This window comes from Mesotoga sp. UBA5847 (assembly GCF_002432735.1).
GTDB lineage: Bacteria > Thermotogota > Thermotogae > Petrotogales > Kosmotogaceae > Mesotoga.
On sequence record NZ_DJGL01000066.1, the window covers coordinates 1 to 57,671 of the forward strand.

The 57,671-nt window shown below is 46.1% G+C and carries 49 protein-coding genes, 2 tRNA genes, 1 pseudogene and 1 riboswitch; of the genes and pseudogenes, 33 read left to right on the top strand and 19 right to left on the bottom strand.

Features of this window, described 5'->3' with window-relative positions:
- Nucleotides 1–692: 692 nt before the first annotated feature.
- The 9 genes from B3K91_RS06565 (at nucleotide 693) to B3K91_RS06605 (ending at nucleotide 13,455) form a co-directional block, all read left to right on the top strand.
- Nucleotides 693–1,922, top strand: a complete 1,230-nt coding sequence (locus B3K91_RS06565; protein WP_099830426.1) for an extracellular solute-binding protein — start codon at nucleotides 693–695, stop codon at nucleotides 1,920–1,922.
- Between the two features lie 45 nt (nucleotides 1,923–1,967).
- Complete coding sequence (locus tag B3K91_RS06570) at nucleotides 1,968–2,879, top strand: carbohydrate ABC transporter permease (protein WP_214061145.1); 912 nt, start codon at nucleotides 1,968–1,970, stop codon at nucleotides 2,877–2,879.
- A gap of 4 nt (nucleotides 2,880–2,883) precedes the next feature.
- Nucleotides 2,884–3,762, top strand: coding sequence for a carbohydrate ABC transporter permease (locus tag B3K91_RS06575; protein ID WP_214079519.1), 879 nt, complete (start codon nucleotides 2,884–2,886; stop codon nucleotides 3,760–3,762).
- Nucleotides 3,763–3,890: 128 nt separating this feature from the next.
- A complete protein-coding gene (locus B3K91_RS06580) occupies nucleotides 3,891–5,183 on the top strand; it encodes an endo-1,4-beta-xylanase (RefSeq protein WP_292590691.1) in 1,293 nt (430 codons plus the stop codon).
- Between the two features lie 50 nt (nucleotides 5,184–5,233).
- The gene (locus tag B3K91_RS06585) at nucleotides 5,234–7,144 is read left to right on the top strand and encodes an alpha-L-arabinofuranosidase C-terminal domain-containing protein (protein ID WP_414674181.1); all 1,911 of its coding nucleotides are present in this window, start codon (nucleotides 5,234–5,236) and stop codon (nucleotides 7,142–7,144) included.
- A gap of 33 nt (nucleotides 7,145–7,177) precedes the next feature.
- Nucleotides 7,178–8,662 carry an alpha-N-arabinofuranosidase gene (locus B3K91_RS06590; protein ID WP_292590689.1) on the top strand — a complete coding sequence of 495 codons (1,485 nt, stop codon included), beginning with the start codon at nucleotides 7,178–7,180 and terminating at the stop codon, nucleotides 8,660–8,662.
- A 333-nt stretch (nucleotides 8,663–8,995) separates the two neighbouring features.
- Nucleotides 8,996–10,519, top strand: coding sequence for an FGGY-family carbohydrate kinase (locus B3K91_RS06595; RefSeq protein ID WP_214079523.1), 1,524 nt, complete (start codon nucleotides 8,996–8,998; stop codon nucleotides 10,517–10,519).
- Between the two features lie 646 nt (nucleotides 10,520–11,165).
- On the top strand, nucleotides 11,166–12,698 hold the full coding sequence (araA, locus tag B3K91_RS06600) for an L-arabinose isomerase (protein ID WP_292593284.1): 1,533 nt from the start codon (nucleotides 11,166–11,168) through the stop codon (nucleotides 12,696–12,698).
- A gap of 55 nt (nucleotides 12,699–12,753) precedes the next feature.
- A complete protein-coding gene (locus B3K91_RS06605; RefSeq protein WP_214079525.1) occupies nucleotides 12,754–13,455 on the top strand; it encodes an L-ribulose-5-phosphate 4-epimerase in 702 nt (233 codons plus the stop codon).
- 100 nt (nucleotides 13,456–13,555) lie between these two features.
- Here the strand turns inward: B3K91_RS06605 and B3K91_RS06610 are convergent, their stop codons facing one another.
- From B3K91_RS06610 to pfkA, 10 genes are all read right to left on the bottom strand, one after another.
- A complete protein-coding gene (locus B3K91_RS06610) occupies nucleotides 13,556–14,164 on the bottom strand; it encodes a metal-dependent hydrolase (RefSeq protein WP_292590686.1) in 609 nt (202 codons plus the stop codon).
- Nucleotides 14,151–14,663, bottom strand: a complete 513-nt coding sequence (locus tag B3K91_RS06615) for a hypothetical protein (protein ID WP_214060164.1) — start codon at nucleotides 14,661–14,663, stop codon at nucleotides 14,151–14,153. Before B3K91_RS06615 ends, B3K91_RS06610 begins: the two co-directional genes overlap by 14 nt.
- 11 nt (nucleotides 14,664–14,674) lie before the next feature.
- Nucleotides 14,675–15,544, bottom strand: a complete 870-nt coding sequence (locus tag B3K91_RS06620) for a DUF4895 domain-containing protein (protein ID WP_292594432.1) — start codon at nucleotides 15,542–15,544, stop codon at nucleotides 14,675–14,677.
- Nucleotides 15,541–16,734, bottom strand: a complete 1,194-nt coding sequence (locus tag B3K91_RS06625) for a VWA-like domain-containing protein (protein WP_214079528.1) — start codon at nucleotides 16,732–16,734, stop codon at nucleotides 15,541–15,543. The genes B3K91_RS06620 and B3K91_RS06625 overlap by 4 nt, the downstream gene beginning before the upstream one ends.
- Nucleotides 16,724–17,821: an AAA family ATPase gene (locus B3K91_RS06630; protein WP_214079529.1), complete on the bottom strand. Its 1,098-nt coding sequence runs from the start codon at nucleotides 17,819–17,821 to the stop codon at nucleotides 16,724–16,726. Before B3K91_RS06630 ends, B3K91_RS06625 begins: the two co-directional genes overlap by 11 nt.
- 23 nt (nucleotides 17,822–17,844) lie before the next feature.
- Nucleotides 17,845–19,476 (bottom strand): hypothetical protein, encoded by a 1,632-nt coding sequence (locus B3K91_RS06635; RefSeq protein ID WP_214079530.1) that lies wholly within the window; start codon nucleotides 19,474–19,476, stop codon nucleotides 17,845–17,847.
- Between the two features lie 356 nt (nucleotides 19,477–19,832).
- Nucleotides 19,833–21,455, bottom strand: a complete 1,623-nt coding sequence (gene groL / locus B3K91_RS06640) for a chaperonin GroEL (RefSeq protein WP_214079531.1) — start codon at nucleotides 21,453–21,455, stop codon at nucleotides 19,833–19,835.
- 13 nt (nucleotides 21,456–21,468) lie between these two features.
- The gene (gene groES / locus B3K91_RS06645; protein ID WP_214079532.1) at nucleotides 21,469–21,738 is read right to left on the bottom strand and encodes a co-chaperone GroES; all 270 of its coding nucleotides are present in this window, start codon (nucleotides 21,736–21,738) and stop codon (nucleotides 21,469–21,471) included.
- 206 nt (nucleotides 21,739–21,944) lie between these two features.
- Complete coding sequence (pyk, locus tag B3K91_RS06650; RefSeq protein WP_214079533.1) at nucleotides 21,945–23,363, bottom strand: pyruvate kinase; 1,419 nt, start codon at nucleotides 23,361–23,363, stop codon at nucleotides 21,945–21,947.
- 14 nt (nucleotides 23,364–23,377) lie between these two features.
- Nucleotides 23,378–24,337, bottom strand: coding sequence for a 6-phosphofructokinase (gene pfkA / locus B3K91_RS06655; RefSeq protein WP_349680399.1), 960 nt, complete (start codon nucleotides 24,335–24,337; stop codon nucleotides 23,378–23,380).
- A gap of 151 nt (nucleotides 24,338–24,488) precedes the next feature.
- On the opposite strand from pfkA, the gene B3K91_RS06660 reads away from it, so the two are divergent.
- The 8 genes and pseudogenes from B3K91_RS06660 to B3K91_RS06695 all read left to right on the top strand — a co-directional run.
- Nucleotides 24,489–24,722, top strand: coding sequence for a DUF2007 domain-containing protein (locus B3K91_RS06660; RefSeq protein ID WP_214079534.1), 234 nt, complete (start codon nucleotides 24,489–24,491; stop codon nucleotides 24,720–24,722).
- Nucleotides 24,715–25,821: a glycine cleavage system aminomethyltransferase GcvT gene (gene gcvT / locus B3K91_RS06665; RefSeq protein WP_214079535.1), complete on the top strand. Its 1,107-nt coding sequence runs from the start codon at nucleotides 24,715–24,717 to the stop codon at nucleotides 25,819–25,821. The genes B3K91_RS06660 and gcvT overlap by 8 nt, the downstream gene beginning before the upstream one ends.
- Nucleotides 25,822–25,835: 14 nt before the next feature.
- Nucleotides 25,836–26,207, top strand: a complete 372-nt coding sequence (gene gcvH / locus B3K91_RS06670) for a glycine cleavage system protein GcvH (protein WP_214060411.1) — start codon at nucleotides 25,836–25,838, stop codon at nucleotides 26,205–26,207.
- A gap of 1 nt (nucleotide 26,208) precedes the next feature.
- Complete coding sequence (gene gcvPA, locus B3K91_RS06675; protein WP_214079536.1) at nucleotides 26,209–27,555, top strand: aminomethyl-transferring glycine dehydrogenase subunit GcvPA; 1,347 nt, start codon at nucleotides 26,209–26,211, stop codon at nucleotides 27,553–27,555.
- The gene (gcvPB, locus tag B3K91_RS06680) at nucleotides 27,552–29,000 is read left to right on the top strand and encodes an aminomethyl-transferring glycine dehydrogenase subunit GcvPB (protein WP_214060413.1); all 1,449 of its coding nucleotides are present in this window, start codon (nucleotides 27,552–27,554) and stop codon (nucleotides 28,998–29,000) included. Before gcvPA ends, gcvPB begins: the two co-directional genes overlap by 4 nt.
- A 43-nt stretch (nucleotides 29,001–29,043) precedes the next feature.
- A tRNA-Thr gene (locus tag B3K91_RS06685) sits at nucleotides 29,044–29,120 on the top strand.
- A gap of 294 nt (nucleotides 29,121–29,414) precedes the next feature.
- A complete protein-coding gene (locus B3K91_RS06690; protein ID WP_214060150.1) occupies nucleotides 29,415–30,815 on the top strand; it encodes a PAS domain-containing protein in 1,401 nt (466 codons plus the stop codon).
- A 138-nt stretch (nucleotides 30,816–30,953) separates the two neighbouring features.
- Nucleotides 30,954–31,067 (top strand): annotated as a pseudogene (locus B3K91_RS06695) (ATP-binding protein); the annotation flags it as partial.
- A gap of 64 nt (nucleotides 31,068–31,131) precedes the next feature.
- Here the strand turns inward: B3K91_RS06695 and B3K91_RS06700 are convergent.
- The 6 genes from B3K91_RS06700 to yajC form a co-directional block, all read right to left on the bottom strand.
- Entirely contained in the window at nucleotides 31,132–32,841 is a 1,710-nt protein-coding gene (locus tag B3K91_RS06700) for an NAD+ synthase (protein WP_214079538.1), read from the bottom strand.
- A complete protein-coding gene (locus tag B3K91_RS06705; protein WP_214079539.1) occupies nucleotides 32,838–33,740 on the bottom strand; it encodes a phospholipase D-like domain-containing protein in 903 nt (300 codons plus the stop codon). The genes B3K91_RS06700 and B3K91_RS06705 overlap by 4 nt, the downstream gene beginning before the upstream one ends.
- A gap of 44 nt (nucleotides 33,741–33,784) precedes the next feature.
- A tRNA-Ala gene (locus B3K91_RS06710) sits at nucleotides 33,785–33,860 on the bottom strand.
- A gap of 54 nt (nucleotides 33,861–33,914) precedes the next feature.
- The gene (gene secF, locus B3K91_RS06715) at nucleotides 33,915–34,835 is read right to left on the bottom strand and encodes a protein translocase subunit SecF (RefSeq protein ID WP_214079540.1); all 921 of its coding nucleotides are present in this window, start codon (nucleotides 34,833–34,835) and stop codon (nucleotides 33,915–33,917) included.
- A complete protein-coding gene (secD, locus tag B3K91_RS06720) occupies nucleotides 34,832–36,379 on the bottom strand; it encodes a protein translocase subunit SecD (protein WP_214079541.1) in 1,548 nt (515 codons plus the stop codon). The genes secF and secD overlap by 4 nt, the downstream gene beginning before the upstream one ends.
- Before the next feature lie 24 nt (nucleotides 36,380–36,403).
- Complete coding sequence (gene yajC, locus B3K91_RS06725; protein ID WP_214079542.1) at nucleotides 36,404–36,793, bottom strand: preprotein translocase subunit YajC; 390 nt, start codon at nucleotides 36,791–36,793, stop codon at nucleotides 36,404–36,406.
- 154 nt (nucleotides 36,794–36,947) lie between these two features.
- On the opposite strand from yajC, the gene frr reads away from it, so the two are divergent.
- The 10 genes from frr to B3K91_RS06775 all read left to right on the top strand — a co-directional run bounded on the left by frr (nucleotide 36,948) and on the right by B3K91_RS06775 (nucleotide 47,478).
- Nucleotides 36,948–37,505 (top strand): ribosome recycling factor, encoded by a 558-nt coding sequence (frr, locus tag B3K91_RS06730; protein WP_180977903.1) that lies wholly within the window; start codon nucleotides 36,948–36,950, stop codon nucleotides 37,503–37,505.
- A complete protein-coding gene (gene uppS / locus B3K91_RS06735; protein WP_214079543.1) occupies nucleotides 37,505–38,188 on the top strand; it encodes a polyprenyl diphosphate synthase in 684 nt (227 codons plus the stop codon). Before frr ends, uppS begins: the two co-directional genes overlap by 1 nt.
- Entirely contained in the window at nucleotides 38,188–39,042 is an 855-nt protein-coding gene (locus B3K91_RS06740) for a phosphatidate cytidylyltransferase (RefSeq protein ID WP_214079544.1), read from the top strand. Before uppS ends, B3K91_RS06740 begins: the two co-directional genes overlap by 1 nt.
- Nucleotides 39,043–39,054: 12 nt before the next feature.
- On the top strand, nucleotides 39,055–41,664 hold the full coding sequence (gene alaS / locus B3K91_RS06745) for an alanine--tRNA ligase (RefSeq protein ID WP_292594436.1): 2,610 nt from the start codon (nucleotides 39,055–39,057) through the stop codon (nucleotides 41,662–41,664).
- Nucleotides 41,651–42,067, top strand: a complete 417-nt coding sequence (locus B3K91_RS06750; RefSeq protein ID WP_214060986.1) for a Mini-ribonuclease 3 — start codon at nucleotides 41,651–41,653, stop codon at nucleotides 42,065–42,067. Before alaS ends, B3K91_RS06750 begins: the two co-directional genes overlap by 14 nt.
- Nucleotides 42,067–42,810 (top strand): 23S rRNA (guanosine(2251)-2'-O)-methyltransferase RlmB, encoded by a 744-nt coding sequence (gene rlmB, locus B3K91_RS06755; protein ID WP_214079546.1) that lies wholly within the window; start codon nucleotides 42,067–42,069, stop codon nucleotides 42,808–42,810. Before B3K91_RS06750 ends, rlmB begins: the two co-directional genes overlap by 1 nt.
- A 9-nt stretch (nucleotides 42,811–42,819) precedes the next feature.
- On the top strand, nucleotides 42,820–44,616 hold the full coding sequence (gene mutL, locus B3K91_RS06760) for a DNA mismatch repair endonuclease MutL (RefSeq protein ID WP_214079547.1): 1,797 nt from the start codon (nucleotides 42,820–42,822) through the stop codon (nucleotides 44,614–44,616).
- Nucleotides 44,617–44,618: 2 nt separating this feature from the next.
- Nucleotides 44,619–44,779: riboswitch (cobalamin riboswitch) on the top strand.
- Between the two features lie 44 nt (nucleotides 44,780–44,823).
- Nucleotides 44,824–45,717, top strand: coding sequence for an ABC transporter substrate-binding protein (locus B3K91_RS06765; protein WP_292592503.1), 894 nt, complete (start codon nucleotides 44,824–44,826; stop codon nucleotides 45,715–45,717).
- On the top strand, nucleotides 45,714–46,706 hold the full coding sequence (locus tag B3K91_RS06770; RefSeq protein ID WP_292594438.1) for a FecCD family ABC transporter permease: 993 nt from the start codon (nucleotides 45,714–45,716) through the stop codon (nucleotides 46,704–46,706). The genes B3K91_RS06765 and B3K91_RS06770 overlap by 4 nt, the downstream gene beginning before the upstream one ends.
- The gene (locus B3K91_RS06775; RefSeq protein ID WP_292594441.1) at nucleotides 46,696–47,478 is read left to right on the top strand and encodes an ABC transporter ATP-binding protein; all 783 of its coding nucleotides are present in this window, start codon (nucleotides 46,696–46,698) and stop codon (nucleotides 47,476–47,478) included. Before B3K91_RS06770 ends, B3K91_RS06775 begins: the two co-directional genes overlap by 11 nt.
- On the opposite strand, the gene B3K91_RS06780 is transcribed toward B3K91_RS06775, so the two are convergent.
- Complete coding sequence (locus B3K91_RS06780) at nucleotides 47,469–47,939, bottom strand: YbaK/EbsC family protein (protein WP_292594443.1); 471 nt, start codon at nucleotides 47,937–47,939, stop codon at nucleotides 47,469–47,471. The two genes, B3K91_RS06775 and B3K91_RS06780, sit on opposite strands and share 10 nt — an antisense overlap.
- Before the next feature lie 524 nt (nucleotides 47,940–48,463).
- On the opposite strand from B3K91_RS06780, the gene B3K91_RS06785 reads away from it, so the two are divergent.
- Nucleotides 48,464–49,432: a hypothetical protein gene (locus tag B3K91_RS06785; protein WP_292594445.1), complete on the top strand. Its 969-nt coding sequence runs from the start codon at nucleotides 48,464–48,466 to the stop codon at nucleotides 49,430–49,432.
- Nucleotides 49,433–49,546: 114 nt separating this feature from the next.
- Here B3K91_RS06785 and B3K91_RS06790 read toward each other — a convergent pair whose 3' ends face one another.
- Nucleotides 49,547–50,635 carry a serine hydrolase domain-containing protein gene (locus B3K91_RS06790; protein ID WP_214061041.1) on the bottom strand — a complete coding sequence of 363 codons (1,089 nt, stop codon included), beginning with the start codon at nucleotides 50,633–50,635 and terminating at the stop codon, nucleotides 49,547–49,549.
- Nucleotides 50,636–51,116: 481 nt separating this feature from the next.
- Between B3K91_RS06790 and B3K91_RS06795 the strand changes: the two genes are divergently transcribed.
- From B3K91_RS06795 to B3K91_RS06815, 5 genes are read left to right on the top strand one after another with little or no spacing between them, the layout of a single operon-like run.
- Nucleotides 51,117–52,586, top strand: a complete 1,470-nt coding sequence (locus B3K91_RS06795) for an ABC transporter substrate-binding protein (RefSeq protein WP_214079554.1) — start codon at nucleotides 51,117–51,119, stop codon at nucleotides 52,584–52,586.
- Between the two features lie 15 nt (nucleotides 52,587–52,601).
- Nucleotides 52,602–53,546, top strand: coding sequence for an ABC transporter permease (locus B3K91_RS06800; RefSeq protein WP_214061062.1), 945 nt, complete (start codon nucleotides 52,602–52,604; stop codon nucleotides 53,544–53,546).
- A gap of 7 nt (nucleotides 53,547–53,553) precedes the next feature.
- Nucleotides 53,554–54,360: an ABC transporter permease gene (locus tag B3K91_RS06805; RefSeq protein WP_099830383.1), complete on the top strand. Its 807-nt coding sequence runs from the start codon at nucleotides 53,554–53,556 to the stop codon at nucleotides 54,358–54,360.
- A 10-nt stretch (nucleotides 54,361–54,370) separates the two neighbouring features.
- Nucleotides 54,371–55,348: an ABC transporter ATP-binding protein gene (locus B3K91_RS06810; RefSeq protein ID WP_214060634.1), complete on the top strand. Its 978-nt coding sequence runs from the start codon at nucleotides 54,371–54,373 to the stop codon at nucleotides 55,346–55,348.
- Nucleotides 55,348–56,331 (top strand): ABC transporter ATP-binding protein, encoded by a 984-nt coding sequence (locus tag B3K91_RS06815; protein WP_292590657.1) that lies wholly within the window; start codon nucleotides 55,348–55,350, stop codon nucleotides 56,329–56,331. The genes B3K91_RS06810 and B3K91_RS06815 overlap by 1 nt, the downstream gene beginning before the upstream one ends.
- A 51-nt stretch (nucleotides 56,332–56,382) precedes the next feature.
- Here B3K91_RS06815 and B3K91_RS06820 read toward each other — a convergent pair whose 3' ends face one another.
- Complete coding sequence (locus tag B3K91_RS06820; protein WP_214060842.1) at nucleotides 56,383–57,570, bottom strand: MFS transporter; 1,188 nt, start codon at nucleotides 57,568–57,570, stop codon at nucleotides 56,383–56,385.
- Nucleotides 57,571–57,671 lie beyond the last annotated feature (101 nt).

Consider the following 57,671-nt stretch of genomic DNA (forward strand, 5'->3'; position numbering starts at 1 on the left):
TGGCACACTGCAACTTGGAACTAGAAACCTGCAACTGCTCTTCGAAGGACGGCTCTTCACAGCGTTCAGCGTTGAGCGAATCAAAATGATGCTGAACGACCGGCTTACTGAACCCACGACTCCAAAGAAATATTCAGCTCGACACAGGCAATCTCTCTTTCCTTTTCGAATTCTCTGCTCTATATATGTACGGACATTACTTCATGAAAACACGAAAGAAATCGAAGAGAACCGATCTTTTCGGTGTTCGAGCAACGAATGAGAAAGATATCGGGCGAAGTCAGGCTCTGATCATCGCAGAATGTCTATAATTCAATTTGGTGAGCCATTCGATGTTTTGCTAGAATATGATCATAAATTGATTCTTCTCTTAACATCATCGATTATTTTGGCTTTGGAGCATTCGGAACAGACTTTTTTGCGGAACTGATTTGTGAGGAACTTTCTGTTTTGCAACTAGGTACGTACATATAAATGTTTTCCGATCAGCATTCGTCTAAGCCTTGACTTTCGAATCCAACTCATACCAAACACTCATTCACGGAAGATATATCTTAATTGTTTAGAGGTCTGACAGATTGAAACAATCCACTCTTTTGGGGGGTGATATGACAAGCTAAAGAGTGAACACCTGATTGCGATCTGTTCTTTTTCGACTATCAAACGTTTACCTTTATTAGGAGGTGAAACAAATGAGAAAGTTGATGTTTCTGGCACTTGCGCTGGTTGTCGCTGTTAGCTTCTCTTTCGGTGTAACGATTACGATGATGACGCCGCTTACCGGAGCTGACGGCGCTTACATGGACGAGATTGTTGCAAGGTTCAATGCCGAACATCCGGATATTGAAGTCGTCCATGTTGTGGTAGAGTCTTCTCTTGATATGAAGAACAAGCTCTCGATGGGTATTGCATCCAAGACAGCCCCCGAGATCATGTTCATCAGGAAATTCGACATGCCTCTCTATCTGGAACACTTCAAGGGCTTCACAGCGGAAGAATGGCTTAACAAGTATGGAATTGACACTGACGACATCTTCCCGGGTGTCCTCGACGGACTTGTAGTAGATGGTAAAATCGTCGGTATTCCAATGGACATATGGCTGTTCTACATGGCCTACAACAGAGGAAACTTCGCAAAGGTCGGTCTCGATCCTGACAACCCGCCGAAGACAAGAGAAGAGTTTATTTCCGCAATGGAAGCTTTAATTCCCATTACACCTCCAGGACTTACTCCATACTACGAAAACCCTGCCTGGACATGGATCTGGTTCCACCTTCTCTGGCAGCACGGCGGAGAAGTGTTGACAGACGACTTTAAGGAGCCGGCATTCGAGAAAGCCGGAATCGAAGTCTGCAAGCTGATGCTCGAGATGCAGGACAAGGGTATTCTTCCCATGCAGGTAGCCGACCCTGGCGTGTCCTTCCAGTCCGGGGAGAGCACAGTATTGATAACCGGTATCTGGACCATTAAGCCCTGGATGGAACAGCTGGGTGAGGATTTCGGTTATGCGGTAGCTCCTCAGTTAGGCAACACCAAGGCCGTATTTGGAGGTTCTCACGTACTGGCAATGCCAAGAGTCATGGTCGAAGATCCTAAGACACTTGAAGCCGCGACAACATTCATCAAGTATCTATGGGACCACGCGATTGATTGGTACGAAGCGGGACAGACTCCTGCAAGAAAATCACTCGCCGAGAGTCAGGAGTTGAAAGAGAGACTGCCTCACATTTACGCAGTATCTCAGGATTCCGAATACGTAAGACAGTTCCAGATGTTCCCGCTGATATCGGAAATAGAGGCCGAAATAGCAGTCTACCTTGAGGAAATATTGGTGCTGCACTCGATATCTCCGGAAGCTGGTATGAAGGAAGCTTCGTTCGCCGTTCAGGAAATTCTTGACGACTACTGGTCAAGAAACTAATCGCAGATAAGTAATCGCTTTACTTGGTGAAGGGAGGAGGAGTAATTGACACGATCACATTCAAAATCACCTAAACGATTCCGCAGGGAGATAGGATCGTGGTTGTTCCTTCTCCCTCACCTATTCTTCTTCGCTCTATTTGTTGTGGTTCCACTGGTTTTCGGTCTCGTAATTAGTTTCTTCAACTGGAGTCTTCTCAAGGATAACGTGTTTGTCGGTTTTGACAACTACATTCGAACGTGGAATGATTCAAGATTTTGGCCCACGGTTCAGCACACAGTGGTTTTTGCGATAATCAGTGTTCCACTCACGATAATCGTTGCCATTATCTTTGCACACATTCTCAAGAAGAAGAGGTTTGGCCAACTATGGCTTCTAATTGCATTTGTTTCACCGGCATTCTTTGGTTCTGTAGGTATTCTTAGTTCATGGAAGTGGATCTTCGCTTCTTTTCCTTCTGGATTAGCAAATTACTATCTCAACAAGGTTGGCGCGATAAACAACGCGGTTTCATGGTTTGGCAGCACATCAGTTGCTTGGGGAGTGATTATCCTGGTAACTGTATGGTGGATTGTGGGGTTCAGCATTTTGCTTTACTTGGGAGCCCTGCAGAGAATTCCCCCCGAACAATACGAATCGGCAAAACTAGATGGCGCAGGCCCGTGGAAAAGATTCTTATATATCACTTTACCCTGGATCAAGAGCGTGCTATTTTTCGACGTTGTTCGACAAGCCATACTGGCCTTTGGACTCTTTGATCAGGCTTACATTCTCTCCGCAGGGGGGCCGGCCGGAACTACTCGTACTCTGGTTTATTACCTATACCTTGTTGGATTTGAGAGACAGGATTTCGGAAGAGCTGCAGCGATTTCCTGGTATATATTTGCGATCGTACTGATTTTTGCTGTGATTCAACTTGTACTGGTCACCAAATCGATACGATCGACGGAGGGGTGAGATAATGGCTTCTACAGTTGCGAAAAACAAGAAAAAGCTCAGCAAACGAATGACTGCAGCGATTATTACTGTTTTTCTCTGGGCCTTTGCAGCTTTCTGGTTTGCGCCAATTTTCTGGATGTTGTCAACTTCAATGAAGTCAACCACACTTGCTGTGATTGAAACTCCCCCGCAATGGATACCCAATAACCCAACACTCGAGAACTACAAAATAATCTTTGCACCCTCGGGAGGCCTTTCGCTAATAAAGGCGACATTAAATAGCGTGATTGTCGCTGTGAGCTCAACACTGGCTACTCTAATGCTTTCAGTCCCTGCGGCGTACGCGTTGTCTCGACTGAGGTTCAGGGGAAGAATGTTCATCTTCTGGATGTATGTTGCGGTCCTGGCCTTTCCAGCAGTGCTGTTTTTGATACCCCACTTCTTCATAATTAACGGAATGGGATTAACAAACTCCTATCTCGCTCTGATCTTACCAGGCCTTGGAGGAACGTTTGGCGTCTTCCTCTTGAGGCAATATATGCTAGATATTCCCAAAGAGCTGGAGGACGCGGCCTGGATAGACGGCTGCTCCAAGTTCAGGTTCCTAATAAGCATAGTGATTCCTTACATTAAGCCGGCAATGCTAGTGCTTTCATTAATGACCTTTTTGGGTTCGTGGAATAGTTTCCTTTGGCCACTGCTCATTCTAAGCAAAGCAGATAAGTTCACACTACCTATTGCACTAATAAGGTTTAGCGCGGGATGGGGAGACCCGTATAGAGGTATTGGGCCTATGATGGCAGGAGCTTTCTTCTCTGTCGCCCCATCTCTGATAATTTTCATCGCATTCCACAGATACTTGATGAAAGGAATCTCCCTGGGATCTCTTGGAAAGGAGTAGATGCCATGTCTAAAATACTGAAGTCTTTTCGGAAAATAGGAGAAGAAGAGTCAGCAATGACCCCAAGGACTTGTCTTCTGTTGATCTTGGGCTTGCTTGTTTGCAGTCTATCTTTTGGAGGTAGTGTTTTGCCTATCGATATTGATGTAAGCACTTTCGAAGAAAGGATAGAGACCGACAGAAAAGTACAGGTTGAGATAGAAATCGTAGATAGAGATGGAGAAGAATTAGATAGCATTTCGGTGTCCGCCAAGCAACTTTCACATGAGTTCTACTTCGGAAATGCTCCCGAATACCTGCTTTACGCTTACGCTCAAACCAGTTACAACCGTGGAAGGAGATTCGGGATCAGACCACTGCCCGAGGAAGATCTCCAGGAATATAAGCGTTTGTATCTTGAGCTCTTCAACTTCGCCACTCTTCCCTCCTTCTATTGGGCAGACTATGAGTCCACAGAAGGAAGAATTCGGTTGGCCGAGGCCTCTAAGAAGATCGCCCAATGGCTGGGTGAAAACGAAGTCCCGGTTAAGGGTCACACACTTGTTTGGGGGAATCCGCCGAGCGTAGGTGTGCCCGCCTGGGTAGAAGTGAAAGGAAAGCTCGGTCAATGGGCAGAAGTACGGGAATATCTCTTTTCGAGAGTTGTTAGGGAAGTCGAAGAGTTCAAGGATCTCATTCAATACTGGGATGTCGTTAATGAGCCTATTGTTCAACCCTGGTTCGACTCGATAGGTTCGGACTATATTGCCGAGTCGTTTAGAATAGTTAAGGAAACCGACCCCGACGCCATTACAGTTCTAAACGAATACGGGGTGTTGGTGAATGAGCGGACCAGGCGAGCCTTCATTTCAAGAGCCCGGCAACTCATAAATGAAGGAACTCCCATAGATGTGATTGGGGCCGAAGCGCATATTTTCACTGCTCAGGATCTGCTTGGTCAGCTGCGATCCTTGGAAAGCATATATCTTGCAATTGACGAGTTGGCTCAGCTGGGAAAACCTATTCATATATCGGAGTTTCAGATTCCTCTTCCGGCCGTGATAGATGCTTTCGACGTCTCCATAAGCGAGGCAGAAGAGATACAGGCCGAGATCGCCAGGATATTCTACAAAGTCTTCTTCAGCCATCCGGCGGTCGAGGCAATAACGTACTGGAATTTCTACAGGGCATGGCAGTCAGGCAGCGGATTTCTGCGCGACGATCTCTCGATAAAACCGATCTTTGATGAGTTGAAGAAGCTTATACACGAAGAATGGAAAACCTCTGTCCGTCTCGAGACGGATATTTCGGGCAAAGTGGCTTTCAACGGTTTTGCTGGTAAGTACGAGGTCTCGGTGGAAAGCGGAGCTATGTCAGAGACATTCATTATTGACGTTAAGAAGGGTGAGAAGAATGAATTCACCCTTGTTCTCGGGCAATGAATGGAGTGCTCTAAATGAAAACAGTCGCCATTTTATATACCTTTGTTCTCATGATGGTTCTTATTCCGGAAACTCTTGTTGCGAATACAGGTCATGTGCTGACAATAGATCCCAGCAATCCCGGTCCCGAGATAAGTCCCTTACTCTACGGCGTATTTTTCGAAGACATAAACCATGCGGTAGATGGCGGTCTATACGCTGAGTTGGTAAGAAATCGATCTTTCGAACACAGAGATCCTCTCGAAGGCTGGGTTGCAGTCTTTGAAACCGGTTGCCAGGCCACCTTCTCGGTTGACTCGGACCTGCCGCTTAATGAGAACAATCCCCATTACTTGACTTTTGATATTGAATCCGAAAACAGATCAGTATCGCTTTCCAACAACGGTTACGACGGCATTCCTTTGAAGGAAGGAAAACGCTACGAGTTTTCCGTGTTCATTCGAGGCAATTCGGAATACAGCGGTGAAATAACAGTTCTACTAACGGATGAGAAGAGCAACACAATCGTTGAAGCAAGCCTCGGATCGGTTTTCGGCGCTGAGTGGGAGAAGTATTCGGTCGAATTCGTAATTCCCGAAGACTGCGGCAATGGCAGGCTTTTACTTACATTGAAAGGTGCCGGCGAGGTTTGCCTGGACATGATTTCGCTTTTCCCTGAAGAGAACTGGAACGGCATGAGGGTAGATCTTCTAAAGATGCTTGAAGAGCTTAAGCCTGGTTTCGTAAGGTTTCCGGGCGGCTGCCTCGTTGAAGGCGACAGCCTGGAGAACGCCTATCGATGGAAGGATACAATCGGACCGGTAGAAGAGAGGAAGGCAAACTACAACCTCTGGGGCTATCACCAGTCATACGGCATCGGATTCTTCGAATATCTCCTCCTGTCGGAACACCTGGAAGCAGAGCCCATACCAATCTTCAACTCGGGCATGTCGTGTCAGGTTCGGGGAGCCGAGTACTGCCCAATTGATGAGATGGACGAATGGATTGAAAATGTTCTTGACTTCATAGAGTTTGCAAATGGGCCAAAGAATTCACTCTGGGGTTCAAAGCGTGTCGAGCTTGGTCATCCCGAGCCCTTCAACGTCAAGTATATTGGTATAGGAAACGAGAATTGGGGCACGGAATATCATGATCGCTTCCCGATGTTCAGAGATGCTGTCAAAGCGAAGTATCCTGAAATCATCATTGTTTTCAGCGGCCCGCCTTCTTATGAAGGAGCTTCATTCAACAGGGCGTGGAGATGGGCAAGAGAAAACGAAGTCGAAATTCTTGATGAGCACATGTATGCCGTTCCGGAATGGATGTTGAGAAACACGGATAGATACGACAAGTACGACAGATCCGGTCCAAAGGTCATGCTTGGAGAATACGCAGCCCACGCGGCCGGGACAAGGAACACCCTTCAAGCAGCAATGGCGGAAGCAGCTTTGATGACTGGCCTTGAACGCAATTCAGACATAGTTTTTATGGCGGCTTACGCGCCCCTATTCAACAGGCCGGGCTGGTCGCAGTGGACGCCGGACCTCATCTGGTTCGACAACGCAAGAGTGTATGGAACACCAAGTTATCATGTTCAGAAACTCTTCAATGAGAATCTCGGAGATGTAGTAATACCTTCTGAGCTTACCGACGAGAATCTCGAGGTTATCGGTTACTGGTTCAAGTCGCTGTACCACGTCTGCGAGTATGATCGTGAAACGGAGAACTTAATCATAAAGATTGTGAATCCATGGCCCGAAGAGAAAGAGGTCAGAGTCGAAATTGGCGAAAAACTTGAGATCAGGGGGCAGGGAGAAGTCATTCTGATGACGTCCGACAGCATCTTCGATGAAAACACTTTCCAGAACCCGGACAAGGTACTGCCCAAGAAATATGATCTATCGGGTCTATCAAACGAGTTTACTTTTACCTTTGCAGAAAATTCCATAACGATACTGAGATTGAAAGCAGTTGGCTTATAGAGTGATTATCTAATTTACTGGGGAGGGAATGAAGTGCAGACAGCCGTAAAAATCTGGCCTAGGAAGATCGGAAAGATTGACAATATGATCTACGGTCACTTCACAGAGCATCTAGGAAGATGCATTTACGACGGCATCTATAACGAGAAATCACCAAAATCAGATTCTAGGGGTTTCAGAAGAGACGTCATGGACGCCGTGAAGAACATAAAATGTCCCATCTTAAGATGGCCTGGCGGAAACTTTGTGTCTGCCTACCACTGGCAAGACGGCATGGGCCCTCTCGAAAAACGCCCTCAACTTCTGAATTACATCTGGGGAGGTGTGGAGTCAAACAGATTTGGGACTGATGAATTCATAGAGTATTGTCGCGAAATCGATGCCGAGCCATATCTGGCCGTTAGTCTAGGAACGGCGACTCTAGACGAAGCAATGGCCTGGCTAGAATACTGCAATCTAGACACCCCGACGAAATTCGCTCGAATGAGAAGAGAAAATGGCCATCCAGAGCCCTACCATGTTAAGTACTGGGGAATAGGGAACGAAGTGTACGGCCCCTGGCAGGTCGGCCATTGCAGTGCTGCCGAGTACGCAGAAAGACTCCGCCAGTACACTCAGTTCATGAAGGGTGTGGATCCGTCGATTAAGGTAATCGCAGTCGGAGCCGATAACCCCGACTGGGACATGACCGTGTTGAAACACGTGGGTCATCTGATAGATTACATCTCTATCCATCAGTATCACGGCTGTGACGACTACTTTGGGACCGTTGCCTCCGTCTACTACTGTGAACAGAGGCTTAAGCTCCTGGAGGGGCTGATAAAACACCTGCGTCTGGATCACGTAAAGATCTCCTTTGATGAATGGAACATCTGGTACAAAATCAGCGCGGAAAGGAAAGGCGCCGAGAAGAGAATCGTGCTTCTGGAGGAACCCTACGCCTTGAAAGACGGTCTCTTTGCGGCAGGGATTTTCGCTGTGATGCATCGTATGGCTAATACAGTTCAGATGGCCAATCTTGCGCAAATGGTAAACGCACTCGGTATGATAAAGACCAAGGGCGACGAAATGGTACTGACTCCCATCTATCATGCATTTGATCTATTTGTGAATCATACCGGAAGAACTGTCCTGGACATGGCGATTGGTTCTGAAACTTACGAAATAAGCTCCAAGACATTTGTCGAGGGTCGAAACAGCTTCAAGCTCAGCGAAGTTCCCTATGTTGATGGATCGGCCACCTTTAACGAAGATAAGAATATTTTGAGCGTCGCCCTTATTAACTACTATCAGAAGGATGTAGAAGTCTCTCTCGATCTTTCGGGAATCGAAGTCCAGAAGAGGGCCGTCCAGCATGTTCTGACGGGATCTGCTCCCGATGAAATGAATGACTTTGAAAATCCAGAGCGAATAAAACTTGGGAGCAAAGAGCTGACCTCCTGCTCTCCGGAAATGACTGTGAAGCTCGATTCGATGTCGGCAAATGTAATCGAGTTTTCTCTGGACGGAAAGCTATAACCCTTTGAAAAAGGATTACCTCCAGCACAAGTTCAGGCAATGAGAGTTTTTTGACCTGAGGAGAAGGCATTCTGGAGGCTCTGAAAGGAAGAGTCTTCAACTGAGAATAGTTTGGAACAGAGCAAAACAATCAACTTGACCTTGTGTCTAGAAGGAATTTGTTTGTTGCCCGCGAATCTATCGTGTTGCCGGTATTCAAGTGAGTATAATGCCTGCCGTCTTGTGAGCATTTAAATGCAACAGTGCCTGGAGTTCGACTCCGGCGAGTCCGGTCTGGATGAGGTAAAATCGTGGTTAAGGCATAAAATCGACGAAATCTAGAAGGTGATGTGTATGTACTTAATCGGATGTGATATTGGCACCCAGGGAACAAAGAGTGTAATGGTGAATGAAAGAGGAGAGGTTCTAGTTGAAGCTCAAAGAGAATATGACGTCATTAAGCCCGGTTCAAACTGGGCCGAGCAGTGGCCCGATGTTTGGGTCAAGGCGGCTTTCGAGACCATAAAAGAGGTGTCTGAGAAGTCGGGAGTCGAGAAAAAGGAAATAGCTGCCCTGGCCATTAGCGGGCTTTATGGAGGGTCAGGAGTCCCTGTTGACAGTGGAATGAAGCCTCTGCACCCTTGTCTCATCTGGATGGACAGACGAGCGACATCGCAGACCTCCTGGGTGAAGGAAAACATATCAAGAGACAAGATCTTTTCGATTACGGGAAACTATGTGGATTCCTATTATGGATTCACGAAGATAATGTGGCTTAGAGACAACAGGCCGGATATCTGGAAAAAGATATATCAATTCGTGACACCGAAGGATTACATGATTTATCGGCTTACAGGTGAAAACGCGATTGATTACTCCTCGGCAGGTAATATTGGCGGAGTATTCGACATAAGAAAACTTACCTGGTCGAAAGAGATGTGTGAGGCCCTTGGTATACCCATTGAATACCTTCCTGAAAGAATCGTCAAGTCGAGTGATATCGTCGGCAGAGTAACTGCCGAAAGCTCAAAGCTGTGCGGCCTGCTCGAAGGAACTCCTGTGGTCTCAGGGGGGATAGATGCCCCGGTGGCTCAGCTTTCGGCCGGAGCGCTTGAAGAAGGCGAACACGTTGCAATGGTCGGAACCTCTACCTGCTGGGGTACCGTACATGACGGCAAGGATCTGCCGTTTGGTTTGGTGAGCTTCCCATATGTGGTAAACGACACTGAAAGAATCTACTCTTTTGGAGGCTCGGCAACTACCGGAGCCCTTGCCAAGTGGTTCAAGGAAGAGTTTGCCGACAGCGAAGAGTCTGTTGGACGCAGGACAGGCAGGTCTCCATATCAGCTCCTCGACATGGAAGTTGAAAAGATTCCTGCAGGAAGTGACGGAATCGTGGTACTTCCTTATTTCATGGGTGAAAGGTCGCCAATTTGGGATCCCTTTGCGAAGGGTGTATTCTTTGGAGTCACGCTCGTTCACACAAGAGCCCATATGTACAAGGCACTCATGGAAGGTGCTGCATACGCTCTCAGACATAATATAGAAAACGGGATTAAGGCAGGACTCAAGCTCGACGACGAATGTTTGATAGTTGGCGGAGTTGCAAAATCAACAGCCTGGAACAGGATTTTTGCAGATATAACCGGTTACAAAATGAGACAGGTATCCAGTCTAGTTGAAGCACCGTTTGGCGATGCCTTCCTTGCAGGGCTAGGTGTCGGATTGATAGACAAGCCGGAAAGAATAAAGGAGTGGGTGAAGTTCCGAGATCCTATAAGCCCAAATTCCGAAAACCAGAGGGTTTACGAGAAACAGTACTTGATTTTCCGAGAGCTCTACGAAAAAACGAAGGAGATAATGTGGAAGATGCACTAGGAACGGGTAAGGAGTTAGAGCCAGAAAGACAGGTCGCTAAGCCGAGAATCCTCATACGATGTGTTTTCGGTTGATGCATCTACGGCAGGCCCCTGGTCTTATCGTAACTTCAGCCCACACCTATGCCCCAGTCTCGATTGGATTGCTGATCGTCTGCTTCAGCTGACTGGTCAAGGTTCTTTTGTCTTCCAGACTATTTCAAGAGAGTATGTCAGTGGTTCAGTCGTGACTGGTATGTAATCCTGTCGATTTCACACAGCCCTCGATTTGTCTTCACCCACAAAGAGAGGGCACAAGATCAAGAGCTCCAGGAAATGATTCACGCTACATGGCCTGAGACACAGAATTAAGAACTGACTGTGATGGTGAAGGGTCAGCGAAGTGACGGGAGAGATTTGGACTGCGAGGAATCACTTCCGGCAGGGAGCAGCCGGTAAAACGGCACTCCATGCTCTCCGGGGTCAGACAATCTGTTTTTGACTGGAAGCGGTGAGAGATACTCATGGTCAAAGATTAGATACACACTGAGATCCTGATCATTCAACAGCTCTCCTATGACCGATAGGATCGGCAAACAGAAAGGGCATAAGGTATAAATCATTCCAAGTCGGTGGAACCTTAACTGAGATCAAAACTCTCTGGATGAATGTTTGTATTTCGAAAAGGAGGACTGATTACTATTATTAGAGACCTTGAGGTGTGGTTTATAACGGGAAGTCAGGAGCTTTATGGAAAGGAAGTACTGAAAAAGGTCGAAGAGAATTCGAAGAAACTAGTAGATGCACTCAACGATGCAATTTCAACTCCTGTAAAGATTGCCTGGAAACCAGTGTTGAAGGATGCAGATCAGATAAAGAAAGTAATTGATGAAGCTAACTCCAGCAAAGTCTGCATAGGTTTGATAGCCTGGATGCACACGTTTTCACCCGCGAAGATGTGGATTGCCGGACTGAAATCACTTGAAAAGCCTTTCCTTCACTTCCATACTCAGTTCGAGCAGAAGATACCCTGGAATACCATCGATATGGACTACATGAACACAAACCAGTCCGCACACGGAGGAAGAGAATTCGGCTTCATCTCTGCAAGGCTTGAACTCAAGCGCAAAGTCATCGCAGGACACTGGAGTGACTCTAAGGTCATATCGAAGCTGGAAGACTGGATTAGGGCGGCGCTCGGCTGGAATGAAGCTCATACACTCAAGGTCGCAAGACTTGGCGACAACATGAGAGATGTTGCAGTTACTGAGGGAAACAAGGTCGACGCTCAGATTGACTTTGGTTATGAAGTTCATGGTTTCGCTGTTGGCGACTACATAGAGGGCTACTTCAAACAAGTCAAGAGAAGCGAAGCTGAGGAACTGGTGAACAGGTATCTGGAGGAATATCCCATCAGGAAATCAACAGTCTCTGAAGAAGTCTTTCAGGCATCTATAAGGGAAGCCGCTAGAATCGAAATCGCACTTCGAAGGTTTCTGGAAAAGGGCGGATTCAAAGCATTCACAACCACTTTTCAGGACCTCCACGGGATGAGACAGCTTCCGGGAATTGCTGTACAGAGACTTATGAGAGATGGTTACGGATTCGGGGGTGAAGGTGACTGGAAGTCCGCGGCCCTTGTAAGAATTATGAAAGTGATGGCCGAAGGCATAGATATTGGAACCTCGTTCATCGAAGACTACATTTATCATTTTGAACCGGGGAACATAATGGAACTGGGATCTCACATGCTAGAAGTTTGTGAATCCATAGCGGACGGTACACCTTCCCTTGAAGTGCATCCCCTTTCAATTGGAGGGAAAGAACCCCCAGCGAGACTGGTATTCAATGCAAAGGAAGGCCCTGCAGTCCAGGCCTGCATAGTCGAGTTCGGAGACAGGTTCAGGATGATAGTCAATGAACTAGAAGTAGTGAAGCAGCACGAGGATATGCCGAAGCTCCCTGTTGCAAGGGCGCTATGGGTTCCAAAGCCAGATCTGGCAACAGCAGCGACCGCGTGGATACTTGCCGGCGGGGCGCATCATTCAAGTATGAGCTACACCGTTACTGCCGAACAGCTTGAAGACCTTAGTGACATGTTTGGAATTGAGATAGTAGTAATTGACGATAAGACTGATATCACGGAGTTCAAGAAGGAGCTTAGATACAACGAGGTATACTACAAATTGAAGAAGCTGTAATTTGCAGGTTTGAATCGCTGAAAGTGTAAGCAAATTCCTTGGTAGGGGGAAGCCTATGCTACGTGAACTAAAAGAGGAAGTCTACAGAGCGAATGTTACGCTCATTGAATCCGGACTGGTAAAACTCACGTGGGGAAACGCAAGCGGAATCTCCAGAAAGGAGCGTCTCGTAGTCATTAAGCCGAGCGGGGTAGACTATTCCGATCTTTCCCCCGACAATATGGTTGTTGTAGATCTTGAAGGAAGAGTGGTCGAAGGAGAGCTGAGGCCTTCTTCCGACACTCCAACTCACGTTCTTCTTTACAGATGCTTCGGGGAAATCGGCGGCGTGGTCCATACCCACTCAACCTGGGCAACTTCGTGGGCACAGGCGGGAAAAAACATTCCCTGCTTTGGGACAACTCACGCCGATCACTTCTACAATGAAGTACCTTGTACTAGATTTCTGAACGCCGAAGAGACAGAGACTGATTACGAGTTGAACACAGGCAGGGTAATCGAAGAAGCTTTTTCCGACAGAGATTACCTCGGAACCCCGGGGGTCCTCGTCGCCGGTCATGGGCCCTTCACATGGGGAAAGGATGTGCTGGACGCAGTCAAGAACGGCATAATTCTTGAAGAGATAGCCAAGACGGCATGTCTTTCACTTCTGATAAACGCGGAAACAAGCATCCTTCCAAGATACATAATGGACAAACACTATTTCCGAAAGCATGGGAAAGACGCGTACTATGGACAAGATCCGAAAAACAAGTGAATAGTACAACCGTTAGGAACTTTGGCAGTGATATCTCTTGTGAGTCTGTTTCACTGACTGACTTTTTGGAAGAAGTTCCTTTTCGGACGCAGCATTAAGTTCATATACTGTCCTTTTCATTTTGAGCGGCAGGCACTCTCCGGCCTCTAGCAAAACCGTGGACTCTATCGAGAACCAGATGAAGATAATAGCCGACAGAACCTGAAACACCGAGAAACAGCACTTCTGTGTAGTTCATCTCGCCCCCAAGAAGTTCCGATCTTAGAAGCACCGTTGTCACGATGATCAGGCCATAGAGAAATCCTCCCCATAACGAATGAAAGAAGCCCCTGTGACTGAGAAGATTTATCGCTTTTGAGACGATCACGCCCAATGCAATAGCAAGGGAAAAGGAAATTGCAACCGCAAGAGACATAGAATTTAGCCAGGATAGAACGATAGGCTGAATCTCTGGCGAAATCACCGAAGAGTAAAAGACGCAGGCAAAGAGACCAGCGATAAGCACTTCGAAGATTCTCTTTATTAAAGCGTTTTTTGAATCAATATCGGGTACATCGCTTCCCAACAAAAACAAGAGATATCCATAGCCTATCAGCCTGCTGTCTTGAAGAGGAGAGACATGCAAGAGCTCGATTGTAGTCAGTGAGAGAAAGATGAAGACAGGATAAGTCGCTATTCCCCAGTAAACATGCGTTCTAAAGTCCGGCATCGGCATCACTGCCAAATTTCGTTCCCTGACTCGAGACATCGACATACAGAAGCACGTCTTTCAGAGATATGCTCATACCACACTCTACTTCCTCCGGAACGGATTCACTCACATCCAGCGGATAAAGAGCCGTGCGGTCGCACAGAGAAAGGTTTACTCTCGAAAACCGCCTGTAGATTGCCGTTATTTCTTCTTCTTCGACATTCAGCCCAATGGTTGCCGTTATTCCAGACATGAAGAGGTATTCAAGCTCGTCGGGTTCGATCTTCATTGACTCAGAGTAGAGTGTCCCCTCAACAGGTAAACAGAAGAGAATCAACTCTCTTGAAAGATTTAGAAAGGGTGTTCCTTCAAGCCTTTCATACATTCTATACTTATCGATTGTTTTTTCGTCTGCAAGTAAGACCTGTCCGGAGTATTCGATAAGATCCCCGGCCTTCAATCTCCGGATGTTCTTTATAGATATCGGATAAAACATCTTCAAAGTCTGTCTTGCCAAGATACACCACCCTATTCGTCAAGCGGAAAATCTCTGTGAATAAATTCCAGCATCTTGTCTACCGTCTCAGATATAAATTTCGAGTAGAACTTGTAGAATTCCTCGAGCCTATCGTATACCGGCTTGGATTCAACCAGATCGATTTCGAAGACGGTTGAAACCGGTCTCGCTATTTTCATGTTAGGAGTGACGCTGGCGTTCCTCAGAACACCGCACTTCTTTGTGACTTCGATCCTGAATAATCTTGAAAGTTCCAGTATTATTGAACGGTCGATACTCTCGTTTATTTTGGGAGGACCAAAAGCAATCTTCAAGATATTCTGAAAGGGGAATATCAGGACCTCCCCGTCATCGAACTCTATCCATCTTCTATAGTTGTCTCTGCATATAGAAAAGAGGGCATCGTCAATCATTTCAGGCAGCCTGAAGTAGTCCTTTCCACGGAGAGAATCCTTCAGAATTTCTTTGCGAAGAAGTCTTTCATTGCCATAATAAGCGAGGAAGTACAGCTTCAACGGACTCTGAAAGATCGCCCTATGGAATACCAGCTCAGCTCCCTCTTCGAAGACACTGGAGAAATCATCAACGATAGGTTCTTCCTCTTCGTTTGAGAATCTGTATAAGGCGCTGGCCGTCTCGAAAGGAGACGAATTGGAGAGTCCCACAAAGCCTCTGCCCTCACTGTCTACGAAAACTGAAAGAACCGGTGTATTCCCCTTCGAAGTTTGAACTACAAGCGTCATAAAATGGCCGAAAGCATTGTCAAGTCTATCAGACCGCTCAACAACCAGTTTCGCGTAAGATGGAAAATTGCTTTCGACGCTCTCGTAAACCGCCTTGAGCTTGTTTCTATAGCTTTCTGGACCGGCATAGTATGTCACTTAAGGAACACCACCGATGATCGTCCATAGATAGATTTTGCCTCCTGGGCAAACTCTGGATTGTGGCTCTTTGGAAGAACAAACAACGCCCTTCTCGAAATCGTAGGAAGATCGGTAAATCCATCAGTGAAAAGCAGAAGTCCTTCAGGTCTGAGTTTTTCCTGAGCGTAGTCAACGGCAGGCTGAAGATCGGTCTCCCCTCTACCCATCAACTTAAGATCTCTCCACATACCCTTTCCATACTTCATGACACTCTGCACAGTCTCGTCCACCTGCACCAGCCAGACCCGTGAGTCTGTGACTCTAGTAACCTCATCTATCTCACTGAAGAAGGCGTTGAACTCCTCTTCTATTATGCTCCCGCTAGTATCGACTACGACAACGAGTTTTGCTGCGTAATCGTTTCTCCAGCCGGGCTGATCATCATATCTTCTGTTAGGTCTCATAGGAGTTCGGTATCTGCCAACCTGCATCGATGAACCGAAGAACCGCCTAATCATGTTTCTCCAGTCAAGGATCGGGTTGTCAAGAACCAGTTTCATTACCGCCTCAAGACCCTCCGGCATCCCGTCCTTAGCCTTTTCCATAGTCTCTGAGATCACCTGTTTAAGAAGATCCTCAACGAACTCTTTCGGGAGTTCAAACCTTCCAAAATCCTCATGTGAATCGGGCCTGGATATGCTTGAGTCCAGAAGCTCAAGATCAATGGTCTTGTTTTTCTTCATGAAGTCAAGGCCCCAGTCGTGGTAGAACTCTGCCGTCATTCCCGGATGCTGCATCGGAGGTCCAACGAAGAATCTCTCATTATCGGTTCCACAACCTTCCTGGAGAAGAGAGTCCATAGGAAGACTGAAAGCGTCAAGCTCGCGTATGAACTGATTTACTGCGGCATCCATGGATATATCCCAGAGCATCTTCTCTCTGGATTTGTTGACGGGTATCAGAATGTGTCCATTCACTATATGAAGACACTCGTGCTTCAAAAGCGCCTTCGAAAATGTAAGTGGTTTGTTTCGAAGTGTATCCGGATTGTATAGAAGTTGAAATCTCCCCCTGGAGCTCACCCTCAACTTCATCGTCCTGACCGAAGGAGAGGGAATTCTGTCGATGAAGAGAAGCAGGAAATTGTAGAAGGGGCTGTCCTTGCCTAATTCGAAAACAGCCCTTTCCATCAACTCCTCATTTCTCATCCTTTTCGCTCCTCTGAAGGAATTTCAGAACATCATGGTCCATGGCAAGTTCTTCGAGAAGATTCTCGTAGAAGGCCCGTTTTAATCCCTTTTCCCCCTCGACCTGGTGCACAATATGTCTTATTACCGAAAAGAACGAGTCTTTCGGGATGACTCTGCCTATCCTGAGAAGGTTTTCCGAGATTACAGGTACATTCTGGAAGTATTCCTGAACCTGTAAATCATCTATCTCAGAAAGATGCTTTGTGATACGGAGAATCGAGGCGCTAGTCGCCGAGATATCACCTCCAGAGAGTCTCGAAAGGATATTCTCATCCAGTTCGAGAAGCAGAGTTCGGGGAGAAGGAAGGAGCTCGCTGCCCTGAATCTTACTCATGAAAGTTCTGGCCGCTTCCGGTCCTACTATGCCAGCGGCGATTACATAGCCGAACTTTTCGATCTCCATGCTTGAAAGACCCGCGTATACTCTCCCCAATTTGTACCAGCTACGGGGGCTCGGTCTCAATTCCAGCCGCATCGAGACAACCGTGTCTCTTGAAAGAAACTCTGGATACTCACCTATGAAGTTGGTAACAGTCTCCGGCATCTTCTGGAGCTCTGCCCACTTAAGCCATTCTTCTGGATCGGGAGTCAGTTCTATGTGGAAGAATCGCGACATAAAGGCAGGATCCGTAATAAGTTCAACCTGATCATATTCCTCATCCGGCGGATTTGCCGCGGCCATTATCCAACAACCTTCGGGTAGAAAATGGTTGTGTATTCTTCTATCTATTAGAAGTTGCATAATTGCATTCCTGATTGATCTATGAGCCCTATTTATCTCATCTATCATGAGTATCACATTGCCTTCAGTCGGCCACCAATCGGGCCTCAAAAACAAGGTTCGTTCGCCGTCTCTCGACGGCATCCCGATAAGGTCACCTGGCTCCATCTGTGATATGACTAGGATTATCAACTCTCTGCCCGTCTCAGCTGCAATCTCCCTAGCAAGATCGGTCTTTCCTACCCCAAAGTGACCCCAAAGAAGCGGGATCTCCCCGGATTCCATGATCTTCCTGCTCAAGTGTTTTACGTCCTGAACCTTCAAGCCTATCCCTCCAAAATCCTCATTCAGACAAAATTATAGCACAGCGACTTTAACGATGCCCATGTAATGACTGCCCATAGAGCGAGTGGGAATACCAGCCCAAACAACCATGTGAATGGAGAGGCAACCGGAACATTGAGGAAACCAAGAAAGAGTCCGATATCTCTTGCAAGATAGAGGGTAAGTGGAAGGGTAGAAAAAACCGGCAACAGTGTGGAAAGTAAGAACGAGAGTATTGCACCCGGTAGGCTGAGCGCCTTGAAGACATTTCTTGTATCTTTGGTCCCGAAGCTCTTCTCAAGAAAGCCCCCGAACAATGAGAGCGTGAAAATTGTTGGAATCATTAGAATCAGGAAATTCATCATGAAAGCCCTATACTGAGATGCATTTGAAGACACATACAAACCGACAACCAGTATTATCAAAGAATATAGCGAGCTGACGACAATAGACTTTGAAAGCCCAGATTTTATCCTTCTTATTGGAAACAACCATACGCCATCCCCAATCTGACGTTCAAAGGCAAATAGAGCCGTTGAAGAGACAGTTGTGTAGTTACTGAAAAGAAAGACTATAAGACCAAGGAGCTGCAGAACCCCGAAGCTGTTCAGAAGCGCAGGGTTAACAAACACTACTACAGGCACAAACAGCGAGGGATAGAGAAAGGCAAACGTCAGTTTAGGCTCCCTGACCAGCAGAAGGAGATCCTTAATAATCAAACCCAATAGTACGTTGTGTCTCCTAAACCTCTCTTTTGAATGAAGAGCTGCATTTCCTATTGGTCTTGTCATAAGCTTCTGAAGAACGGTTGGATAAACAAAGACTTCTAGGAAGCCAAGCAAAACAAACAAAACTGCCGAAGTAGTAATGAAAACAAGAAGATCCGTGGTCTCTCCGGTTATTGCCCTTACAAAGGGTGTCCAAGGTAGATATGGAGAGGTGATGACTCTCTGGAGACCTCCGAACTGATTGGCAACCTGATCCGGCCTTGCAAGATCTATAGTAGAGAAGTCCATGAAGCGCAACGTGAAAATGAAGACGAAGATAGTCACCATAGTCATCATGGCAGAGAGAGTCTTGAGAAACCGCCCCTTGGAAAGGAATACTATTCCAAAAGAGATAATTGCGGTTATCACCAGAGTGTCAAGCACAAATACAAACAACAAGACCAGGGCCATCCAGAATCTCCCTCCCGAATAGCCAAGCCCTCTCAGTGCAGCCATGAAGATCGGCGCAAATAGGAGTATGGGAAATCCTCCCGCAGCGAGAACCTCAAGCAGTTGTACATTCGCAACCGTAGACTTCTTAACCGGCAAACTGAGCAGCATCTCAGCCCTATCGGAGAAGAAAAGATTCGAAACTACGATTGGAAGATCGCTACCCAGAAGTATAGAGAATATTATCGCGGAAAAAAAGGAGATGACTATTAGCTTCAGGTCAATTCCGGTAAGCTCTTTGAGCTGGTCGGATAAACCTGCAACTCTAGAGAAATTCGGAACAAGAAAGCCTCTCAGATAGAAAGTAATCGGAACACCTATAGCTATCACAATGACTACTGCAAGGAAAGTTGCAATAATCGCTCTCTTACCCTGCCTTGTCAGCATTCTGTAACCTTCTATAGTTCTCCACTTGATGATTACAAAGAAATCCCTCATATGAATATTCTGCCATAAAGAAGCTTGGATTCTTCATAACACATCCCTGAAGAACTTCTGGTTTTGATTTCAGGAAACAGTCGAGCTTGCAGGCTGCTCCATGGGTAGTGGGAAGAATCGCTTGACGCTGGACGCTGATGGAATGAGTTTCAGGTTCCGAGTTGTAAGCTGCCAGATAGTAATAGGTTCAATGCTGTAATAAGAAGGTACGACAGATTACTCCATTCTCAGAAATACTCCCACCCCGATTATTGGAGTAGAAGACCGGTTTCGATCAAATTATTGATTACTTTAATCATCTGAAAGTATATATAAAAAAAGGGAGAGCAAGCTCTCCCTTCAAAGTGATTCTCTTATCAGTACTCTGGCATCTGTGGCATCGGAGCCTGAGGTTTTTCTTCTGGTTTCTCTGTTAGAGTTGCCTCTGTCGTCAGGAGTATTGCTGCGATAGAAGCTGCATTCTGAAGAGCACTTCTTGTTACCTTTGCGGGATCAATGATACCGACCTTGAACATGTCTGTATAGACATCATTCAGAGCATCGTAGCCGTATGCATTGTCATCGCTATGAAGTATCTTGTCGACAACTACTGCTCCGTCTAAACCGGCGTTCTCAACAATCTGTCTGATCGGAGCCTCTAGAGCCTTGAGAACTACCTTAACACCGATCTTGATATCAGGATTCTCTGTGCTGTCAAAGAGTTCCTGAACGGGCTTCTTTGCTCTTGCAAGGACAACTCCGCCTCCAGCAACTATTCCTTCCTCAACTGCCGCTCTTGTAGCGGAGAGAGCATCTTCGATTCTATGTTTCTTCTCCTTCAGCTCTGTCTCTGTCGCAGCACCAACCTTAATTACCGCTACGCCTCCTGAGAGCTTGGCGAGCCTTTCCTGTAGAGTTTCTTTTTCGTATTCGGAAGTTGTCTGATCGATCTGAACTTTGATCTGACCGATTCTCTGCTTGATCTTTTCAGGATCTCCCTTTCCGTCAACGATTATGGTATCGTCCTTCTTAACCTTCACAACACCTGCGCTACCGAGATCGTTTATCGTTGCGTTTTCCAGAGTAAGCCCAACTTCTTCACTTATTACAGTGCCTCCAGTGAGAATGGCGATGTCCTGGAGCATTGCCTTTCTTCTATCCCCGAATCCAGGGGCCTTAACCGCTACTGAATCGAGAGTACCTCTCAGTTTGTTGAGTACGAGGGTGGAAAGTGCTTCGCCTTCAATGTCCTCAGCAATTATGACAAGTGGCTTTCCTGCCTGCGCGACCTTCTCCAGGATCGGGACAAGCGGCTTAACTGCCGAGACCTTCTTATCGGTTATGAGAATTAACGGTTCTTTAATTATCGCTTCCATCTTTTCCGGATCGGAAACGAAGTAAGGAGAGATGTACCCTCTGTCAAACTGCATACCCTCAACGAATTCAACGTGTGTTTCGAGAGTCTTTGAATCTTCTACCGTTATTACTCCATCCTGACCGACCTTGTCCATTGCTTCGGCTATAAGCTCGCCAATTTCAGTGTCATTGGCCGAGATAGCCGCAACGGAAGCGATATCTTCTCTTGAAGAAATCTTCTTGGAGAGAGATCTTATGTGTGAAACGGCAGTCTCGGTTGCTTTCTGGATTCCCTTCTTCATGAGAATAGGGTTGGCTCCGGCTGTAACGTTCTTCAAACCTTCCTTGATCATTGCATGGGCAAGAACTGTGGCTGTTGTGGTTCCGTCACCGGCAATATCATTTGTCTTGGAGGCTACTTCTTTTACGAGCTGCGCTCCAAGGTTTTCGAATTTATCTTCCAGTTCGATCTCCTTTGCAATCGATACACCATCATTGGTTATCGTTGGAGAACCCCAGCTCTTCTCGAGAACTACGTTTCTACCTTTCGGACCAAGCGTTATCTTAACTGCATTTGCTACAGCATCTACGCCTTTTTCAAGTGATCTTCGTGCTTCTTCGCTGTATTTCAGAATCTTAGCCATACTGATTCCTCCTTCAATCTTCGATCTTTGCCAGGACATCATCCTGATCGATGATTATGTAGTCATCTTCATCGATCTTGATCTCCGTACCGGAATACTTGGAATAGAGGACCTTGTCGTTTTCCTTAAGGTCAATATCCTCGACTTTCTCGCCAACTGCAATTACCTTCGCAGTCATCTGCTTTTCCTTCGCAGCGTCTGGAAGAACGATACCACCTGATGTCTTCTTCTCTTCCTCATAAGGCTTAATCAGTAATCTTGTACCAAGGGGAACTACCTTCATAAAAAGCCTCCTTTCGTATTGTATATTTAGCACTCAAAGTAATAGTCTGCTAATAAATGATAAAACAACATTGTGATTTCTTCAAGGGCTTCCAGTGTTAAATGATCGTAAACATGAAAGATTAAGGGTGTTCGAGGGCGTTTATGCTCTCTTTCCCCCGGTTTTTCTGATTATCTTCGTCCCACTCTCGCCACTCGAGCTCACGGCTACGCAATCTCCAGTTTCAATATATTGGTAGAGTTACTAGTTCCAAACGGAATGCCAGCGGTAAGAATTATCGTATCCCCGCTTTTCACAAGCTTAAGCTGTCTTGCAAGAGGCCCGGCAACTTCAACAAGATCGTCTGTAGAATTGCCAAGACCCATTAATACTGGATGAGCTCCCCAAACGAGGTTTAGCCTATAATACGTTGCTTCATTGGGAGTAACCGCAAGTATATGAGCCCTTGGCCTGAACCCCGAGACATTTCTTGCAGTGTGTCCAGAGAAAGTGGAGCTTACAATGACCTTCACCTTCAGCGCTTCGCTAATGTCCCACGCTGCTCTGCAGATAGCATCTGTGTGATCGTCTGTTGAAACCTTTTCTCTTGTCCACCTCAGCAAACCAGGATCCTGCTTAAGATACCTTTCCGCTGATCTTGCCGTTAGATCCATAACTGTCACAGCTTCCAGAGGATATTTACCAATCGAAGTCTCACCAGAAAGCATTATGGCATCAGTACCATCAATGATCGCATTGGTAATATCCGTTGCTTCGGCCCTCGTTGGCGCTGGATTCTCTATCATAGATTCAAGCATCTGGGTTGCCGTTATCACAGGAATCCGCTTCTGATTGCCGAACCTAATGATCTTCTTCTGAGCGACCGGCACCTCCTCAACGGGTATCTCAACACCCAGATCGCCTCTGGCAACCATCATACCATCGGAAACTTCTGCTATCTTCTCAATGTTTTTCAGCGCCTGTTCCGTCTCTATCTTGGATACTATAGGAATAGATCCTCCAAACTCCTCAACTACCTTCTTTGCGTGAAGAACGTCTTCCGGTCTCCTGACAAAGGATAGCGCAAAGTAGTCAACTTGTTCCTCGATTCCCAGTTCAATGAACCGCCTGTCCTTTTCTGTAATTGCCGGTATGCTTATGTCTATTCCCGGAAGGTTGATTCCTCTTCTGTGAGTTACAACTCCCCCACTCAAGATTCTTGTCCTAACTTCGGACTTTGTGACGGATAAAACCTTAAGCTTGATCTTTCCATCATCCATCATAATAAGATTCCCGGCCTTCACTTCCTCTGGGAGCTTATTGTAGTTAACACTTACAATCGTATCGTCTCCTTCAATGTCTTCAGTTGTAAGAACAAACTCGCCTCCCTTCGGGAGCTCCACATAAGGAATTCTGAAGACACCTGTTCTGATCTTTGGACCTGAAAGGTCCAGCAAGATCGTGAGAGGAGATCTCATTGATTGGCGAATCTCTTTCAATTTCCTGATTCTATCCTTGTGTTCAGTAATATTGCCATGAGTTGTATTCAGCCTGGCAACATCCATCCCTCTCTGTATGAGAGCCCTCAGCATTTCCGGAGTCTCAGTAACAGGTCCGATAGTGCAGACAATCTTGGTCTTTCTCAAAGCAGATCACCCCGTCAGGAGAGTATTTTCGCCATTTCAACCAGTTCCATATCCAACGTCCTTTTGTTGGAAAGAACTTCTTCGAGAGGTACAGCAGCGATTTTTCCGCCTTTCAATGCCATCATAAGGCCGCCTTCTTCCTTTTCGAGCACCTTAATGGAAGCGTATCCCATTCTCGAAGCGAGAACCCTGTCAAAAGCAGTCGGTGAACCGCCTCTCTGAATATGACCTAAGATGGTTATTCTCGTCTCGTACCCAATTCTGTGTTCTACATGTCTGGCAACAGTGAAGGCACTTGATGCACCTTCGGCAACTACAATGATGCAGTTGATCTTTCCTCTTTTCCTTTCTTTCAAAATCTTATCGGCTATCGACTCATAATCTACGGGGAGTTCAGGAACTATTATTGCTTCCGCTCCAACGGCAATACCCGAAGCAAGTGCCACGTAACCGGAGTTCCTACCCATTACCTCCACTACAAATGCCCTTTCGTGAGAAGAAGCAGTGTCTTTGAGCTTCTGAATTGATTCGACACAGGTATTCAAACACGTATCCACCCCTATACACATGTCTGTCATAGCAATGTCGTTATCTATTGTTCCCGGAATGCCGACAACTGGAATTCCGTTTTCTTCCATAAGCAGTTTTGCACCGGAAAGACTCCCCTCTCCTCCGATGACAATAAGAGCTTCAATGTGATTATTTCTCAGGACTTCGGCAGCCCTAGCTCTACCTTCCTCGGTCTTGAACTCTTCGCATCGGGAACTCCTGAGGACCGTTCCACCTTTCTCCATTATTCCTCCGACCGAGGAGTAATCCATATCGACGAACTCTTCATCAAGCAGACCAGAGTACCCTCTCCTAATTCCTACAACTGCTATTTCATCTGTCTGGGCAGTTCTTACAGCTGCCCTTATAGCTGCATTCATCCCTGGCGAATCCCCTCCACTGGTGAGGACCCCGACCTTCTTTATCATCATTATCCCTCCTAACGATGACTGCACTTAGCTAACCGACTACATTCTAGCACATTGCGATTCTATAATCACCAGCCAGAAATGCGTCCAGAAGTTAACTTATCTAATTACTTGGTGTATAATTTCAGGTGAAACAGGAGGTGATCGAATGAAGGTCCTCAAGTCAGGAATTCCGGAGTTTGAAGCAAAAATGTATCAGGAAATCCTTCTAAAAGAAGGAATCTTCTCGGAACTGGTGGATTCTCATTTCGCATACACCGACAGTATTTACTTTGATTCGGGCGGCTTAGTAGACATTATTATAGCCGACGATGATTTCGAAGAAGCCGTTCAGATCTTTGAAGACTTGCAAGAGAGGGGGAGGGAAGAAACGGATGAGTGATCTAAAGAGAACGCCGCTTTACAGCGAACATGTGAGACTAAAGGGAAAGTTGGTTGATTTTGCTGGATGGGAGATGCCTTTGCAGTTTGATTCGATAATCAACGAGCACAATCTTGTCAGGAAGGAAGCCGGCCTCTTTGATGTCTCGCACATGGGAGAAATCGAAATTGTGGGACCCGATGCTATTCGGTTTTCGGACTATTTGATAACAAACTCAGTCTCTTCGCTGAAGAACGGAGCCATAGTCTATTCTCCAATGTGCAATGAAAATGGTGGGATAGTCGATGACGTATTGGTCTACAGAATAGGCAATGGAAAGGTGATGTTCGTAGTTAACGCTTCAAACAAAGACAAAGATTTCGAGTGGATCACGAAAAACAAGGGTGCTTTCGACGTGCAAATTAAAGACGCATCCGACGACTTTGCGCAGATCGCCTTTCAGGGACCTCATGCAGAGGGGATATTACAGGAAATATCGCAGGTCAAATTGGCGGACATTCCCTTCTACCATTTCGTGTACGGCAGAGTGAACGGCATTCAGGCGCTGGTTTCTCGTACAGGCTATACGGGAGAAGACGGGTTTGAGCTGTATATCGATCCTCAGGGTGCTATCCCTCTTTGGAGAAAGATACTTGAGACGGGAGCTGGTTTAGGTGTGAAGCCTATCGGCCTTGGAGCAAGAGATACACTAAGGTTTGAGGCTTCCTACATGCTTTATGGCAACGAACTCTCCGATGAGACAACCCCTCTTGAGGCGGGTCTCAAATGGACGGTAAAGATGGACAAAGACTTCATCGGCAAAGCTATTCTGGAAGAACAACTAGCAAACGGGACAAAGTACAAGCTCAAGGGACTAGAACTATCCGGCAGGAGTATCGCGAGGCATGGATTTGAGGTCTTTGACGGTGAGAAGAAGATCGGTTGGATCACGAGCGGAGTATTTTCTCCAACGCTCGGCAAATCTCTCGCTCTAGCATATCTGGAAAAGGATTACTGGAAGAGCGGCTCAGAAGTGCAGGTCGAAATTCGATCGAAGAAGTCACCTGCAGTAGTTGTCAAAACACCTTTCTATAGAGGCTCTGTAAAATCGAAAAGTTAAGGAGGAGATTTGTAATGAAGAAGTTCGCGGCAACTCACGAATGGGTATCGGTTGAAGGAAAGGTAGCAACAGTTGGTATTTCAGATCACGCTCAAGACCATCTGGGTGACATTGTGTACGTAGACCTTCCTGAAGTAGGCAAGTCTCTTAAGAAGGGCGATGTCTTCTGCACGATAGAGTCTGTAAAAGCGGCAAGTGACATATACGCTCCCGTAAGCGGGAAAATCGTTGAGGTGAATGAGGAGCTTGATTCCTCACCCGAGAAGATTAACGATGATGCCGAAGGCGAAGGCTGGATAGTGAGAATTGAAGTTGCAGATGAATCGGAACTTGACAGCCTGATGGACTTGGAGGCGTATAAGAAGCACTGTGAAGAGGAGGGCTAATATGCCTGAGTTCCCTTATCTGCCCCAGACCAACAAGGATGTCGAGGAAATGCTGGAGGTAGTTGGCGTCAAGAGCGTTTCAGAGCTTTTCAAGGATATCCCCGATAAGTTTGATGTCGATATCTCAATACCCGAAAGCAAGGATGAATTCACTGTACTCAGAGATCTGAAAGAACTTAGTGAGAAAAACATAACGCTTGACGACCTGTCCGTCTTCAGAGGGGCAGGTGTGTACAAACACTTCGTTCCAAGCGTGGTTCAGGCGATCGCATCGAGAGGCGAGTTTCTCACCGCATATACACCTTACCAGGCAGAAGTCTCACAGGGGACTCTTCAGATGCTGTTTGAATTCCAGACGATGATCTGCGAGCTGACAGGAATGGAGGTAGCCAATTCATCTATGTACGATGGCGCAAGCGCAGCTGCAGAAGCTGCGCTGATGGCTGTTAGGGTAAGAGGGGGTCAGAAGGTCCTGGTTTCGGGGTCACTTCATCCCGAGTATATAGATACGATCAAGACCTACTGTTTTGGCAGTGACATAAGCGTTGAAACCGTTGCTTTCGATTCCGAGACAGGACAGGTGGATTTTGCCGATCTAGAAAAGAAACTCACCGAGGATACTTCCGGTTTTGTGCTGGGCTACCCAAACTTCTTCGGAATAATCGAGAACATTTCGGAGGTTCGAACCAGAATCGGCGAGAAGACAATGCTTATAGTATGCGCTGACCCAATCGCTCTCGGAATACTTGAAGCTCCCGGAAAGCTTGGAGCCGATGTTGTTGTGGGTGAAGGTCAATCGTTGGGCAATTCTCCTTCATTTGGCGGACCGGGTCTAGGCTTCTTCGCGTCAAAAGAGAGCTATATAAGAAAGATGCCCGGAAGAATTATCGGAGAGACAAAGGACAGTGATGGACGCACAGGATATGTCATGGTTCTCCAGACAAGGGAACAGCATATCAGAAGAAGTAAGGCCACATCCAACATTTGCTCGAACCATGCATTCAACGCACTGATCGCTTCAGTCTACATGAGTATGATAGGTTCTGATGGGATAAGAGAGATCGCGAAAAGATCTTTTGACAAAGCTCATTATTTGGCAGAGAGAATTGGAAGAACAGATCGTGTGCGGCTGGTCTTCACAGGCCCCTTTTTCAACGAATTCGTTGCACAGTTTGACTGTAACTTGAAAGAGTTTAACGAACGGCTACTAGAAGACAAGATATTAGGACCGCTAGAACTGGAAAGGTTTAATGAAGAGATGAAGGGTTATGGGCTTATCTGTACAACAGAAGCTAATCTTAACGAGGAGATTGAGTTTTTTGCCGGCAGACTGGAGGAGATATCATGACGATTTTCGATCTTTCAACTGAAGGAAGAAAGGCCTTTCATCTCCCGAAAGAAGAGAGCTACGGTTATGACCCTTCAGATCTGCTACGTGAGGACTGGTTGAGAGAGAAGAATCCCGGTCTTCCTCAGCTTAGCGAGCTTCAGGTAATCAGGCATTACACCGGACTCTCGGAGAAAAACCACTCAGTTGATACCGGTTTCTATCCTCTTGGATCATGTACAATGAAGTACAATCCAAGGCTCAACGAGAAAGTCGCTGGTCTTGAAGGTTTCAGTCAGATACATCCGTACCAATCTGAAGAGACTGTCCAGGGAGCTTTAGAAGTGATGTTCAACTTACAGAACTCTCTGTGCGAGATCACCGGAATGAGCAACTTCACTCTTCAACCGGCCGCAGGGGCACATGGCGAGCTGGTCGGAATGCTTCTGATGAAAAAATACTTCGAACTGAGGGGTGAAAGCAACAGAAAGAAGGTTATTGTACCTGACTCAGCACATGGGACTAACCCCGCTTCGGCAGCCATGGCAGGCTTTGAGGTCGTCGAAGTACCTTCAGGAAGCAATGGAAGGGTTGCCCTTAATAGCCTTGTTGAGATGCTTGATGAAGACGTAGCAGGAATAATGCTTACCAACCCGAACACAGTGGGCCTTTTTGAAAACGAGATCTGCGAGATTCAGGAGGCCGCGCACAAGAAGGGCGCTTTGCTCTATTATGACGGCGCCAATCTCAATGCGATAATGGGCCACGCGAGGCCAGGCGACATGGGTTTTGATATCGTTCACTTAAACTTGCACAAAACCTTTTCGACACCTCATGGAATGGGAGGCCCCGGAAGCGGCCCTGTGGGAGTGAAGAGCTTTCTTGCAGACTTGCTACCTGTTCCTGTGGTTAATTTTGATGGTCGGAAGTTCTCATTTGATTACAATCTTCCGAATTCAATAGGAAAAGTTAGGAGTTTCTACGGTAATTTCGGTGTTTTCCTGAAGGCTTACGCATACATATTATCCATGGGCGGCAATGGTCTCAAGAGAGCTAGCGAGATGGCTGTCTTAAATGCCAACTATCTTCGAGTCAAACTCAACAAGCTCATTCCGACCGCCTATCCCGATATATGCATGCATGAATTCGTTCTGAAAGGCAGCAAGCTTGTATCAGAATATGAAGTGAAGACCCTGGATGTTGCCAAAAGACTCCTAGACTACGGAATACACCCTCCTACAGTCTACTTTCCGCTGATTGTGGATGAAGCATTGATGATAGAACCTACAGAGACTGAGACCAAAGAGGTTCTAGATGCTTTTGCCGATACTTTCGAGAAAATTCTGAAAGAGGCAAAGGAGGATCCCAGCATACTCAAAGCTGCTCCTCAGAAGACAGTTGTCGGAAGACTTGATGAAGCAACTGCTTCAAGAAAGCCAAAGACAAGGTGGAGCAAGGGAACTTGATATTGAAACTTAAAAAGTGCTGTGATATCATAGTTTCAGCAGAGCAGGCGTAGCTTCAATCGGTCGAGCGCCGCCTTGGTAAGGCGGAGGTTGTGAGTTCAAATCTCATCGCCTGCTCCATCTTTATAACCGGACGAAAGTCCGGTTATTTTTTTGACCATGCGAAAAAGTACTAATTTTGAATCTTATTACAATCTATGCTAGAATGAAAATGTAACTTTCTTTGCGTAGCTATAACCATCCAGTTCTCCTTGTAAGGCTTTGAACGGTATTTGAAAGCAATACGACTGTAACCTCCGTTAAGAACACTGTGAGTCTAGCTCCGTTTACGGTCAGATTTGGCAATTCTTTGCTTTTTGGGTGGATGTATAGGTACTCTCGCTGTTCGGTGCGTTCTATTCAGGGGTGAAGTCTGTGTTTGATTTCTATTCAAAGCCAAGAATAATCCTGGTGGGAAGAAGCCAGAAGGATGCAAGAAGGTTAATTGAGGCTTTCGATGATCGTTTTGACGTCAGATACGTCGAAGAGGTGTCTGACGAGTTTGGTCGATTTTCAGATGCTATGATCTTTGATTATGTCAGTGAAGACATCATCAATAATCTTCGTGCAGGAACAATTCCATATCTTTGCCTTGTCGGAAGTGAGAAGTCAATAGAGAAGTTCTCCCTGGTACCGGGCGAGTATTTGCTAAAGGGACCGGGTTACCTGCATTATCTTCCAGAAATCGTCTACTCAATGCTTGAAAAGCACCGACTTCAGAAGACTCTGGATTTCGAGCGAGAAAAGTATATGGGCCTCGTCAATAGTATGGGATGCGGAATGCTCATCCTTAGAAAGAGAGATGGAAACGTAATCTTCTGTAATAAGGTTGCGCAGAGCCTTCTCGGGTACTCAGAAGAAGAGATCGAGAAGATGAGTATACAGGATCTTTTATACGATGAACCCTTTGCCTTGCAGACTATTCTTGGTAGAGAGAACTTTGACACCGATAGAGAGATCGTAATGCTGACGAAGGCCGGGGGAAAAATCTACGTGATTTTCAACACTTCAGAAATGTTATACGGTGCAGAGAGAGTTGTACAACTAACATTCATGGACGTTTCGAAGCAGAAGAGGGATAGGGAAGAACTAATCTTCCAATGGCGTTTTCTGGACAATGCAGAGGAAATTGCAATAGCCGTTGACGAGAAGGGAAGAATAGTCTATCTGAACAGATTTGCTGCGGAGATTCATGGTTATGATCTTGAGGAAATGATAGGGGACAGTCTCACTTCGTATCTGGTGCAAGACGAGGTAGAAGCAAAGTCCATGCAATTCTCCATAATGAAGTCTGGAAAATGGAAAGGAAGACACCTGCACAAGAGAAAGGACGGTTCCGTATTTACTGTAGAAGAGAAAAGAAGTATGTTGAGAGTCGATGAGAATGTATATGAGCTTGTGATTGGAATTGACGTCACCGAGAGCATCGAGCTTCAGAAACGAGCCAATCTCCATTCCCTGCTCCTCAACGGAACGGGAGACCTGGCTGTCGCGACAGACATGGAGAATAGATTGATCTACATGAATGAAGCTGCAGAAGAATACTTCAACACAAAACTCGAAGAAGAACAAGGAAGAGGTCCTAACGAAACGAATTCTAAGACTCTCCGGGCCTTTCTTGAGATGGCTGCATCTAGATCTTCTGAATCATCAGGAAAGAGAATAAGATTCCCTGACAACAGCAACTCAGAACCCCCAGTTGAGTTCACCAAGAAGATTGTGCGCGATTCCGGCAGAGAGGTAGGCACCATCTTTCTAGGAAGGCAGACGGACTAAGTAATAAGCCGTAACAATGATTAAGCAATTAATGGTAGTTGCATTTCCCCGCATAAGCGGCCATATTGGTTGAGTCATTCTAGATTCCGAAACCGAGCTACTATGAGTCTTGCCATTCAAGCACCTCTTCGTGAACGATATTATGACGATAAACTGACAAGCGCAATAATTGACAGACTAGTTCATCATTGCCATCTGTTCGTTTTTACGGGAAGAAGTTACAGATTGGAGCACTCTAACCTTAGAGGCTAAACAGTTAATCCCGGGTTCTGGATTTTTATCTGGCCAAGTACCGTATTTCCTAGGCCAAAAACATTCAGTAATGATTTGTGATTGGCATTCTCCAGTCTTTCCCAAACGCTCTTTTGGAAACCTTTATCCCAGGAGCGCACTGCTTGCGCTTGTACTCGTTCTTTCTCAACAGTTTCAGCGAATGCTCTACTGTTGACCTTTCGAACCCCTCGAGTACGATCTCCTCCGCTGAGAGACCTTCTTCTATGTGAAACCTGAGGATTTCATCTAGAATCTCATATGGAGGGAGAGTGTCCTGATCCTTCTGACCTTCCTTAAGTTCTGCCGACGGTGCCTTCAAGAATACATTGCTCGGAATGACATCTTTCTCTTCAAGTTCATTCAAGCGTTCTGCGATCATATAGACCTGAGTCTTGTAGAGATCCTTAAGAACCGCAAGTCCGCCCGCCATATCTCCGTAGAGAGTTGAGTATCCCGTTGCCATCTCACTCTTGTTGCCTGTTACAAGTACAAGCCATCCAAACTTGTTTGAAAGCGCCATAAGAATGTTTCCCCTGATTCTTGCCTGCAGGTTTTCTTCAGTAACATCTTCCGCTGCATCCTTGAAGGTAGTCTTTAAGGCCTTTAGAGTAGAATCCATTATGCTCTCGATCGGTACCTCAAGGATCTCAATGCCCAGATTCTCTGCAAGCTCCATTGCATCTCTTCTAGACTCATTCGAGGTTATTCGTGAAGGCATGAACACGCCTTTGACATTGTTTTTACCTATCGCCCTTACTGCAAGAGCCGCTACTAGGGCGGAGTCCATTCCTCCACTTAGCCCAAGAACTATCCTCTCGAAGTTGTTCTTCTTCAAGTAGTCTCCTATACCAAGTTCCAAAGCGGCTATCAACTCGTCGTATTTACTCAGTTCTGATTCTCTTCGAACAGCAAGCTCTGAAGCTGTTTCCCTGTATGATGGTTCAACTGTCACTTCTTCGATACTCACGTTCTTGGAGTAGACCTTCCTTTTTCCTTCAAAGAGGTTGTATCTGGTGGAAATATCTGTGTCTATGTCCAGCACAAGCAGATCTTCCTCAAAGGCCCTCCCGACCACCAGCCTCCCGTCTGGCATTGCTACGCAGCTCCTTCCATCGAATACTAGATCATCCTGAGCACCAACCAGGTTACAGTAGGCTATGGTGCTGGAATACTCCATCGCTCTCGTCAGCAGAAGAGAAGACCGGGTTTTATGCTTCTGCGAAGTGAACGGTGAAGCAGATAGATTGAGAATAAGATTCGCGCCCGCAATAGTCTGATCATTTATTGGGCCAGACGGCACCCAGAGGTCCTCGCAAACATTGATCCCAATCTTTGCTTCGCCAAATCTAACGAGAAGCGGGTGTGCTCCTGGAGAGAAGTATCTTCTCTCGTCAAACACAGAGTAATTGGGCAAACTCATCTTTCGATAGACTGATTTGATTTCCCCTCTCTGGAGAATTGCTGCCGCGTTATAGATCTCATTGACGAAGTCAACAAATCCCAAAACGATCATTGCTTTGCTTCTGGCCGTTTGACCCGCGATTTCTTTGAGCACAGCGAGATTCTCTCTTAGAAACCCAGTATTCAGCAAGAGGTCCTCAGGCGGATAACCGGTTATCGTAAGCTCAGGGAATAGAACAATTCCTGAATCAAGCGCTGTCGCCCTGTCGATCGCTTCGATTATCTTCCTTTTGTTTCCATCAAGATCCCCAACCGTCGTGTTTATCTGAGCAAGCGCCGTCCTGACTATCATTTCGAGACCTCCCTGACGTATTCGAAATGGCTTATGAATTGATTTGCAACGTCCCTAGACTCGATTATAACAACTATCTCGCGATTTTTTCCCCATCCGCTAAGTGATGCGTTGGCCGATCCCGTAATCACTATGTTTCGATCTATCACGAACGTTTTATCGTGAATAGTTATGGAAAGACCACGTGATACCTCCATTCCGGTAGTGAGATAGTCTTTGAGCGGAGAATCTTCGTTCCAGCTGTCAACCATCCCAAAAACCCTAACCCCTTTTGAAGCACAGAACTTCAAAGCTGCGAGAATTTTGGGATCTGTAAAAGCGAACATGGCGAATCGGATCTCCTCTTTGGCACTCATCAACTCCTTGATTACTCTCTTGCGCGCTTCTTCAGAAGGGCAGAGAAATAGGGTCATATTTCCGACGCTTGTCACTCCTCTTGAGTCTCCAGTCAAAATCGCCTTGTAGTAATCAAGAAACAGCAAGGCAAGGCTTTCCGACTCAATCATGATGAAGCTATTTGAGTCCTCTCTGAGGCTACCCTCGGTGAAGTTTCCTGTTCCGAAGACCACTATTTGACTATCAACAACGATGAATTTCGAATGAACGAGCGCCGCGGTTGTGTCAGTCATAACCTTAAACTGAGGAGACTTCGCGAAGGTTCTCGAAACAGTGGAATTGTCAATCACAACCGAGACATTGAGACCTTTGATGTATAGGCGGTTGAGGCAGTCAATCACCTCCTGCTCGTCAAGGGAATAACTTACAAGAACCACTTCTTCCTGCGCTCTTTCCAGTATTTCAACTATCCTTTCAACGGCTCTCCCGTCATCGGTGAAGAAAACCGTGGGAAGAGTCACAGCAACCAATAAAATAACAACCGCCAGAAAAAATCTCTTCATACAAATCACCATAACAAAAAAGCGGAGAACTCACGTTCCCCGCCTGGTGGAGACGAAGGGATTCGAACCCTCGGCCTATACAATGCCATTGTATCGCGCTCCCAACTGCGCTACGTCCCCACTCAAGAAAAATTATACTCTACCAGGTTTCACATTTCAAGAGGTAGACAACGATCAAGCATGCTTTCTGTTCTCGGCTCGCTTGAGCCATTCGATAACCACCGGACTGGAGATGTAAAGAGAGGAGTATGTTCCAACTACCACACCAACCAGCATTCCAAATGCAAATGGTCTCAGAACCTCTCCGGAGAATATGAAGAGCGTTAGAACCGCAAGGAACGTCGTCAAAGAGGTATTGATAGACCTGACTATCACATCGTTGATGCTTGTGTTGACTACTGTCTCTATTGTCTTGCCTCTCATCTTCTTGGTGTTTTCTCTGATTCTATCGTAGACTACGATAGTGTCATTCAAAGAGTATCCAACAAGCGTAAGAAGAGATGCTACTACCGGTGCATTGAATTCAATTCCGAAAATACTGTAGAAACCCATTACGATAATCACATCATGTATCAGAGTAGCAATCGCGCCAACTCCGAATGAAAACTTGAATCTAATTGTTATATACAACAACAGAAGAGCCATCGACACGATGACTGCAATCCAGGCATACCCTCTGATTTCCTGAGCTGCATAACCGGAGATTGTACTAACAGATAGAATATTACTCTCCGTTACTCCCTCGCTCTCAAGACCGGCCAGGATCCTTGATGTCACCGATTCGTCGCTTTCACTAGTGTTAACGATTATCGAGAATCTGCTTCTTTGTTCGGAAGAACCTTCTTCAATCAAAGGACTCTGTTTAATGATTCTAGCTGCGGCAAAGCTTGGGTCCTCTGCACTGAGGAGCTCTCGCATCTCCGCTACGGTCATGTCAATATCGGGAACGGATACGCTGATTTCAATTCCACCAGTGAAATCCACTCCGAAATTGAAGCCCTTGGTAAAGATGAAGACAAGTGAAACAAGAATCAGTACAAGGGAAAGAGCAATGAAGTACTTTCTTTTTCCAACAAAGTCAGCTTTGAAGGTCATCTTGCATCTCTCCCTTCCGTTTCAACTTCGACATAGTGATGAGGCTTCAAGCTTCCCGACATTCCAGTCAACACCGCTCTCGACACAACGATGTTTGTGAACATGGCGCCAATAACTCCGATTATCAAAGTAATAGCGAATCCCTTCACTGTACCCGTTCCAAAGTAGAAGAGAACTAGTCCGGCAAGAATTGTGGTGAGGTTCGCGTCAAAGATAGTCCATACAACTTTCGAAAATGCCGAGTCTATAGCGTTCTCTGGCGTCTTGCCCAGTCTTAGCTCTTCCTTTATCCTCTCAAAGATCAGCACATTTCCATCGACCGTCATTCCGATGGTAAGAACAATACCGGCTATTCCAGGCAACGTGAGAATCGAACCTGTAAGGGATATCATTCCAAAGAGAAGCACCGCATTGTACAGCAAGGCGAGATCTGCAACAAGACCCATCTTCTTGTAGAAGACAACCATGTAGATCATAATTATCACTATTCCAGCCACTCCGGCCCAAAGACTTGAGTTGATTATATCTCTGCCGAGAGTAGGAGAGAGAACCCTCTTATTAAAGGATGCAAGATCGACTGGAAGGTTTCCACTTCCGACCAAAATCGACACTTCTCTAGCCTCTTCAATCGAATTCAAACCTTCGATAACTGCGTTACCATCAGAGATTTGAGACTGAACAAGCGGAGCTATAATCACCCTGTCATCCAGTACTATGGCAAGTCTCTTCTTGATGTCTGAATCGGCATATGTGGACTTCACAGAAGTGATGTCCCTGAAGGTTCGGGCACCGTCTGAACTGAACTTCAAAGAAACCATGAAACGTCCCTGGCCAGGTCTCGGTTGATTATTGACGAGAGCCTTGGCATCGGTGACTACACTTCCGTCTAGTTCGGCATAACTTGAACCTACGCTAATCATTGGACTGATAAAGTACCAGGTATTGTTCTGTACTCCGCCAACATACTCCCCGTAGTGAAGCTCCTTAACCCAGTAAGGTTCGGCTCCCTGAAGTTTCCTCCTGCTAATCTCTAGGGACATACCTGCAGGGATCGAGGGCGTAGAAACCGAGGTCTCGATAGCAAGAACATCGGCAAAGTAGAGTTTACCTGTCTTCCCAACAAGATTCTCCGCTCTCGAAACGTCAGTAATTCCAGGAATTTGGACTCTAACTCTTACCGGCGGAATATCCTCGCCAAATGAGATTCCTGTGGTCACTTTTTCTACGGTTGCCTCTGTGAATCCTGCAGCGTCTAGCCTTGCCCTTAAGACTTCAATAACCCTGTCTGCAAGGGCATTCATTTCTGAATCTGACACATCGGTAACCATCTGGTACTCAAGAAGAGCTCCACCCTTTATATCAAGCCCTAACTTGATGTTTGCAGCTAATTTGTCGAGGAAGCTGCTATCGGCTGGCGCACTACCATGTGGTATTAACAGCGGGAGTAATGCTGCAATCAACACCACCATGGTGACGATCAAGCGTTTTTGGTTTGCTCTCATACGGACTTTGCCCGAAAGACTCGGACAGACACCCCCTTCCAATATCTACGAATATAACTGAAACTATTACTGCTTAACGTTTACATCGGGTTCTACTTCTTCCTTTTCATTCTCGCCCTTGTTCACTACAACGGCGATCGCCTTTCTTGTGACGTCCAGTTCCGTACCGGTGCCGGTCCTGATCCTGAGACTATCCGGTTTTATCATGGTAATCTTCCCGATTATTCCGCCGGCCGTGACGACTTTATCACCAACCTTAAGCTTCTCCATCATCTGCTTGAACTGCTTATCCCTCTTTCTCTGAGGCATAATTATCAAGAAGTAGAAGAAGGCAACCATAAGGACTAGCCAGATAATAATCCCCGAAAAGCCCCCGGTTGAAGCCCCAGGATCCGCCGAAGGAGCCGCTACATCTCCGGCCGGGGCATATGCTATGAAACTAAGGATTGAAAACATTTACATACCTCCTGTCATGGTTAGAGCACCTGTATGATTTTACCAGAATAGACTATCCAATTCAACTAACAAGCCTTTTTGGAGTTCAGTCGCTGATAATACGAAAAGTCTTACATGATATAATTCCGTTGACGAATGGAAGAAAGGGAGGAAGATCATGAATAGCCTGCTAAAAGATGCCGAAAGCAGAATGAAAAAAAGTGTTGAAAAGATCGTTGAAGAGTACGGTCAGATGAGAACGGGTAGACCTTCTCCTGCCCTTCTTGAGTCTGTAAAAGTCGATTATTACGGGGTCCTTACTCCGATCAATCAGATGGCGACAATCACCGTGACTGAAGAAAGATCACTGATTATTAAGCCTTGGGATAAGACCGTTCTCAGTCAGATTGAAAAGGCCATCTTTGCGTCAAAACTAGACCTTACACCAATTAATGATGGAGCAAACATTAAGCTGAATTTCCCTATACCGACAACGGAACAGAGAGAAAAATGGGTGAAGCTCGCAAGAGACAATTCGGAAAAGGGTAAAATAGCGATTCGAAACATTCGAAGGGACGCGATAAAGGAAGCTAGAGATCTTGAGAAGGCTTCTGAAATGACCGAAGATGACCTGAAGAAATTTGAGGAGGATATTCAGGAACTTACGAACAAGTACATAGAAGAAATGGACAAGGCTTTCGAGAAGAAGAGCAAGGAGATCATGGAGTTTTAATGCCCCTTCCCGTTCACGTTGCTTTCATAATGGATGGAAACGGCCGTTGGGCTCAGAGGAGAGGACTCGAGAGAATTGAGGGGCACAAGAAGGGGGCAGAAATTGCAGACTCCGCCTCTCATTGGTGTGCCGATCTCGGTATTAGTTATGTAACTCTCTATGCATTCTCAACGGAAAACTGGAGACGACCCAGGCAAGAAATAGATTTTCTTTTCCAACTGATGCTCATTTACATAAGCAGCAAGCTCGGCAGTATGCTGGAAGAGGGAGTGAGGATGCGCTTCATTGGAAGATTGAATGAACTCCCTCAGAAACTCAACGAGTTCACAAAAGAAATCGAGAAGAAAACTTCACTGTGCAGGAAACTGAATGTTATAGTTGCTTTGAATTATGGAGGAAGGGCAGAGATTGTCGATTCAGTCAACAGAGTTATTGAGAGCGGAAAGGATAGGGTTTCTGAAGAGGATATAGAAGAGAACTTGTATCTCCCCGATGTGCCTGAACCAGACCTGATAATAAGGACTTCTGGGGAAAAGAGAATAAGCAACTTCTTAACCTGGCAGTCGGTTTACAGTGAGCTCTTCTTCACAAGAACCTTGTGGCCTGATTTCGAGAAAGAGGAATTTGAGAGGATATTGGATGAGTACTCTAAACGCAAGCGAAGGTTTGGTGCATTGAGCTGATGAAGAAGATCTCGGAGACAAATATCAGAATAGTTACGGCTGCAGTTGTGGCACCTTTCGTGGTTCTCTGTTTCGCAAATTACTACTCCTTCATTGGTCTGGTATCTGCCGTTGTTCTCTTTTCGAACTACGAATACTTGAAGTTCAGCCTGAAGGACAGTAATCATCAGACAGTTAGAATTGCCCTGTCAGGTATGATTCCTGCAATAATCGTAATATACGGGATACTGCTTGACAGGTTCAACGATGTTGAAACTTTTACTCCGAGACCTGAACTGATTTTCGCAGTGGGGGTAATTGCACTTGCGTCTGTGGTGATAGTAACAGTGTCCGATGTTAGAAGTGCCAAAGAGATTATTGCCAATTCTGTGTTCTCATTAATCTATGTTGGTTTCGATTTAGCGTTTTTCTATCACATCTATCTAGGATTTGGTTCTTCAATGGCCTTGATGGCTCTCACATCGGTGTGGCTCTTCGACACGGGAGCTTATTTCATAGGTAAACGCTTCGGTCGGATCAGAATATCTCCAAGTTATAGCCCTAAGAAAAGTCTCGAAGGTGTAATCGGAGGATATGTGACCACGCTTCTCTTCATGCTGCTTTTCGTCTCTATGAGTAAGCTCGTAGGACTCTACAACGGACCCGATCTCGGGATACCCCATTTCATGGTTCTGGCGGTTGTTGTATCCGTATTTGGCACTATCGGAGACATTGTGGAGTCGTCTTTCAAGAGGTATCACGGCGTTAAAGATTCCGGTAATCTACTTCCCGGCCATGGTGGTATGCTAGATCGAATAGATGGTGTTCTTTTTGTAACACCCATGTTCTATATATTCCTTACTCTTTTGACTTAAGGGGGCTAACCAATGAAATTCATGACCGGAGCTGAGATAAGGGAGAGTTATCTCAACTTCTTTGAATCGAAGGACCACAAAAGAATACAGAGTGCTTCTCTTATCCCTAACGATCCACAACTGATGTTCACTGTTGCCGGTATGGTTCCTTTCAAACCAATCTTCTGGGGAAAAGTCGAAGCCACATACAAGAGAGTCACAACTTGTCAAAAGTGTGTGAGAACCAACGATATCGAAAATGTTGGTAGAACTCCCAGACATCAGACTTTTTTTGAAATGCTTGGAAACTTCTCGTTTGGAGATTATTTTAAGAGAGAAGCAATAAAGTGGGGCTGGGAGTTCGTTACGGAGCATTTGGCTCTACCGGAAGAGCTCCTATGGGTTTCGATTTACCTAGATGACGATGAAGCGTTCTCAATATGGAGAGATGAAGTCGGAGTCCCCGAGAAGAAGATTGTTAGGCTTGGGAAGGCGGATAATTGGTGGGGACCAGCCGGCCCTTCGGGTCCTTGTGGACCTGATTCAGAGATTTTCATAGACAGAGGTTACGGAAACAACTGCCCTGATCCCGAAAACTGCAGTCCTGCTTGTGACTGCGGAAGATTCCTTGAATTCTGGAATCTTGTATTTACTGAGTTCAACCAGGATGAGGAAGGAAATCTCTCCTATCTAGAAAGAAAGAATATCGATACCGGATTCGGGCTTGAACGAGCTGCCTCGATTCTTCAGAATGTCGACTCAAACTTCGATACTGATCTGTTCATACCCATAATCAGGAAGATAGAAGAGCTTCTGGGAGTCAAGTACAAGGAGAAGGAAATCTCCGATGTCTCGATCAAAGTTATCGCAGATCATGCGAGATCAATTGCATTCATGGTTTCCGACGGAGTCTTACCTTCCAATGAGGGAAGGGGTTACGTGCTCAGGAGAGTCCTAAGGAGGGCTGTGAGGCACAGTTCTTTACTTGGCTACGATTCTCCATTTCTTTACAGAATAGTGGAGACGGTCGCTGAACAGATGGGAAACGTATACCCAGAGCTAAAAAACCGGCTTTCGTTTACGCAGGAAATCATAATGAAAGAGGAGGAGAGATTTCTTTCAACGCTGCTGAACGGCGAGAAGAGGCTTAAATCAATTCTAGTAGATAAGAAGGAACTGTCTGGCTCCGAGTTGTTCATTCTTCACGACACTTATGGATTTCCATTGGAACTTGTCGAAGAGATCGTTGCAGATACCGGTGTTACACTAGACAAAGAAGGTTATGAAAGAGAAATGAAGTTGCAAAGGGAGAGGGCAAGAGAGGCGCTGGGAGACAGGAAATATCTGGGAAACATCGAGGTCTACTCCAGTATCTTTCCAACGACTGGCAATTCAAAATTCACAGGTTACTCGAGACTTGAAGACAGATCGACCATAGTCGCGATTTTAAAGGACGGCGATGCAGTGGAAGTCCTTGAAGAAGGAGAGACTGGAGACGTCATCCTTGAAAAGACTCCCTTCTATCCCGAAAGAGGCGGGCAGGTAACGGACACCGGGCTTATCGAGACCGAGACAGCACTGGCTAGAGTTGAGAGTGTGTTCATTCCTTATCAAGAGATGATAGTCCACAGAATTTCAGTCGAAGAAGGAACCCTGCGGGTGAAGGATCAAGCCAGGCTAACTGTAGATACAGACCGAAGAAAAGCAATAATGAGAAATCACACTGCCACTCACTTGCTGCACGCAGCTCTCAGAAAAATCATAGGAGGCCACATTCATCAGTCTGGTTCACTGGTTCTACCTGACAGATTGCGCTTCGATTTCTCACACTTCCAGTCTTTGTCAACCGATGAGATAAATAAAGTGGAGAACATGGTTAACGAAGAGATCCTCAAAGCAAAACCAGTCGAAAAGGCAGAGAAGAGCTTCGATGAAATAAAGGGTGAAGACGTAATGGCCCTCTTTGAAGAAAAGTACGGCGACAAGGTTCGAGTAATCACTGTAGAGGGATTCAGCAGAGAACTGTGCGGAGGAACTCATGTAAACAACACCGGAGAAATCGGCCTCTTCAAGATTCTTTCGGAGACCTCCGTAGCGGCCGGAACAAGGAGAATTGAGGCAATAACCGGAACCACTTCGCTCGAATATTTCCGCAATCTTTTCAACAGACAGAAGACAATCAGAGAAGTACTTGAAGTTCCTGAGGATGTAATAATTCAGCGGCTTCAGGGCATACTCGACGAACTAAGGTCGGGCGGCCAGGAGATTGTCAGATTAAAAGAGAAGCTACTTTCTGGCGATGCACTAATGAAAGATAAGAGAATGACGGCCAAAGGCGTCAATCTGCTTATCAGAAGAGTAGAGAACGCGCCGTCCAGCGCTTTGAGAAACGGTGCAGATGTCCTCCTCAGCAAGGAAAATGGCGGCATAGTTATTATCTTCAATGAACTGGAAGATTCTGTTTCTTTCGTCGTGAAGGTCGAGAAGAAACTTACTGACAGGTTCAAGGCAGGAGAAATCGCAAAGAAGATAGCCCACGACCTGGGAGGAGGAGGAGGAGGCAGGCCAGACTTCGCCCAGGCAGGTGGAAAGGATGTTTCAAAATTGGAAGCCATCATAGACAGGATCGATGAATACCTTTAATAATGAGTTTGACGATGCCTCCTTAGGCAGCCTCTTTGCCGTCTCAGCCGCTCCCGACAAGCTTTCCCTTGACAGTCTTGCCTTTGTGGGAGATGCAGTGTACACTCTTTACTTCAGATTGAAGACTCTCCCGCAGGCGCATCGGAGGGCAGGTCATCAGCACGATATTGTGAAAGACTATGTAAGCGCTCCTGGTCAGAAAAAGGCTCTCGAAGAAATCGAAGGACTTCTCGATGAAGAGGAGAGGAAGATCGTCAGACGGGGTTACAATTCAAGAGGCTCGAAAAAACATGGGGACGACGAGGATTATAGAATGGCTACCGCTCTCGAGGTCCTTATTGGTCATCTATTCCTTGAGGGAAGAGTCAAAAGGATAAAAGATCTGCTCGAAAGGGTGATTTAATGTATCTCCATGGCAGAAATGTTCTGAAAGAACTGCTTGGAATCGACTCGTCACTATTAAGAATCAAACGAATACTCTTTACCAATCAGAAGAATGTCGATTCTCAGTTGCTAGAACTTGCCAATGAAGCGAAAGCTAAGGGGTTTAAAATAGAAGAGATGCCCCCGGAAAAACTCGCAAATCTCTGCCGAGAGAAGAAGCACCAGGGAGTGGTGATTGATCTCAAGGAGTTCTCATACGTGGATTCCGAAAAAATGCTCGATATTCTTGAAAAACAGAACACAGCAACCATTGTGCTTTTAGACCAGATCCAGGACCCACATAATCTTGGAGCGATTATCAGGACTTCGGTTGCGGTCGGGGCCGATGCCATTGCAATCACTTCGAGCAACTCTGCAGAAATTACTCCGGCAGTCGTAAAGGTCTCTGCAGGACTTGCCTTTAGTATCCCGGTAATCAAGATAGTCAATATGGCGCAATTTGAGAAATCTCTCAAAGAAAGAGGATTCTGGATATACGCTTCAGATATGGACGGAATCCCTTATTACGAAAACGAATATTCTGACAAATCGGCGATAATCTTCGGAAATGAGGGAAAAGGAGTCAGGCGGTTGGTGAAAGAGAGAAGCGACGTTCTCATTTCGATTCCCATGGAGCGAACGGTAGATTCACTGAATGTCGCTGCCGCTGCGGCTATTATCTTATTCGACAGACGACGCCAGCTCGCCGTACGAGGAGCGTGAACAAAACTAATGAGAATACGCGAACTGTCGTCCGATGTTGTTAGAAAGATTGCCGCAGGTGAAGTCGTAACGGGATGCTTTTCCGTAGTGAAAGAACTGGTGGAAAACAGTATAGATGCCGGTGCAACGGCTATTGAAATTGAGATCAAATCGGGCGGAAAAGAATACATAATGGTAAGAGACAACGGAAGAGGGATGACCAGAGAAGAAGCAAGCGTTGCTATTCTGCCTCATACTACCAGCAAGATTGTCTCCATAGATGATCTCGATACTCTTCTCACATTCGGCTTCCGGGGAGAGGCCCTTTCAACGATAGCCTCGGTGTCGCGCATGCGGCTGTCAACCGTCTCAGATACAGAGGAACTTGGGGTGGCTCTCGACATTGCCGGAGGCGATATCATAGGAGAGAAACCTCTCAGCGGTTCAAATGGAACTGCGGTCGAAGTCTACGATCTTCTCTATAACACGCCCGCCAGAAGGAAGTTCTTGAAATCCGCTTCAATTGAAGGCCGAATGGTAACTGAGATGGTTCAGAGGTTCATACTCGCATTTGATAAGATCGATTTCACTTATTCTCGGGATTCTCAAGTGATATTCGATACAAGGGGCCTTGAATCGGTCGAGGCCAGAGCTGCACTTATCTATCCAGGGCTTTCTGAAAAAGACTTGATACCAGTTTTGGAAAGCTCGGCAGAAATAAAGATACGGGGTTTTGTTACACTTCCAAATCGCACAAGAAAGAATAGAATGGGTGAAAACATCTTCGTGAACGGCAGATATGTTAGGCAATTCGAACTGAATTATGCTCTCGAGAGGGGTTACGGAGAGACTCTTCAAAAGGGGAATTTTCCTTTTGCAGTTCTCTTTATCGATATCGATCCTCACGAAGTCGATGTTAACATCCATCCACAGAAGCTCGAAGTGAAATTTGCGTCTACTTCATCCGTTCTGGATCAGGTGAAGAGGGCTGTACGGTCTGCCGTTAAAGGCGCCGGTCATTTCACAATCGATGTGGTTCATAGCGAAGAGAGCGCCGCCGGAAGATCGGTTGAACGGAGAGAGATCTCAGACATTGATCAGGAGCATTTAATAAGGGATCGCGGAATAAAACACTCCTGGAGGGACCAGAGAGTCTTTGATAACAGTGCGAGCGACACTTATGCGAAGTCCAGACTAGATCGTCAGCTTTTCAGATCATTTACTCCTGCTGAAGAGCGCGAACAATCAGCAACCAAAGAAAAGAGCGGGGGAGTAAAAGCAAGCTTCATTGGTGTCTTCGGAGAACGGTATTTGATTGCGGAATCCGAGGACGGTCTCTTGTTGATCGATCAGCATGCCGCTCATGAGCGGATCATTTTCGAGGCTCTAAAAGAAAGCAAGAAGATCTCCCCTCAGAATCTTCTCATGCCGCTTGAGCTGAATCTCGAGAGGTCCAAAATGGATCTGATTATCGCGAGAGAGGAAGCGTTGAAGAAACTTGGGTTCACTTTCAATTTCGGCAATGATAAAATAATAATGGTATCCATTCCTCAAGTCATTAAGACGGAGGGTGCAATAGATACACTCGAGGAAATTCTAGACGAGATGAGGTTGGAAGGTCTTGAAACTCCCGAGAGGGTTTTCGATAATCTTTTGGCCTCTATAGCGTGTAAAGCGGCAGTAAGGACTGGAAACAGACTTGACATAGGGCAGGCTGAAGTTCTTTTTGAAGAGTTGAAGGAGAAGAATCTTCTTGTATGCCCCCATGGAAGACCGATATCCATGGTAATAAGGCTGGAGGATCTGGACAGATACTTCTCCAGATAGCTCTCAGAAACAATGCTTCACATCAAGGGAAACCGGTGTGAATCCGGTACGGTCCCGCCACTGTAAGCGGTACGAACTCTGCACATGCCACTGGGCAACCGGGAAGGCGCAGACAGTAGATTGATCCGCAAGTCAGGAGACCTGTGTGAGGCTCAGATATCACCATCCTTCCGAGGCAGAGGGGTGGTGAAATTCCTTGCAGAAGAGGTGAGTTTTTTGAAGAGGTTTTTTGCAGTCGGCTTTATGGTACTGTTCTGTGTTCTGTCACTTGCATTTGAAATCGTGGATGATCTTGGAAGACTCGTGGCGATTGACAATCCACCCGATAGGGTTGTCATAGCTTCTCCTGCGATCACCAGATATCTCGAAGTTCTGGGTGTATCATCCAGGATCGTAGGAGTGACTGACTGGGACCCGTATGCCTTATCGAATGAAGTGGAGAAAATAGGCAATCTCGTTCCTCTCAACCTTGAGAAGATTCTCTCTCTTGGTCCTGATCTGGTAATGATCTCTGGTGGCTTTCAAGAGGCGGAAGTTGCCAAGCTCGAGAAGATCGGGATCTCTGCCTTCGTAATGAATCCGAACTCTTTCGAGGATATCTACAGGAATCTAATGGTTGTTGGCAATTTGTTCGGCATACCTGACAAAGGAAGGATAACGGCGACGAACTTCAGAGATGAGGTTCTTGAAATCGCAAAAGACTCCTATAATGTTCCACAGAGTGAGAAGCCCAAAGTTGTGTACATAATGATAGTCGGTGAGGTAAGCGATATCTGGACTTGCGGAACGGGATCTTTCGTTAACCAGGCGATCGCATATGCCGGTGGGGCAAACATCGGAGCACCTTACAGCGGAAATAACGGATGGTTTCCCGTCAGTCCTGAATTCGTTCTTAACTCCCAGCCGGACATAATTCTTGTGCCATACTATTACGAAGGCGGTCAGGAAGAGGCGGTAAAAATGATAACTTCTTACAAACCCTTTGCAGATCTTCCTGCAGTGAAGAATAACCGAGTCTACCCGCTTTACGACGGCCTAACCGCATATGCAAACCCCGATTTTGTAGACCTCGTGAAGACGTTGAAGGAATTCTTCTATTGAAACGCGCAGCACTTTTCGCGTTTTTCTCCACAGCATCCGTACTTGGGATGCTGTGGCTCTCGAGTTTCGGAACAGTCAATTATTCGTTGAATGAGATTTTCGGCATATTTCTTGGAGACTCTTCGGAACCAGCTTCCAGTATCTACGTGAATCTCAGACTGCCGAGATTATTAGTGGCTTTCCTGATCGGCTCAGGGTTGGCGGTAAGTGGAAATGGACTTCAACTTACTCTGAAGAATCCCCTTGCAGACCCATATATTATCGGCATATCGGCGGGGGCCTCCTTTGGAGCTGTGTTATCTTTGTTCTTGAGAGATGTTGGCAGAATATCGCTGAACATGGATCTCCTTGCTTTTGTCTTTGCCTTGTTTTCTTCATTCCTGACCTATACGATTTCCCGAAGAGGAGGGAGAATCCCTATAACAACACTGGTTCTTTCCGGAGTAATAGTCTCCTTTCTTTTCAACGCGGCGGTGACTTTTCTTGTCGTATTTGCCTGGCGAAATGTTATTACCTTGCATTTCTGGTCTCTCGGTTCTCTTTCGGGTGTTACCTGGGATGATTTTTTCAGACTGCTTCCGATAATTATTCTTCAGTATGCTTTGTTCACGATAATTCGCCGAAGAATGATAATAATGGCAGCCGGAGAAGAACACGCCATAACCGTCGGAGTTCACCCGGAGCGCATAAAGTTCCTGGTATTCTTCACCGTATCAATCGTTTCGGCAATTGCAGTCTCAACAGCCGGTTTGATTGGTTTTGTGGGGCTTGTTATACCCCACATGGTTAGGCTTGCCTTTGGCACTGACAGCAAGCTGAACCTTCCTGCAACCGCGATTTTCGGCGGGGTTTTTCTGGTGGTCTGCGATACCATTGCGAGAACGCTCTTTCAACCCACGGAACTCCCAATCGGTGCAGTGACTGCCCTGGTAGGCACTCCCGTCTTCATATATCTTCTAAGAAGCAGGGAAGTGGCTAATGATGGTTGATCCAATACAGGTAAGAGATCTGCATTTCAGTTATGGAAAGGAAGAGGTTCTGAGTGGAATCGATCTGGAACTCAAGCACGGGGAAGTGCTTGGAATACTGGGACCAAACGGGAGTGGAAAATCAACTCTGATGGGTGTTATCTGTGGAATTAGAAAGAACTGGAACGGACTTGTGAAAATCACGGGAGAAGATCTTCACGGTCTCTCAACAAAAAAACTGGCAAGAATAATATCTTACATACCACAGAGCTTCGAACCGTCATTCGATCTGAAAGTTGAGACTATTGTTTCGTTTGGAAGAAACCCACATTTGAAGGGACTGGGAAACTTAACAAATGAGGATTACATGATAATTGACGAATCGATGAGGCTTACAGAAGTATACGGATTCAAGGATCGTCCCTTCAGTACACTCAGCGGAGGCGAGAAACAGCGTGTAATAATCGCAAAGGCTCTTGCCCAGGAAGGAAAGATACTTCTTATGGACGAGTTCACAACTCATCTAGATCCGGGGCACGCAAGAAGAGTTGGAAAAATCGCGACTGATCTCGTCCGCGCAAAGGGACTAAGTGCAATAGCGATCTTTCACGATATAAATCAGGCGGTAGAGATTTCAGACACGCTCTTATTCATCAATAATGGAAGAGTAATTACTTCAGGCAAGGCCTGGGATGTCGTTACTCCGGAAATCATTAGGCAGGTTTACGGCCTTAAATCAAAAATCATGCAAAACCCGGTCAGTGGGCTGCCACTGGTAGTGTTCTACGATTGAGACATGGGATTGCTGACATCGGCTGCCTCGGCACCAGTTATCCTTACAAGTTCTTCGAAATTAGTCTCGACAGCGGAACCGGAAGTCCCCGCAGCAGGAAAAACAGTATCATACTGTTGAAGAGACTGATCGACAATGATCTTGACTCCTGAAAGTCCATAGGGACAAACGCCACCTGGCGAGAAACCTGTCACTCTAAGCGTTAGGATCTCATCGGCCAGGCGAGGTTTCTCCCCGACTATAATCTTGAGCTTCGAGGGTGAAACCTTTCTATCACCGGGGCAGACCACAAGATAAGCTCTTCCACTCTTGCAAGTGAAGAGAATCGACTTTGCTATTTGACCGACTTTCACCTTCAACATCTGCGCAGCCGTCGTGGCAGTGGGTGTAGTTCCTTCGGGAAATTCGTAGAACTTTAGGTCGTTGGCCTTCAGTATTGCAAGCACCTTTTCTGGGATCATCGTACACCTCCGGGAAGGGAATTGAACTATGATACCACGAGCCCAAAAGTCGAATCGAGAATTCATTATCGAAGTGGAGAAGAAAATCCTACGGAAAAAGCTTTCGCTTAAATGAAAAGTGTCCACTCCTTCTGCGAAATTTCTCTATTCAAATATCATTCCATTACTTCAATTAAGAAATCGAAAAAAATCATATGGATGCGATACACGAATACTCTTATTTACAGTCGCAAGCGAGAGCTTTTTTAAGCTCATTTACACTCTCTCCATCAGTACCGGCCCACTCTCGAAAAAAATCCAACAATGCCTGTAGAATCGCATATTTTCTATTGACTCTTTAGGCAGATCGTCACAACCTTGAGTTTAAGTCAACGTCAATCCCCTTCAATGCGACAATCCAGCCTCTTCCAATAATCAATGGCTGGCGCCATACGAAACTCCGTACAAAAGGAATTAGACCGGTATTCGCGCTAATACCGGAAGGGATCCCCCTCCTGTGGATCGACGCCAACAACAATGGCAATGTGCTAGACGACCCAACGATCGCACCGGACTTCAAGGAGACCCACCAAGACACAACGACCTACGAGTGGATTACCAGAGTCAAAGTCTTTTACGAACTCGAGGGCTATTGGGAATCAAGATCTGTCAAACTGTTAGCCAGAAAGACGGGGTTGACTGGCGAGCTGGAGATCCGATACTGTTTGTACGAGCACATGGAGGGGTTAGTCTGGGCCGAAGACGGCCCGAGAAAGATCAAACTCTTCACGCTAGACCCCAAAGGTTTTTACTATACCGACCAGGTTTACTTCGGAGTCGATACGGACGGCGACGGTGAAATAGCTCTAATCCACGACTCTTATGAGATTTTCCTGCATGAAGAAGTCTTCTCTTTGAACGGCAAGGCATACAGACTCTGCGAGGTTTCCGAAGACGGGAAAAAGGTCTCCTTTGAGGAGACTAAGGAGACTCCGACGGAGAAGCCAAAATTTCTCAAGGGACAACCTCTTCCGATTCCCGGAGTTCTCCAGACGGATCCAAGTCTTAATGCGGCCTTTTTCGAGGGGTCCCCCAGCCTGATCGTTCTCAGCAAAGTCTCGCCTGCGACAGTCGTCGAACCAGTATACACCGATTGCGACTGTAGTTCTCTGAGCGCTTTCGAAAGGTATAGATTGGACGGAATCATCGATCTCGCCCGGAGGTACGCAGAACTGAAGGTTCTATGGGTACTCACAGGAAAGGAGCAAGCTGAGCCGGAAGCGGCGCTGTTGGAAAATATCTATTTGAGAGACGAAAGAAGTTTGGTCGATTTCTACGGCTTCCCAGGCGAGGAGAGGGTTTTCATCGCCGATTCGAAGGGCGTTATAATTGAATTAGACCGTTACTGGGTCGACGAGGCCAGCCTCGAGACTGATCGGCCGCAAAGCGGAAAACTGATGCTCAATTACTCCGACATAAAAAAGACTGTAGAAGCTCTGTACAAAACCAATTGAAGATCCGACCATTGGCGAATTGAACTTTCAGCAAAACGGAGAACCGCTCTTCAAATGAATGAGAGCGGTTCTCTTGATTTCACCTTCCGGCACAAGAACGTTCAACCCGTCGAGTCAATCCGTTCCCATACCGTTCACTATCACGGCTTTCGCCAGTTCGTGCGCGAGCGCGGTGAAATCCCTTCCCTCGATGTTGCTCAGCACCACCACAAAGATGTCGTCGTCGACATACCGATTTATTCTAGTCGAGGTACCCTTCGTGTCCCCGTCGTGATAAACGACCCTTCTGTACTCGCCATCTATAAACTCGTTACCGATAAAGACTCCATAGCCTGCCTCGAAGAGTTCATTCGTTGGACTCTCCATTAGTCTTAAGGAGCTTTCCGAAAGCACTTCTCCGGAGGAAAGCGCTCTGTCCCACAGATACAGATCATACACAGTGGAGTATAACCCCCCCGCTCCCCCTGGAAGCCTTCTATCGACCCAATCAGCAGGTCTTACGCTAGAGAGATCTATAACATAGGAATCACAGTAGTAAGGAAGACCCCATCCGCTATCGTATTCATTGTAATCGTAACCGGTATTATTCATTCCCAGTGGTTCGAAGAAGTTCGTTCTGAGATAATCATCATAGCGCTTCCCGCTTGCCCTTTCTATGATGACGCTGAGAAGGAAATACGCGCTGTTGCTGTAGAGAAAGCTGCTTCCAGGTTCAAATCTCAGAGGCAGAGAGGAGATGTAAGCGATTTCGGCTTCTTGAAGAGTTCTATCCTCCTCAAATTTCTTGACTTCTCCAAGAAGTTCTAACGTGTTAATCATTGTTGGAATTCCAGAAGAATGATTAAGCATCTGATGAATAAGGATTCTCTCTCCGTTAGGGAATTCGGGAATGAATTTTGCAACAGAATCTGAAAGAGATATTGTCCCCTCTTCCAGTAGCCTAAGAACTGCAGCTGCGGTAAACTGCTTGGTAATCGATGCAATTCTGAACTTCTTTTCAGGAGTGTTGGGGATATTCCTTTCAATGTCTGCCATTCCGTATCCTGCTGCGTGCAAGATTGCATCTCCTCTTGAGACAAGAACGGTTCCCCAAAAGCCTTCAAACACGATACTCTTATTCATTACTTCATCTATGGGATTGGCAAATAGAAGAAAAGAAAGAGATATAACAGATAACACTACAGTAGCCAGTCTTCTGAACAAAAGGCACCTCCAGTTGAGAGAGTTTGTGGAGACCATGATCAATGATAACTCACTTCTGCAATACTGAGATGGATTCTGGATTAACCATGCGAATTGCTCGTCGTTCTGAATTCGCCTGCCGGAACTGATATCCACAGTCTTCCCATCGAAACGATCTGTCACTGTCACCGGCTTTGGACTAAGTCTATTGAATCTCCAAGAAGCTCTTCAGTTACCTGGCGGCTCAAAGAGAGAGTCTTTCTGCACAGTCATGAGCCAAATCGATCATCGCTTCGATGAGCAGAATGAAATCATCTGCGTTAGACTATAGTTGAAATACAACAGTTGGCAAATCTATTTCAAATGTCTCACTTTGAAAGCATCATTAGGTCTCTGCAGCCATAAAGATTAAAATAACAAATGTCGAGGACGCAATGATCGAAGCATATCCGACGGCTACACCGGAGAGGTTACTGACAAGATTTGTTTAAGGAGGAATGAAATGAGAAAGATTCTCTTGATAATAACGCTTTCTATTATTTCTTTGACCAGTTTGCTGTCTCAAAAAATCGTGGTCGCAGTGATGCAGGATCCCGACTTTCTTGATCCACATAGAGCGGCTGCCTCGGGCACTTACGAGATGATGTTCAACGTATTTGAGGGTCTCCTCAAACCCGACTCGAATGGAAGTGTTGTTCCGGCTGTGGCCGAGAGTTACCATATATCGGAGGACGGCCTGACCTATACTTTTACGTTAAGAAGCGGTGTGAAGTTTCATAACGGATTTGAGGTCACAGTTGACGATGTTCTCTACTCTCTCAACAGGCTGAAAGGAAACAATCAGGAAAGGGGCCTTTCATCAGACTTCGAAAAATTCGTTTCGAAGATCGAAGCGGTAGATGAAAAGACAATAAAGGTTGAACTCAGTACCTTGAACACCGACTTTCTCGAGAAGTTCATCATCGCGATAATTCCCGCAAATAATGACAACCATGAAGTCAACCCGATAGGAACGGGCCCGTTCAAATTCGTCAAGTACCAGCCGGGTCAGAGGCTTGTAATAGAGAAATTCGACGAATACTGGAATCCCGAGCTGCCTATAGTGGACGAAGTCGAATTCAGAATAATCCCCGACAACCAGGCTGCTATCATGAGTTTCATGGCCGGGGACGTTCAGATACTTCCAAGACTCGATGCAATTCAGGCAATGGTTCTGGGTAATCGATTCAACTTAATTACTGCAGAGCAAAACATGGTCCAGTTGATGGCAATGAACCATGCGGTCAGCCCCTTCGACGACATTAGAGTCAGGAGAGCGATTAACCATGCAGTGGACAAGGACGAGATTATAGAAATCGTGGCTGGCGGTTACGGGACGAAGCTCGGTTCAAACATGTCGCCGATAATGAGCATGTATCATCAGGAGGGTCTCGAGGATTACTATGAAACCAGTTTGGTAAGGTCAAGACAGCTTCTTTCTGAGGCAGGGTATCCCGACGGTTTCAGCACAAAGATCACAGTACCTTCGAACTATCAGTTTCACATAGATACAGCCCAGATAATTGTCGAACAGCTTAAGAGAGTTGGCATAGAAGCCGAAATAGAGCTGGTAGAATGGAGCGTATGGCTGGACAAGGTCTATACGTCAAGAGAGTACGAAATGACAATAATTGGTCTCACTGGGAAACTAAGCGCATACGATATTTTGAGACGGTACGTTTCCGATTATCCGAGAAACTTTTACAACTACTTCAACATCGAATACGATCGAGTGGTCAAAATGGCCATTGAAAAAACGGACATTGAAGAGAAGGCCTCTCTATTTAAGCAGGCACAGATAATCCTCACAGAAGACGCTGCGGCAGTTTACATAATGGATCCCAACTTCTTTGTGGCACTTGCTCCTAATCTATTTGGGTACAAGGTCTATCCACTGTACGTACAGGATATGTCAACTCTTTATTACCGTTAGGGAGGAGCGTCATCTGTGTATGTATATCTGAAGAAACTCTTTGCAATGATTCTTACGGTGCTTCTGGTTTCGCTCATAGCTTTTGTAGCTTTCGAGGTGATCCCCGGGAATCCTGCACTGTCGAGACTCGGCGTAGACGCTGAAGAATCGCAATTCGAAGCTCTTTCAGCCGAATTGGGACTAAACGATCCTCTCGGCGAGAGACTTTCGAGGTGGTTTAAGGGTCTTTTGACGGGAGACCTCGGCACTTCTATGAGATACTCAGTCCCAGTGTCTGATCTGATTCTAGACAGGATACCGGTAACTCTTTCGCTGGCGCTTATGGCCATGATGTTCATTACTCTAATCGGAATTCCTCTTGGAATAGTCAGTGCAAAATATGGTCACAGACTTCCCGGCATTTTGATTTCTATGATCTCACAAATTGGAATGGCTATTCCTTCTTTCTGGAGCGGGATAATCTTGATGTACATATTTGGAATCGTTCTCCGCTGGGTTTCGCCTGGAGGATACGTCCCGTGGAGCGAGGATGCCGTAGGAGCTTTCAAGTCTTTACTGCTCCCCGCCATCGCAATAGCCCTTCCGTCAATTGCCTCGATTATCAGGTATACGAGAAATTCCGTAATGGATCAGATGAAGAGCGACTATGTGCAGCTGGCCCTGTCTAAGGGTTTGAACATAAACTCAGTGTTGTACAAGCATGTGCTGAAGAACTCTCTAATTCCGATCGTTACAGTCCTCGGTATGATAGCGGCAAACATTCTTGGAGGCTCGATAGTGATCGAACAGGTTTTCACGCTTCCAGGTCTTGGAAGACTGTTGATCAATGCGATCTCAACCCGTGACCTACCTCTCGTCCAGGGGATGGTACTGTACATTGCGTTTATAATTGTGATCATCAACTTCCTGATCGACATTGTCTATACCGTAATCGACCCTCGAATCAGATTGGGCGCATGAGGATAGTATGGACAAGAGAAGCATAAATCTCAGAATTGGAATTGTATTGATATCTCTTCTGTTCTCAATGATGATTGTGAGTTTGTTTTACACCCCGTTTTCAGTAACGGAAATCAATAGGGAAGAGCGTTTTTCACCTCCGTCAGTCCGCCATCTTCTGGGTACAGACAATTTCGGAAGAGATGTGCTTAGCAGGATCATGAAAGCTTCTCAGACTGCTTTTTTTGTAGGATTGGTTGCCGTTTCTATCGGAACTCTCTTTGGAGTAACGATCGGTGCCGTGTCAGGTTATTTCGGAGGAATTGTCGATGAGATAATCATGAGATTCATCGATGCAATGATGGCCTTCCCCAGCATTCTCCTTGCGTTGATGTTTGTTTCAGTCTTTGGGGTGGGTCTGAGAAACACGATCGTCGCAATAGGTATCATGTCGATTCCTTCATTTGCCAGGATCACAAGGAGTGGCTTCGTTCAGTATAAAGAGCTGGATTACGTAAGAAGTGCAAAGGTAAGAGGAGTTTCAAACCTCCGTATTATGTTAAGACACATTTTGCCTAATGTACTTTCCCCAATTGTTGTCGCAGCATCTATGGGTTTTTCAAATGCAGTTCTGGCCGAAGCGGCGCTCAGTTATCTTGGACTTGGAATCCAGCCGCCCAATCCCAGCTGGGGAAGAATGCTGAGTGAGTCTCAGGTCTTCATAACCGTCAGCCCCTGGTACGCGATAGCACCAGGAATCTTTATTACCCTACTTGTGCTGGGATTCAATTTTCTCGGAGATGGGATTCGGGACATGAGAGAGAAGAGAAAATAGGTGAGAACATATGCGAACTGAAAAAGAGCCTCTGTTAGATATCAAAGATCTCAAAATCGCCTTCGACTCTACAGAAGGGATGCTCTACGCAGTGAAGGGCATATCTCTGGAGGTGCTGGAGAAGGAGATAATCGGGATCGTTGGAGAATCTGGATGCGGAAAGACAGTGACAGCTCTTTCGATAATGAGGTTGCTTCCAGGCAATTCGCACGTGACAGGAAGTCTCTTCTTCTCAGGAACCGATCTGCTCTCTCTCAATGAGGAGAAAATCAGGCGAATACGTGGCAAGGATATCTCGATGATCTTTCAGGAGACACTTTCATCGCTCAATCCTCTACTGAAGGTCGGGTGGCAAATCGAGGAGAACCTTAAGATGCACACTTCTCTTGACAAGGAAGAGCGATTCTCAAGGGTCCTTGAGATCATGAAAGGTGTCGATCTTCCTGATCCAGAAAGGACATATGGCAAGTACCCTCACGAACTGTCGGGCGGTATGAGGCAGAGAATAGCTATAGCCATAGCCATTGTCTGCAATCCAAAACTGATAATCGCAGATGAGCCGACTACTTCTTTGGACGTAACAATACAGGCACAGATACTGGAGCTGTTAAGAGAGATAAATCGTGAGAGAAACTCCTCAATGATTTTTATTTCGCATAATCTAGGAGTAGTTCGGGAGATCTGCTCGATGGTTTACGTTATGTATGCCGGGCACATCGTTGAGAAAGCACCTGTCGATAAGCTCTTCACAGATCCTGCCCATCCCTACACAATGGGCCTCATAAAAGCCATACCTAAGAGAGACTCAAAAGGCAAGGAGCTCTTCGACATTCGAGGCCGGGTGCCGTCAATAGCAGACATGATTTACGGTTGCCCATTTGAGCCAAGATGTGACTACGCTGTCGAAAAATGTAAGAGAGAGTTCCCCGGCTTCAAAAAGATGGACAATGATCACGAAGCGAGATGCTTCCTTGCTGGAGAGATTTGATGAAGAGAGGTATTCTGGAGATTCATAACCTTAGAAAACATTACAGGCTGAGAAGAACCCGATTGCTGAAGAAGCCGGGCTCGATCAAGGCACTTAACGGAGTTTCCTTAAGTATTTCTGAAGGAGAATCTTTCGGACTTGTAGGTGAGTCCGGCTGTGGAAAATCAACGGCCGCCTATACAATCGTGGGGCTACTAAAACCGACGGAGGGGAGGATCCTCTTCAAAGGCGACGACGTTACTTCGCTGAAGAGAGATCAAAAACGTGAATTCAGAAAGAAGGTTCAGCTAATCTTTCAAGACATTTCAGGATCCTTGAATCCAAAAGGAACAGTCGAGTGGATACTGAGAGAACCTTTGAGAGCAATGGGAATGCAAAAAAGAGAGATCAAAGAGCTGATTTTGGAGAGCATGAACCTTGTGGGACTTGACAAGGATCTCTTGGGAAGATTCCCTCACGAGCTTTCTGGAGGTCAAAAACAGCGCGTAGGAATCATGAACGCGTTAATTCTTAATCCAGAAGTCGTAATAGCCGATGAGCCGGTTTCTTCGCTCGATGTCTCTATCCAGGCACAAATGCTTAACCTTATGAAAGACCTTCAGGAGAGGCTTTCTCTGACCTATCTCTTCATTTCCCATGATTTAAACGTTGTTCATTACTTCTGCGACAGAATAGCCGTCATGTATCTTGGCGAAATCGTTGAGCTCTCCGAATCTGAAGAACTCTACACATCACCGCTTCACCCATATACTCAGTCCCTCCTTTCGGCAATTCCCGGTGAAACCGATCATAAGCTCGAAAGAATAATACTTGAAGGTGATGCTCCCAGTCCCTTGAACCCACCAACTGGATGCTTCTTTCACCCCAGATGTTTCAGGAGAATGGCGATTTGTTCGAGTGTGAAGCCGCAAAGGACCGAGGTAACGAAAGATCATTTTGTAAGCTGTCACCTTTATGAGCGTTCGACTCTCCTAATACCGTAACCCGAGGTGTTTTTTGACCGGCATCGCTTTAAGGAGCACGAATCAATTCTTTCATCCGATCTTCTTGAGTAAATACATACTGAACACATAAAGACAGCTTGCCATCACAGCCAGTGAGACAAAAGCAACTCCAAACGAGATTGTGTCAGCGATTCTTCCGAAAATTGGGAAGAAAATTATCATTACTAAGCTATACATCATACTTGCAAAGGATATTATCGTTGCCCTGCTCCTGGATGGAATCAGCTTATTTATGTAGTCGTTGCCTGCTACGAACAGCATAGCTTCAATCATAGTTACAACCATGAAGAAAGGTAACTTGTTCGAGCAAAGAGCCACACCCCACATGGATGCGACGGAAACAAGAGGCAGTATGATCAGGACTTTCTTCTCCTTCAGCAGATGAGATAACCTCTGAACCTTCATGGCCACTAAACCGGCAAGAAACGACCCGGCTGCAAGGTATATGCCAATCTGAAACTCCGTGCGGCCAAGTCCTTTCCAGTAGTTTTGAATGTAAAAGAATATGCAGGCGCTGAATGCCAATATAGTCTGAACAAAAAAGATAAGAAATGCAACCTTCTTATCTCTAGCGATTATTGAGAAGCTATCAACAATCTGCTTCAAGAAGCCCCGGAAGGTCTTTGAGTTACGGCTCACCGATTCGAGGATTGGTGGTTCTGTGAACGAAAGAGAATAGACCGCCGAAAATGTGATGATCCCGGCGGAAACCCAAAATGCATAGTGGTAATTGTACGTTCCCAGGAACCCGCCGATTAGAAGCGCCGCAACTGAAGACACTTGAAATATAGCCTCCTGCCTCCCAAGAACCGATATGAAATTGTCTTCTTTTTTCAGATATTTGAGAGAGTCATAAACAAGAGCCTCTCCAGAACCCGATTCCAAGTTATACGAAAGTGCAGCGAGTATCATGAATAGTGCGAAATGAAGGAAGTTCCTAGAGCCGATCAATACTAGAATGCTTACAAGAGATAGACACCTCCCGATGGTTCTGCTGAGCTTTCTTCCGAACAAGTCTGCTACAGACCCTGTAGGGACCTCCATCGTCAAAGAGGTCACGTGGAATATTCCTTCAAGGAAACCGATCTGCGTCAAACTCATTCCCCTGGAGGCCATGTATATCATCCATAGACCGCTCGACAGTCTCATGTTCATAAGGAAAGAGAATAGGTAATTTTTCTTTATGTTGCTTTTCATGCGCTCAACCATATTATTCATACGATTTCTCCCAAAAGAAAGAGGCCGTGACGCTCGTCACGGCCTCTTGATTCACAGCAAAGATTTCAGAGCAATCCAGGCTCGACGAGGTAGCATTCACC

Bases quoted from the DNA above. Each gene is read 5' to 3' on its own strand.
- B3K91_RS06805 (WP_099830383.1), top strand. From the start codon at position 53,554: ATGGACAAGAGAAGCATAAATCTCAGAATTGGAATTGTATTGATATCT.
- mutL (WP_214079547.1), top strand. From the start codon at position 42,820: ATGAGAATACGCGAACTGTCGTCCGATGTTGTTAGAAAGATTGCCGCA.
- alaS (WP_292594436.1), top strand. From the start codon at position 39,055: ATGAAATTCATGACCGGAGCTGAGATAAGGGAGAGTTATCTCAACTTC.
- B3K91_RS06775 (WP_292594441.1), top strand. From the start codon at position 46,696: ATGATGGTTGATCCAATACAGGTAAGAGATCTGCATTTCAGTTATGGA.
- uppS (WP_214079543.1), top strand. From the start codon at position 37,505: ATGCCCCTTCCCGTTCACGTTGCTTTCATAATGGATGGAAACGGCCGT.
- B3K91_RS06700 (WP_214079538.1), bottom strand. From the start codon at position 32,841: ATGATAGTCAGGACGGCGCTTGCTCAGATAAACACGACGGTTGGGGAT.
- B3K91_RS06610 (WP_292590686.1), bottom strand. From the start codon at position 14,164: ATGCCGGACTTTAGAACGCATGTTTACTGGGGAATAGCGACTTATCCT.
- B3K91_RS06810 (WP_214060634.1), top strand. From the start codon at position 54,371: ATGCGAACTGAAAAAGAGCCTCTGTTAGATATCAAAGATCTCAAAATC.
- B3K91_RS06815 (WP_292590657.1), top strand. From the start codon at position 55,348: ATGAAGAGAGGTATTCTGGAGATTCATAACCTTAGAAAACATTACAGG.
- B3K91_RS06575 (WP_214079519.1), top strand. From the start codon at position 2,884: ATGGCTTCTACAGTTGCGAAAAACAAGAAAAAGCTCAGCAAACGAATG.
- B3K91_RS06820 (WP_214060842.1), bottom strand. From the start codon at position 57,570: ATGAATAATATGGTTGAGCGCATGAAAAGCAACATAAAGAAAAATTAC.
- B3K91_RS06795 (WP_214079554.1), top strand. From the start codon at position 51,117: ATGAGAAAGATTCTCTTGATAATAACGCTTTCTATTATTTCTTTGACC.
- B3K91_RS06780 (WP_292594443.1), bottom strand. From the start codon at position 47,939: ATGATCCCAGAAAAGGTGCTTGCAATACTGAAGGCCAACGACCTAAAG.
- B3K91_RS06585 (WP_414674181.1), top strand. From the start codon at position 5,234: ATGATGGTTCTTATTCCGGAAACTCTTGTTGCGAATACAGGTCATGTG.
- araA (WP_292593284.1), top strand. From the start codon at position 11,166: ATGTTTGTATTTCGAAAAGGAGGACTGATTACTATTATTAGAGACCTT.
- B3K91_RS06660 (WP_214079534.1), top strand. From the start codon at position 24,489: ATGAAGGTCCTCAAGTCAGGAATTCCGGAGTTTGAAGCAAAAATGTAT.
- B3K91_RS06595 (WP_214079523.1), top strand. From the start codon at position 8,996: ATGTACTTAATCGGATGTGATATTGGCACCCAGGGAACAAAGAGTGTA.
- groES (WP_214079532.1), bottom strand. From the start codon at position 21,738: ATGAAGGTAGTTCCCCTTGGTACAAGATTACTGATTAAGCCTTATGAG.
- gcvPA (WP_214079536.1), top strand. From the start codon at position 26,209: ATGCCTGAGTTCCCTTATCTGCCCCAGACCAACAAGGATGTCGAGGAA.
- gcvT (WP_214079535.1), top strand. From the start codon at position 24,715: ATGAGTGATCTAAAGAGAACGCCGCTTTACAGCGAACATGTGAGACTA.
- B3K91_RS06750 (WP_214060986.1), top strand. From the start codon at position 41,651: ATGAATACCTTTAATAATGAGTTTGACGATGCCTCCTTAGGCAGCCTC.
- groL (WP_214079531.1), bottom strand. From the start codon at position 21,455: ATGGCTAAGATTCTGAAATACAGCGAAGAAGCACGAAGATCACTTGAA.
- gcvPB (WP_214060413.1), top strand. From the start codon at position 27,552: ATGACGATTTTCGATCTTTCAACTGAAGGAAGAAAGGCCTTTCATCTC.
- B3K91_RS06705 (WP_214079539.1), bottom strand. From the start codon at position 33,740: ATGAAGAGATTTTTTCTGGCGGTTGTTATTTTATTGGTTGCTGTGACT.
- B3K91_RS06565 (WP_099830426.1), top strand. From the start codon at position 693: ATGAGAAAGTTGATGTTTCTGGCACTTGCGCTGGTTGTCGCTGTTAGC.
- gcvH (WP_214060411.1), top strand. From the start codon at position 25,836: ATGAAGAAGTTCGCGGCAACTCACGAATGGGTATCGGTTGAAGGAAAG.
- B3K91_RS06605 (WP_214079525.1), top strand. From the start codon at position 12,754: ATGCTACGTGAACTAAAAGAGGAAGTCTACAGAGCGAATGTTACGCTC.
- B3K91_RS06625 (WP_214079528.1), bottom strand. From the start codon at position 16,734: ATGAGAAATGAGGAGTTGATGGAAAGGGCTGTTTTCGAATTAGGCAAG.
- yajC (WP_214079542.1), bottom strand. From the start codon at position 36,793: ATGTTTTCAATCCTTAGTTTCATAGCATATGCCCCGGCCGGAGATGTA.
- rlmB (WP_214079546.1), top strand. From the start codon at position 42,067: ATGTATCTCCATGGCAGAAATGTTCTGAAAGAACTGCTTGGAATCGAC.
- B3K91_RS06635 (WP_214079530.1), bottom strand. From the start codon at position 19,476: ATGAGGGATTTCTTTGTAATCATCAAGTGGAGAACTATAGAAGGTTAC.
- B3K91_RS06740 (WP_214079544.1), top strand. From the start codon at position 38,188: ATGAAGAAGATCTCGGAGACAAATATCAGAATAGTTACGGCTGCAGTT.
- secF (WP_214079540.1), bottom strand. From the start codon at position 34,835: ATGACCTTCAAAGCTGACTTTGTTGGAAAAAGAAAGTACTTCATTGCT.